This window comes from Larsenimonas suaedae, assembly GCF_023712105.1.
In the GTDB taxonomy this organism is placed as follows: domain Bacteria; phylum Pseudomonadota; class Gammaproteobacteria; order Pseudomonadales; family Halomonadaceae; genus Larsenimonas; species Larsenimonas suaedae.
The window spans coordinates 630,932-685,852 of the sequence record NZ_JAMLJI010000002.1 but is presented as its reverse complement, the minus strand read 5'-3'; the positions used below and the strand labels follow the sequence as shown (position 1 = coordinate 685,852).

Below are 54,921 nucleotides of genomic sequence, written 5' to 3'. Positions count from 1 at the left end.
GAAACGGGCCTGCGCCCGTTTTTTGCATGAATCGACAGGATATCGAGACCGCTCCATGGCTGAACGTGCATTGAATATCGGCATCGTGATGGATCCGATCGCTGACATCGCCTACAAGAAAGACACTTCCCTTGCCCTGCTCTGGGCGGCCCGCAAGCGTGGCTGGAACCTCTACTACATGGAGCAGAAACACCTGTTTCTAAACCAGGGCGTGGCCATGGCCACCATGGCGCCGCTCGACGTGTTCGAGGACGCTAACCGTTGGTTCGAACTTGGCGAGTTCGAAGCGCGCCCCCTGGCCGAGCTTGATGTGGTTCTGATGCGAAAGGACCCGCCGGTCGACCACGAGTTCATCAACGCAACGCACCTGCTTGGCTTTGCCGAGCGCGAGGGCGTATTGGTGGTCAACCCGACTCAGGCGCTTTTGACCTGCAACGAAAAGCTCTTCGCTCAGCAGTTCACGCAGTGCCTGGTGCCGACCGTGGTGGCCTGTGAGGATCACGTACTGCGCGCATTTCACGCAGAACAGGGTGACACCATCTTCAAGCCGCTGGATGGCATGGGTGGCTCGGGCATTTTCCACGTCGGCCCCGAAGGGCGCAATCTGGGCGCGGTGATCGAGCAGCTGACCCTTCGCGGCCAGCGCCAGATCATGGCTCAGCGCTACATTCCGGAAATTTCCCAGGGCGATACCCGCATCCTGCTGGTGGACGGCGAGCCGGTGCCCTATGGGCTTGCACGCATTCCAAGTGCCGGTGAAGTGCGCGGCAATCTGGCGGCCGGTGGCCGGGGGGTTGCCCGCGAACTGACCGACCGTGACTACTGGCTGGTCGAGCAGGTCAAACCCGTCATCAAGTCGCTTGGCCTGATGTTTGTCGGGCTCGATGTCATCGGTGATTACATCACTGAAATCAATGTCACCAGCCCGACCTGCGTGCGGGAAATCGATGCCCAGAAAGGCACCGACATTCCAGCGCTTCTGATGGACGCCATCGAGCGCCGCCTCCAGCAGGCCTGAGCACATCCCGAATCAAGTGTTACACTGCTACGCATTCATTTACAGACGGCCGCTTCCCGGCGGCCGTCGCTGCGAACGATGTACGGGAGGCTTATGAACGGCTTGCAAGATCACTTTTTGCTGGCAATGCCTCACCTCGATGATGGCCACTTTGCCGGTACGATCAGCTACCTCTGCGACCACGACGACAAGGGCACGCTGGGTCTGATCATCAACCAACCGCTCGCGCTGACCCTCGGCGGGCTGCTCGAGCAGCTTGAGATCGATGGGTCCCATTCCCGTCACAAGGATGAAACGGTGCTCTATGGCGGCCCGGTCCACAAGGACCGAGGCTTTATTCTCCATCGCGGTCAGGCCGCCGATTGGGATTCGAGCCTGCAGGTCACGCCAGACATCGCACTTACCACCTCGATGGACATTCTTCACGCCCTGGCCGACAACCACGGCCCGGACGAGATGCTGATCTGTCTTGGCTGTGCGGGCTGGGAGTCCGATCAACTGGCCAAGGAGCTCAAGGACAACACCTGGCTCACGGTCGAGGCGACGGCTGACATTCTCTTCAACACCCCGCCCGAGGCGCGACTGGACAGCGCGGCACGCCATCTGGGCGTTGACCTGCATCTTTTGTCACGTGAGGCCGGCCATGGCTAAGCCGATGCGAAACACGATCGGGCGTTGTCGGTCATGAGCGCCGGGCAGCGGCTGGTACTCGCGTTCGATTTCGGCTCACGGCGCATCGGTGTGGCGGTCGGGCAGGAAATGCTTGGCACCACCACGGCGCTCGAGCCCCTGACCGCGCGTGACGGCATTCCGGACTGGAACATGGTGACGCGCCTGATCGAGGAATGGCAGCCGGATCTGTTCGTGGTGGGCCTGCCGCTCAATATGGATGACAGTGAGTCGGAAATGAGCCTCAGAGCGCGGAAGTTCGCCAAGCGGCTCTATGGCCGCTACGGCAAGCCGTTTGAAATGGTCGATGAGCGCGGCACGACCCGCGAGGCCAAGGCTATCGCCCACGAGCGTGGGCACAAGGGCAATTACCGCGAGCACGGTGTGGATGGGCTGGCGGCCCAGCTGATTCTGGCCGGTTTTTTTCAGCGCGACGACGTGATCGGCGCACTGCTTTCGGAGATTGAACGATGACCCTACCTTCCGTACCGGCGCTCCTGGACCGTTTGGCGGCCGTCACCCGCGCTCACCTCGATGAGGCGTCAACGCCCCCGACCCTGGTCGGTCTTCACACCGGAGGCGTGTGGGTCGCTCAGGCGTTGGCCGAGCGGCTTGGACTCGATGGGCCGATCGGCACGCTGGACATCGGTTTCTGGCGCGATGATTTCGACCGTCAGGGCCTGCCGGCCACGCGTCGAAGTACGGAGCTGCCGTTTGAGATCGAGGGCGCTCACGTGCTCTTGATCGATGATGTCGTGATGTCTGGACGGACCATTCGAGCGGCCATGAACGAGCTCTTCGATTTCGGGCGTCCCGAGCGCATCACGCTTGCCGCACTGATTGACCTACCCGGACGCGAGCTTCCGATTCAGCCCGATCTGGTCGGCGAGCGGTTGACCCTGCCAATGGGGCAGCGGGTCAAGCTCAACGGCCCCGACCCTTTGTCCCTTTCGCTCAAGGAGTCTTGACATGCAGATTCTTCCGCCGGCCACCCCCGAGGACGTGCAGCTCACCCGCGATGGGCGCCTGCGCCATTTCCTCGACATCAAGGGGCTTTCAAAGTCGCTTCTGACCGAGATTCTCGATACGGCCGACAATTTTCGCGGCATCGGTGACGCTCAGGTCAAGAAGGTGCCGCTTTTGCGTGGGCGCACGGTGGTCAATCTGTTTTTCGAAAACTCCACCCGCACACGGGCCACGTTTGAGCTGGCGGCCAAGCGCCTCTCGGCGGATGTTCTGAACCTCGACATCAGCGCCTCCTCCGCGTCCAAGGGCGAAACCCTGCGCGACACCCTGTTCAATCTGGAGGCGATGCAGGCCGATGCCTTTGTTGTGCGCCACAGCGACTCGGGGGCAGCGCACTTCATTGCAAGTCAGGTCACGCCGAACGTTGCGATCATCAACGCAGGCGATGGCCGCCACGCTCACCCGACCCAGGCGATGCTCGACATGCTGACGATCCGGCGCCACAAGGGCGCGTTCGAAGCACTCAAGGTCGCCATCGTCGGAGACATTCTCCATTCGCGAGTCGCGCGCTCCCAGATTCACGCGCTCAAAACGCTTGGCGCCGGTGAAGTGCGAGTGGTCGCGCCGAATACGCTGCTTCCGACCGACATCGAGTCCATGGGCGCACGGGTCTTTACCGACCTCAAAAAGGGCCTTGAGGACGTCGATGTGGTGATCATGCTGCGCCTTCAAAAAGAGCGTATGGATGGGGCTCTGCTGCCCTCTGAGAGCGAGTATTACCGCTACTACGGCCTGACCCGCGAGACGCTTTCCTACGCGCACCCCGAGGCTGTCGTCATGCATCCGGGGCCAATCAACCGCGGCGTCGAAATCGAGTCGAGTGTGGCCGATGGCCCGCGTTCGCTGATTCTCGATCAGGTCACCAACGGCATCGCGGTGCGCATGGCGGTGATGTCGATGGCGGTCAGCGGGCAGACCCAGCAAAACGCTGCCTGAGCCGACCCCCCCCTTTTTTTCCATCCTCCCTTTCGAACACTCCCTTTAATCATGACCGGCGTCGCCTTTAGGCGGCGCCGATCAGTCTCCCTGCATGCGCGGCGTGAGTGTTTACGGCCAGATATGAACGGCGATGTCGTGATCCATACCTGACGGAACCCACTTTTAGAGCCATTAAATGCATGCCTTCGGACGCTTTTTTTCCGGTTGACTCCCCTTGCGGATGTGTCACCGTTGATTCTCTTTTCCCTGAATTTTTTAGATTTTAAGCCATTTTGTCGACTATATCTGTTTGTTGAGAGCGTTTCGGGCGCCAGACGTCATGGTGAATCGCTGCTTACCGGTGTGCCCTGGATGACCTGTGCGACGTGGGGGATCCGTGCGCCGTATTGGGGTTTGTACGGCTTAGCCTGCACGGGGGACTTTTAATCGTGGCTTTCTGCGTTTGAAGGGCGCGGCTGCAGATGTATGTGTGAAAGCGCTCAAAGCAGCGGGGCGATTTAATGGTTGCACTGACGCAAAATTCATTTAATTAGAAAGTTTACATGTTATTTCGGCTGCCAGTATTCTCCTGATTTAGCGTATTTAATTAATTAGCTTGATATCTAAATTCTCAGAATACGGTTTTATGTAATAATTTACGTAATTAGATCGAGCGTATTATGCCGCCCGTCTTCATACGCCTTTCCCATGCGGTAAAAGGCAGGCAGGATATGCGTTTTTTACCCCTGACAAAGGGCGCTATACTCTGGCGCGACGCTCATTTCCCGAACGAGGCCTTCATGTCGCGCATCCCGTTTACTGCTGCTGAAATTGCCGAACGCTATACCCTGCACGGGGCGCATGTACTGGATACGGCGCAAGGGCTCAATGGGGTCTACGACGTGCACGTGGAGCGCGGGCGCATCAAGGCGCTTGGCAAGGCACCGGTGGGGTTCACGCCGGAGCAGAGCTGGTCACTGGAAGGGTGTCTGATAACGCCGGGCCTGATCGATCTTGGGCCGCATCTGCGTGAGCCGGGGCCGAGCTACAAGGGCTCGCTTGCCTCGGAGGCTCGTGCAGGGCTTTCGGGGGGCTATACCACGCTGTGCCCGAGGCCGGATACCTCACCCATTCTCGATAACGCGCCGCAGATTCAAACGCTACTCACGAAGGCCCGGGCGCTCGAGGGGCCACACATTCTGCCGCTCGGGGCACTGACCAAGGGGCTTGAGGGTGAGCTTCTTTCCAACATGGCCGGTCTCAAGGCTGCCGGATGTGCGGCATTGACCAACGGACGCGCGCCAATTACGGACACCCGGGTCGCGCTCCGCTGTCTCGATTACGCCGCGACCTTTGATATCCCGGTGCACATTCAACCAGAAGACGCCGCGCTCGCAGCCGGTGGCTGCGCGCACGATGGCGCAGTGGCGGCTCGGCTCGGGCTCAGTGGCATTCCGGCGGCGGCCGAGACCATCGCGCTTGCCCAGTGGCTGGTGTTGGTCGAGCAGACCGGCGTTCGCGCGCACTTTTCAAGGCTCTCCACGGCCAAGGGCGTTGAGGCCGTCGCGGCGGCCAAGGCGCGGGGGCTTCCGGTTACGGCAGACGTCAGCATCATGCATCTGCACTGGACGGATCAGTTGCTGGAAGGGTTCGACAGCCGCTTTCATTTTCAGCCGCCCCTGCGAGGCGCGCACGACCGCGACGCGCTCCGAGCGGGAGTCGAGTCGGGCGTAATCGACGCCATCGTGAGCGATCACCTGCCCCATGAAGCGGCGGCCAAGCTGGCACCGTTTGCCGAATCACAGCCCGGTATTACCAGCCTCGAAACCTGCTGGAGCATGGGGATGGCGCTGGTCGAGGAGGGGGGCTTGTCGCTTGAGCGACTGATCGACAGCCTGACCGCAGGCCCCGCCCGGGTGCTGGGGTGTGCAGCCGGCACGCTTAAGGCGCAGTGCGCGGCGGATATTGCCATTTTTGATCGTATTCATCGCTGGACGCCAACCGAAGGCGCATGGCAATCGGTTGGCACCAACACGCCGCTTGCCGGCGTGTCGATGAACGGGCGTTGCGTGGCGACCATTGTGGACGGAAAGCTTCGTCACGCGCTGTAACTCAGCCGCGTTTCAGGGTGTCCAAGTAGGCGTAGATGCTTGCGATGTCATCCTTGGCGTGGCCCTGACCATCGGCCTCGCGCCAGAACGCCTCGATGCCTTGAAGGCCCGGCATCGGGGTGGTGTCCGCCGCTTCAAGTGCCAGCCGCGCATCCTTGAGTCCCCACTCAAGCGCCATCTGCGCCTCGAAATCTTCACTCTTGATCATGTCCAGCTTGGCCTTGACGTAGGGCGCGGCCAGCGGCCCGCCGTCGAGCACGGACCAGAAATCGTCGGTCGAAAATCCAAGCGTTTTTGCAAGCTGCGCGCTCTCGGCGATGCCTTGCATCATTTCGATCAGCCAGGCGTTGACCACCAGTTTCATCCGCGCCCCGGCGCCAGCCTCGCCAAGCCAGCGAGCCCCCTTCGAGATGGCCTCGAACACCGCATCGATGTGCGGGGCCCGTTCGCGTTTACCGCTTGCAAGCACCAGTACCTGGGCGTTTTCGGCCGGTGCCTTGGTGCCGGAAACAGGTGCGTCGATGACTACGACATCGGACCGCTGCGTGGCGATGGCCTGCACCAGATCGTCGGTCGGCTCGACGCCGAGCGTACCCATCTGTAGGAACGTGGCGTCCTTTTGCATGGCCTCAAGCGCGCCCTGGTCGAACATCACCTCTCGAGTGGTGTCGATGTCGGGCAGCATGGTGAGCACCACGTCAGCGCCGCGTACGGCGTCTGCGGGAGTATCACAAAGCGTAGCGCCCTGTTGTTCGAGGTCCTCGCCTCGAGCGCGTGTGCGGTTCCAGAGTCGGAGCGTGAACTCGTTTTTCAAGAGATTCGCGGCAAAGGCATGGCCCATGGCGCCAAGTCCGAGGACGGCAACGGTGATGTGGGAATGTGACATGTAAGCCTCTTGTCGATGGATCTAAACGGTGTGCCTATCGAGCCTAGCGTAAGCGCTCGCTACAGGCTTTGCCACGGCATTGCCCGGATGACGGCGCGCCGGCCTTTTCTTGGCGTTCTACTAATTTAGGGGGGTGTTTTCGAACCCCTTTTTCGACCGCCAACTATAGTGAACAGGGTCATGTGAACAGCGCCATGTGAACAGGGGCGTGTAAACAGCGTCATCGGCTGGCGCACTCGAGATGAGTCGGTACCAAGAGGCGCGATGCACATAACAACAACCGCGCGGTGATGGACAGGGGGCAGCATGAGTCATTTCACGATCTGGGACACGCTGGTGCTGGTGGCCTACATTGCTCTGACTGCGGCAGTCGGGGCCTGGATGGGCCGTAAGCAGGGCTCGACCGAAGATTACTTTCTGGGCGGTCGCAAGCTCCCCTGGTGGGCAGTAGGGCTCTCGGTGATGGCGACCCAGGCCAGTGCCATTACCTTCATCGGGGCGCCGGGCTGGGGGTATGAGGGCGGGCTCGAGCGGCTGATCACGTTTGTGAACGCCCCGCTTGCGATCGGGTTTCTGATCGCGTTTCTGGTGCCGATGTTTTATCGAAGCGGCGTCTACACCGTTTATGAATTTCTCGAGCGTCGGTTCGATGTACGGGCCCGTGTCTTGGCGGCGTGTCTGTTCCTGTTGGCCCGTGGGCTTGCCACCGGCATCGTCCTCTATGCCCCGGCGCTGGTGCTGTCGGTGGTAACCGGTTGGCCGGTCAACTGGACCATTCTCCTGATGGCGGTCATCGCGGTCAGCTACACGGTACTTGGCGGTATCAGCGCCGTCATCTGGACCGATGTGATGCAGATGCTGGTGCTGTGGCTCGGGGCCGGTCTCAGCATGGTCGTGATGCTCGATGCCTTGCCCGGCGGCTGGAGCGAGGTGATCAGTGTCGCCCGCGATAACGACATGCTGCACCCGATCAACCTCGACACGGCGCCATCGGCCACCTACAGCCTGTGGGCCGGTGTTGTGGGTGGGTTCTTTCTGCACGTGGCGTATTTCGGCGCCGATCAAAGCCAGATTCAGCGCGTGCTCACAAGCCGCTCCGAGCATGAGAGCAAGCGCTCACTCATTCTCGGCGGTTTTCTACTGGTGCCTCAGATGATGCTGTTTCTGTTCATCGGCATCATGCTCTACGCGTTCTACGCCCATACCGGCGCACCCAATGTCGATAACCCCAATGAGTTGTTTCCCCGGTTCGTGGTCACCGAGTTGCCGCCGGGCATTTCCGGGCTGGTGGTGGCCGGCGTGTTCGCCGCGGCTATGTCGAGTCTCGACTCGGCGCTCAACTCACTCTCGGCGGTCTCGGTCAGAGACATCTACCAGCGCTTCATCAAGAAAGACGCCTCCAGCGCGCACTACCTCGCGGCCTCGCGTTGGGCCACGGTGCTCTGGGGCGTGTTTGCCACCTGCTTTGCGTTCTTTGCAGGCAACCTGGGGCCGGTGATCGAGGCAGTGAACAAGGTGGGTTCGTACTTCAACGGCGTGCTGCTCGGGGCGTTCTGGCTGGCGATCCTGAGCCGCCGCGTCAATGCCACCGGGGCGTTTTTCGGACTGGTGATCGGGGTGGTGGTGGTCTGGAGTCTAACGAGCGTCGTCGAGATGTCCTGGCTTTACTACAACCTCGTCGGCGTGGTCGTGGTGGTTGTGGCCGGGCACCTTGTCAGCCGCTGCACCGGCGGGCGCCCGTCGGTGTCACAGCTTAAGGGGCTGACGTTTGCCCGCCGCCCCGAGAAGGACGCCGCCACGACACCCTCGGTACGCGGCTGGATCATCGCCCTGATTCTCTATTTCTTCGGCTGGATCGTGTTTCTATTCTGGCTGCAGTCGCTGTGAGCCGATGACGTCACACAGACGTGCGTGTCGGTAACGGATCAGCAGAGTATGTAGCGTGTCGGGCATGCGCAGCCGTTGAACGCGTCACGTTTTTTCGCCCTGAACGCTAACGTTCCGGAGGCGGTTTGCGACATACTTTGCGCACTTTGGGACGTTTTACGGTGTTCGACGCTATGTCATTTCGACAATCCACCCGCATCAACAAATACATCAGCGAGAGCGGCATGTGCTCCCGGCGAGAGGCGGACCGCTTCGTCGAACAGGGCAATGTCTGGATCAACGGGCGGCGTGCGACGACCGGCGATCAGGTTGCGCCGGGGGATCGGGTCAAGGTCAATGGCCAGGAGATCGAGCCGCTGGAAGACGATGATTTCGTGCTGATCGCATTGAACAAGCCGCCCGGCATCGTCAGTACCACCGACTCAAGCGAAAAGGCCAATATCGTCGACTTCGTCGGCCACGGCGCGCGAATCTTCCCGATCGGGCGGCTGGACAAGGACTCCGAGGGGCTGATCTTTCTTACCAGCAACGGCGATTTGGTCAACAAGATTCTTCGAGCGGGCAACAACCACGAAAAAGAGTATCGCGTGACGGTGGATAAACCGATCACCGAGCGCTTCATCGACGGTATGCAGCAGGGCGTACCGATTCTCGGTCAGGTGACCAAGCGCTGCCGGGTGGAGAAAGTGTCGGCCAACGTATTCGACATCACTCTAGTGCAGGGGTTGAATCGCCAGATTCGTCGCATGTGTGAGTACTTCGGGTACGAGGTCACTCGGCTCGTGCGTAACCGCATCATGAACGTGTCGCTCAAGGGACTGGCGCTGGGGGATTGGCGAGATCTCACGCCGAAGGAAATCGACGGCATTGTCGCGCAGACCCAGCAGTCCGAGAAGGTCGCGGACAAGGGCCGCTCAGCCCATGGCAAACCCGCGTCCAAAACGGGCGCAAAGAGCCATGACCATGCCTCCGGCAAGCGCTCGGCCGCGAGCCGATCCGCGGGCGGTGCGAAGAACACGTCGTCCAAAACGAGCGGCAAGGGCGGGGCCGCTGGCCGTCATACCGCAAAATCGGGCGCGCAGGGCTCGGCCAAACCGCCGGGGAAAGGCGGTTCAGCCACCAAGAACAAACCCGCCACGAAAAGTAAGCCGGCGGCGAGCGGAAAGGCGGGCCCTAAGAGCGCTTCGAACGCGACGAAGGGAACTTCCGCCACCAAGCGCAAACCGGCAGGGCGACACGCCGCGAAACAGGGCGGTGCCGGACCCGGCAAGGCAGGCGCACCGGCCAGGAAATCGGGCCGGTCCGAGGCGCGTGGCAGCGGCAAGTCGCGTCCTGCCAGTGGCGGCGGCCGCTCAGGGCAGGGGCGAACGAAACGCTGAGATTCATGAGGTGGATGACCGGGCGGGCATCACCCACGGTTCAGCGCAGATGAGCCATGGCCTGGTCGCATGTGTGCCTCGAGGGCGCCGATCACTTCGAGGGAAAGTGCACGTTACCGGCCGTCCAGCGGGTCAGCAGGGTGTGCAGCGCCTTGTGCTGAGTCTCGCTTAGACGGTGATTGGTGGCATCCAGATCGCCGAGGACGTCGAGCAGCTGGTGGCCGCCGAGTACGCGCACATCTGGGCCTGCCTGTCCGCCCTGAACGTGCCAGGCCGGCAGTGCTACAACGCCGGTCACGCCAATGGGTTCGCCGAGACTGACCTCGAGCTGCTGTGAAAGCCAGCGGCACATCGAGCGTGCCTCACGGATCGGTTGGTGCTCACGCATGTGGGGGAAATGAAGCTGTTCCTTTTCAACCACGACCGGCTGACCAAGGTCGATATGAGGTGGGCGTGTCCGCGCCTTGGTCACGACGCTGTACACGCCGGCAGGCGTCAGAACGACCGCGCTGATGCTGCCTTGAGGTGTGGGCAGGTTATTGAAGACGGCAAATCCGCCATCGCCCTTGCCATCGAGCGGGCGCAGAATATCGGCCACTGACAGCTCACAGGCAAGCCCCAGTTTGAGGCGATGTATGCGCTGATAGGTCGCGAGAATCATCCCGCCGAGCACGAACACGATCAAGGTGCTCACGAATCCGTAGATCGCCCATTCGAGCCAGTTCTGGCGGTCGGTAATCACCATGCGGCCCATGCCGAACACGATCGGCGTCAGTGCGACCAGCGGGCCGAGTGAGGCCTCCAGATACAGCCGAATCAAGGCGTCATCGAGCCGTTTTCGAAGACTCTGGCCCGGTTCGTTCAGCGCCCGGCCGTTGATCGGTGAAAAAAAGCGGTGATAGAACAGGTGCCGCAGGCTGAACACAACCACTATCGTGGCCAGCATCGGGGCGATGAACATCAGCGGTAGAAGGAAATCCAACCCGTACATGGCGGGCTCCTGAGCGTAGCGAAATCAACGAAATGGGCGCGTGAATCGCCAGACACTACACTACCCGTACTGACCGTGAAAATGCTGCATTGGCGGCAGGCTGCCAGCTCGGGCCTCGAGTTCGGGCGATTATAACTACCGTGATACAGCGACATGAGTGAGACTGCAATGGATGACTCGATCAACGCGTTACGGGCCCACCTCGAGCGTCATGGCCCGATGTGTGTACTCACTGGCGCGGGCATCAGCACCGAAAGCGGCATTCCCGATTATCGCGACGGCGAAGGGCAGTGGAAACGACCACCGCCGATGTCCCATCAGGCCTTCATGAAAAGCGAAAGTGCACGAAAACGCTACTGGGCACGAAGCCTGGTGGGGTTTTCAGTGCTGGGCACGGCCCAGCCGGGAATAGCGCACGAGGCGCTTGCGCGCCTTGAACGTGAGGGACTTGTCCAGGGCATCATTACCCAGAATGTGGATCGCCTTCATCAAAAGGCCGGGAGCCGCAACGTCATCGATCTTCATGGACGGGCGGATGTGGTGCGCTGCATGGCGTGTCGGTGGCTTCTCAAGCGCACGGTCTATCACGAATGGCTTGCCGCCAGAAATCCGAACTGGACCACACTTGAAGCCGAGGTAGCCCCCGATGGCGACGCCGACCTCGATGCGGACGATTTTTCCGACGTCGACATTCCGCCGTGCCCGCGCTGTGGCCACGCCATCATGAAACCCGATGTGGTCTATTTCGGCGATAACGTGCCACGGGACCGGCTGGCCCGCGCGATGTCGTGGCTGGATGCCTCTGGCGGGCTGTGGGTGATTGGCTCATCACTTATGGTGTTTTCGGGCTTTCGCTTCGCCCGGCAGGCGCATCGTGCCGGAAAGCCGGTGCTGTGTCTGAATCGAGGCCATACCCGCGCCGATGAGCTATTTACCCTGAAGGTCGAAGCCCCCATCGGCAAGGCCATGGCCGCCCTGACGGGCGGCGCATGAGGAGCCGATCAGGCACCGTCTGACGAGCGGCTTTGCTCCAGGCGTTGAAGCAGGCGCTCGAGCTGTGCTTCGTCAAATGCCCCTTGGGTAAAGGACACCAGCCCTCGAAGCGGTAGGTAGCGCATCATGGCCTCGATCATGTCGTCGCTGTGGTCGTCGATCGGGTCTTCAGCAAAGCCTTTGAGCAGCGGATTCTGCGCGGCCAGCGGTGCCAGTGCGTCGTGAAGGATACGTTGGGCGACTTCGATGCCTGAAAGGTCACCGACCAGGGTATTACGATCAAGCGCAGGCCAGCGTGGCGCATCACCGGTCACATGCACGTCCTGCGTCAGACGCAGATCGGCCGAGGACGCCCCGAAACTGATAGAGAAGCTGCCGGTCGGCACCCGCCAGTCATTTGTGTCGACGTCGAAGTAGGCAAAGTCACGTCGGCCGAGAGTAAACGTCAGCGTGGCTGACTCGCCCGGCTCGAGATGCACCTTCTCAAAGCCGCGAAGCGCCTTGGGCGCCACAGGCACCGCGTGCGTGTGATCGCTCACATACAGCTGAACGATTTCCTTGCCGGCGCGCTGGCCGCTGTTGGTGACGCGCACCGTGACGTCGAGGGTGTCATCGGCGCTTATGCGTGCCTCGGAAAGCGTCAGATCCTGATAGGTGAATGTGGTGTAGCTCAGGCCGTGGCCAAAGGGAAAGAGCGGCGCTACGTTCTTGGCATCGAAGTAGCGATAGCCGACAAAAATCCCTTCGGCGTACTCGACGACGTCACCGGTGCCGGGAAAGTGCAGGTAGCACGGGGTGTCTTCCAGCCGGTGCGGGAAGGTTTCGGCGAGCTTGCCGCAGGGAGAGACCTCGCCGAACAGCAGGTCGGCCACCGCTGCGCCCACGGCTTGTCCGCCCAGATAGGCCTCGAGCACAGCAGAGGCTTTTGAAAGCCAGGGCATCGCCACCGGTGAGCCATTGGCGAGCACCACAACGGTATTGGGTTGAACCGCGTGCACGGCATCGATCAGCGCGCGCTGATTGGCCGGAATGTCCAGGTGCGTTCGATCATAGCCTTCCGATTCATACCGCTCGGGCAGCCCGAGAAACAGCACCGCGACATCTGCGCGTTTGGCGCGGGCTACCGCGTCATCCAAAAGCGCCTGGTCGGTGTCGTCGCGATCGATTTCAAAGCCCTTGGCGTACCGCACTTCATGACCCGTCGCGCTCAATGCTTCGAGCGGTGTTTCAACGCGGTACGGGTTGACGTGCGAACTGCCGCCGCCCTGGAAGCGCGGGCGTTCGGCAAATTCGCCGATCACGGCCACATGCTGATTCGTGCTCAGCGGAAGCACTCCGTCATTCTTGAGCAGCACCATGGACTCCCGCGCGACGTGTCGTGCCAGCTGATGGTGCTCGTCCAGATCGACGTCTGCGTTGGTGCGGTCTTGCGTGTGCGCCCGCTCGATGAAGGCAAGCAGTCGCTCGACCGCCTGGTCCAGCACGCCCTCACTCAGCGTCCCGGACTCGACAGCCTTAACGATCTGGCGGGTGCGGGTGTCGCCGCTGGTCGGCATTTCGAGCTCGAGCCCGGCATCAAGGCCCGCGACACGGTCATTCACGGCGGCCCAGTCCGAAACCACAATACCGTCGAAGCCCCATTCCTTTCTAAGAATCTGGGTCAAAAGGCGCGAATGCTCGCTGCAGTAGGGGCCATTCACTCGGTTGTAGGCGCACATCACGGTCCAGGGCTTGGCCACCTTGACCGCCTCTTCGAAGCTTGCGAGATAAATCTCGCGCAGCGTGCGTTCGTCGATGCGGGCATCGACCGACATCCGGCGGTGCTCCTGGTTATTGGCGGCGAAATGCTTGAGCGAGGCGCCCACGCCCTTCGACTGCACGCCCTGGATGTGGGCGCTGGCAAGCCGGGAAGAGAGCACCGGGTCTTCAGAGAAATACTCGAAGTTGCGACCGCACAGCGGCGAACGCTTGATATTGGTGCCCGGCCCGAGCACGACGCTTACGTTTTCGCTTTGGGCTTCGTCCCCGAGGGCTTCACCGAGGCGGGTCAGAAGGGTCGTATCCCAGGAGCTTGCAAGCCCGGCTGCGGTCGGAAAGCAGGTCGCGGGCAGGCTTGCGAGCAGGCCTGCGTGGTCGGCGCCCGGGCCATCGGGCTGCTTTCGAAGACCATGTGGGCCATCGGAGAGCATGAGGGCGGGCACGTCGAGACGATCGATGGGCCGGGTGTTCCAGAAGTCCTGCCCCGAACACAGGGCGGCCTTCTCCTCGAGGGTCATCTCGGCAAGTGTGTCGGCAATCGAACGCATGAAAGCTCCTTGGACATATAGAGGTGAGCCGACGACCCCGTCGGCCTTGGGTCAATTGGATGTTGGCTTTTGCTGGCGAATGGTGGTCATGGCGGCGTCGCTTAGCGGGTAGATCACCATTAAAAGCGCCACGCCCAGTGCGCCGAACGCCGGTAACAGGCTCATCATGGATTTGATCAGGGTCAGCACCGTCTCGCTTTGGGCGGCGTTCGGCACATAGCCGAAGGCGCTGAACAGCGTGCCGGTCAAAAGCCCGCCCACGCTCATGCCGAACTTGTGGCTGAAGGTGACGGCGCTGGTCGAGGCGCCGGTGGCACGGCGCCCCGAGCGGTATTCAACAAAATCGGCGATGTCACCGACCATCGCCCACATGGTGGCCGCGACGATGCCCGCCAGCAGCTTGATAAGCATGAACACCACGAAATACACCGGTGCGGCCATGTCGGCGGCAACGAAAAAGGCGGACAGTACGGCCGCGTAGGCCAGGTTGGCCCAGATCATGACCGTTCGCTTGCAGAACCGGCTCAACACATATTGGTTGAGCAGCACCCCGACGATCAGTGCCATATAGCCGCAGGCGAGAAACAGCGACACGCCGTCTTCATCGCCGAGGTAGTACTTGAAGAAGTAGATCGCCACTGAGTCCGGCATCAGCATCAGGGTGAAAATCAGCGTGCAGATTGCGAACATTAGCCAAAAGGGTTTGGTCTTGGCGACATCCTTGAAACTGGTTATCGGGCTGCCGGCACTTTCGCCTTCGGTGTGACGTTCACGCACGCCCTTGAACGTCATCAGGAGCACGAGGAAGGTGATGGCGCCATACAGCATGAACACCAGTGAAAACCCGAGCGCGTCGTCGCCATCACCGAATGTCTTGACCATCGGGAGCGTCGTGTAGCTTATGACGACAAACGCCACGTAGGAGCAGATGACGCGAACGTTGCTCAGATCCCGACGCTCCTGATTGTCGGTCGTCATCGACACCGGCAGCGCCGAATAGGGAATGTTGGCCAGCGTATAGAACCCCATGAGGGCGATGTAGGTCGCGAAGGCGTAGACCACCTTGGCAGTGCCGGTCAGCTCCGGGGTAGTGAACGTCAGCGCCAATAAAATGCCAAGCGGCAGCGAAAACCATAAAAGATAGGGCCTGAGCCGGCCGAAACGGGTGCGGGTTCGATCGCTCAGAACCCCGACGACCGGATCCGTCACCGCGTCCCAAAGCCTTGCCACCAGAAACAGCGTGCCCACCAGCGCCGGGTCGATGCCGAATACGTCGGTGTAGAAATACATCAGATAAAGCGCCACCGATGCCCAGGTGAAGGCAAACGCGAAATCCCCGATGCCAAAGCTTAGTTTTTCTTTTCTGCCGAGCATGGATCACTCCGATTGGGAATGTAACTAGTTACATATGTAACTGGTTTCATGCTAGTGACGCCGTTGTGGGTTCGGTATTGATCTTTTGTCGATAGCGCCTAAAGTCGATCCTCTTCATACTTCGCTCGAGGCAGGAATATAAGGAAAACCATGGCCAACATTCGTGACGTGGCAAAAAAGGCGGGTGTGTCGGTGGCGACCGTGTCGCGTGTGATGGCGGGCAACGTGCCGGTAAGCGAGCAGACGCGAAAGCGCGTCCAGAAGGCGATGAAGGCGCTCGATTACGCGCCGAACGCCTTTGCGCGCTCGCTGGCCTTCAATCGCTCGTTCAACGTGGGGCTTGTGATTTCCCATCTGGCCGCGCCGTTTCTGGGGCGGTTGATGACCACGGTGGAATCGACGCTCAGGGCGTCGAACATGTCGCTGATCGTGGCCTCGGGCCAGAGCGACGCCGAGCAGGAGCAGTCCGCGATCCGATTTCTATTGGACAAGCGCTGCGATGGCTTGATCGTTCATGCCGATGGCATGAGCGACGCCGCGCTCACTGAACTGGCTGGTCGCGTGCCGCTGGTGGTGCTCAATCGCCACGTCGAGGCGATCGCCGCGCAGTGCGTGGTGGCCGACAATCACCTTGGGGAGTATCTCGCCACCCGGCATTTGATCGAGTTGGGGCATCGGCGCATCGCCTGCCTGACCGGGGCGCTGTTCAAGCAGGATGCGCGGCATCGTCTGGCAGGCTTTCGATGCGCCATGGCCGAGGCCGGACTCGAGGTGCCGGCCGGCCGGGTCATCGAGGGCGATTTCACCGAGCCCAGTGGTGCCGCCGGCGTTCGGACGCTTCATGAGCAGGGCGCTGGCTTCACGGGGCTTGTGGTCGGCAATGACGAAATGGCCATCAGCGCCATGGGTCAGCTTCGGGCACTTGGCTACGCGCTGCCGACCGACGTCTCCGTGGTCGGCTACGACGATGAGCTCTACGCGCGCCACATGGTGCCAAGCCTTACGACCGTGCACGCACCGGTCGAGGCGATGGCCGAGTGTGCGGTCAGGCTCATGACCTCATTGATCGACGGGGAGAGCGTCCTGAGCCCGCCCGAACGATTCACCCCGCAACTGATCGAGCGTGATTCCGCCTGTCCGCCGCGCATGGTCTAGGGCGCTGGAGCGCTCAGGGACACATCGGCCTGGCGGGTCGGTGCACCTTGAGTGAGGACCGGCACCGGTTTGGGCGTCTCAAGAAGTGTTTTACCGTTCGCGCTCAACCGCGCCTCGAGCGTATAGCGATGGGCGTCATCCAGCGCCGAACGGTCTACCTGCAGCGCAAAGGGCGTGGGTGATTGCTCGACCTCGTTGGCCGTTGTCTCAGCGATCAGGCCGTGGTCACGGTCTGCGTCGCTCACACGAACCGTCAGGGTCGCGCCCTTTGGCATCTCGTAATTTTCCGGGTAGCTCGCCTTGCCGGTGAGCGGTTCAAACGCAGGGCCCCCAAGGCCCAATAGGCTGCAGCCAGACAGGCTCACCAGCGTCAGGGCCGCCAGGGCGGCGGCCTTCAGAGTAGGCATTCGGTGCATCAAAAATCTCCTAGCCGCCGGCCAGCTTGACCGTGAACCCGCGCTTTTCAAGTTCGGTCTTGAGTGCATCACGGTGATCGCCCTGAATCTCGATCATCCCGTCATCCTTGAGCGTACCGCCGCTGCCGCAGCGCTTCTTGAGGGCCTGAGTCAGCGGCTTGAGCTCGGCCATCGTCAACGGCACCCCTGAAACAGTGGTCACGCCCTTGCCCTTGCGCCCGGACGTTTCACGTCTGAGCCGAACGATGCCGTCGAGGCCCGCCAGTCGCGCGTCATCGGCAGCGGCAGGGTCGTCGTCGGCCTTTCGCTGATCCCCGCCATCGGTTGAATACACCAGCGAGCTGAGTTGGTCCTTGAGTGATCCCATGCTGTTCTCCTTGCAAGGCAATCCGGCGAGCATACCAAACCGGGTCAAATAAACGAAAAGCACGCATTTTGGGGTGTTTCAGCGCGCTTTACACGCGGCGAACCCACGTAAAGTAAGCGTATTAAAAAGCTAAGCCTTTCGAGGGCTAAAAAGAATTAGTCTTGATTGGTGTATATGGGTAGCTGGAAGTACCAAAAAAACCGAAACCTCATCGTTCAAGGGACTTAACTCATGCGTTTTGTGACTCCTCTCGCGCTGGCGGGCGCACTTGCGGTTGCCTCCTCCTCGGCCATGGCTGCTCAGGACCACTGGTCGCTCGGCGCCCAGGCGGGCACCACTGGCCTCGGTGGCAGCGTCAGCTGGCGATTCAGTGATTATTTCGCCCTGACGGCCGGCTACAGCGGCTACACCTATGATGATCTGGACCGCACCGTGGATGACGTCGACTACGAGGGCGACATCGACAGCGACATCTACAGCCTCAAACTGGACTACTTCCCCTGGGCTGGTGGCTTCTTCCTTTCGGGCGGTCTGGTTCGTCCTGACGTGAAGCTCAATGCAACCGGTACGCCGAGCAATTTTGAGCTGTCGAACTACGGCCTGCCGGATGACGCTGCGTATCTGGATGGCAAGGCGGAACTGTCCGATGGCGTACAGCCGTATCTGGGCCTTGGCTGGCGCACCAGCAATCGTGAAGGGCTTGGATTCTACGCTGAAGCCGGCGCGTTCTGGATCGACCCGACAGTAGATCTCGAGGCCAAGGGCAGTGCGGTCAACAATCAGGTAGCGCAGGCGGCACTTCAGCCCTACGTCGATCAGGAAGAAGAGGAAGTGAAGGACGAGCTTAACAAGTACAACGTTTATCCGGTGGCCGTCATCGGCATCGAGTACACCTTCTAAGACGCGGTAGCTCGACCGGATTCACACCGAAAAAAGCGCCCTGCTGATGCAGGGCGCTTTTTTTATGAACGGTAATGTTATGGGCGGCAGCGGCGTCAGGCGATCACTCGTTGACGTCCATGTACTTGCGCGCCCACTCCCGGTTTTCCTCAAGGGTGGAATAGCGCGTCGAGAGCTCCGAGGCGTTCAGGGTGCCCTCGGCGATGCCGCGCTGCTCGCGCAGGCAGTCGTAGGTGGCCTTGATCGCGGCAAAGTAGGCGGCGTGGCCGTTGACGATGACGCGAACGCCATTGGCGGCCAGACGCGCAGGGTCGCGAAGTTCGGGGTTGTCATAGGCCACCAGCATCAAGGGCACCTGAACGTGGGCACTGATCGCTTCCAGGTGCTCGAAATCCCGAATGCCCACGATGCAGATGCCATCGGCGCCGGCCGCCTGATAGGCCGTGGCTCGGGCAATGGTGTCTTCGGTGGAGAGCTGGCCTGCGTTGGTGCGGGCAAAAATCGCCATGGCCGGATCGATTCGGGCGTCGAGCGCCGCCTCGATCTTGCCGACCGCCTCTTCCACCGGAATGAGGTCGGTGGACTTGCGGCCGTACTTGGCCGGCAACAGCGTGTCTTCGATGGTCAGTGCCGCCACGCCTGCGCGTTCGAGCTCGGTGACGGTGCGCATCACGTTCAGCGCATTGCCATAGCCGTGATCGGCGTCGGCAATGATCGGCAGGCGCGCCACCCGCCCGATGCGTGTGGCCTGCTCGGTGAACTCACTTAAGGTGATCAGCGCGAAATCCGGCGCCGCCAGTACCTGAAGTGAAGCCACAGAGCCGCCCAGAATACCGACTTCGAATCCCAGATCCGCCGCGATGCGTGCCGACATCGGGTCGAACGTTGACGCGGTGTAGTAGCAGCGCTCGCTTTCGAGCAGTGCGCGAAAGTCGTTACGCAGATCGTGTTGGGAGGGGGTAGCCATGCAGAGCTCCTGAATGAGTCGTTAGACGAAAGTCGAGTATACCTGATGTGCGGCCCTTCGAGCAGTGCTCATGCCAGCCCGGCATATACGATGCCTGAACGTGGGCCCGTGACTGACTGGCCATGTACTCAAGTGTGTCTGTACTCAAGTGTGTCTGTACTTGAGGGGGCCTGTACTTGAGTGTGTCTGACAAGATCGGCGGGAATGAACTAGGGTGTAGCTACACCTTGAACGCCTGTCATCACGGAGGATGCATGAGCTCAAACGCCAAGACCCCGACCGAGACGGTCCGCTACGCGGTCGTCGGCGGCGGTGAAATTTCCCAGACCGCTTTCATGCCCGGCATCAGTGCGACGTCCAATTCCAGGTTGGTCGCGCTGGTCACGGGAGACCCCAAGAAAGCCGAGGCGCTCGGTGAGCGCTACGGCATCAAGAGCTACACCTACGACGACTACGACCAGCTTTTGGACTCGGGCGAGGTCGATGCGGTCTATGTGGCCACCCCCAACTTTCGCCACCGTGAGCACACGGTTCCGGCGCTCGAGGCCGGTATCCACGTGCTGCTCGAAAAGCCGATGGCCACAAGCGTCGAGGATTGTGAGGCGATGATCAAGGCCGCCGAAAAAAGCGGCGCCAAACTGATGGTTGCCTATCGGCTCCATCACGAGCCGGGCACGGTCGAAATGATTACCCGGCTCCAGCAGGGTGAGCTTGGCCGGCTCCATTCGTTCACCTCGCATTTCTCGCAGGATCTGAACGAGCAGAATCACCGGGCCACCAACGGCTATTGGGCCGGCGTCGTGCCGGATCAGGGCACCTACCAGATCAACGCCGTGCGTCACCTATTCGGTGCCGAGCCGGTCGCGGTCCGTGCCGCGGGCCGGAAGCACCCTGAGCGCGAATATAATTTCGACGACACCGTCTCGATCACGCTCGAGTTCGAAGGCGGCCAGCTGGCCACTTTCCTTGTGTCCTGTTCCGCCGCGGGCATCGACCGTTTCACCCTGGTGGCCGAGAAAGGCACCATCGACTGCGATCCGAGTTTCGTGTTCGGCCCCGACGTCTCGATCAAGAGCGTCTGGACCGATACAGATGGCAACACCCAGACACTGGACCCCGGTGCGGTCGAGCAGTTTGGTGGCCAGACCGAGTACTTCTCGAACTGTATTTTGACGGGTAAGGATCCGGAGGCCGATGGCGAAGAAGGCCGCCGCGACCTTCGCATTCTGGAAGCGATCGAGCGTGCGCTCGAGACCGGCGAGCGCGTCACGCTTGAGCCACTCGAGTATCGACCGCGCATCACGACCGATCAGATCTATCGGCTGACGCCGGTCGAGCCGCCGGAGCCGGTCAGCGTGCAGAGCATCAGCGGCTAAGCCCTGCATCAAGACACGCGCGTGTGGCCCGACCTGAAAAGACCTGAAAATAAAAAGAGCGCCCGAGGGCGCTCTTTTTTGTGGAGCGTGCTTGATCGATGGGAGGTTATCTTCGCCTTCGAAAGCGCACCGTGATCAGCGCGATGCCGGCAATGATCATGCTGCCACCTGCGATCTTGTAGATGCCCAGATGATCGCCCAGCAGCAAAATGCCGAACAGCACGGCAAAGACCGGCGTCAGCAGTGACAGCGGAATGACCTTTCGCACTTCGTACTGACGCAGCAGCCAGTACCAGGCGCTGTAGGCCAGAATCGAGGACATGATCGCGCTGTAGAACGCCGCGAGCCAGCCGCGCCAGCTCGCGTTGGCGATGGCTTCGAACTGATGCGACTCGGTCAGAAACGAGGCGAGGGACACCAGGGGCACCGCGAACAGCGCCATCCAGCCCGCCATGGCAATGGGCGGGATGGTTGGGCCGACCTTGACGATCATGTTCGAGACCGCCCAGCCCATGGCGCTGGTCACCAAAAGCCCGAGCGCCAGTGGGCCAGGCATCGACGGCCCGCCTGCGAGCACCACCACACCTGCAAACGACAGGGCAAGGCCTGCAATTCGCCGGGCGTTGAGGCGTTCTTTCAAGAAGATTGCGGCCAGAATGGTCGCAAACGGGGTGCCAAGCTGCACCAGGATGGCGCCGGTGCCGACCTCGGCGTAAGTCAGGCCGATGAACAGTAACCCGAAGTGCATCAGCCCGAAGGTGAAGGCCAGAAGCGCCACCCACTTTAACTGCTGGCGATTGAGTCGGGTAAAAGGCACCACCAGCACGGCCACGATCAAAAAGCGCAGCGCGGTCAGCGCCAGTGGCGGCACTTCGGTCACCCCCAGTTTGATCACGATGTTGTTGAACGCCCAGACGATGACCACGCCTATGGCGAGCAGGGTGTGTCGAAATGGCACAAAGAGTCCTTATGACAAATAGGCGTTTAGGACCTTAGTATAAAGCCTGTACCAACGTATTGTGCAGTGCAAAATCGCTGTCGTGCGGTATCGATTACCTACCTGGCCTTCGGGGGCTAGGCGTTCTGCGCATCGATCAGTTGAAGCTCCAGCACCGGCTTGACGTTGGTGCGCTCATGGACATCGGCCACCAGGTGCGCGTAGAGGTCTCGCCGGAGCCGTTTGAGCGATGTGGCCGGAAGGGCCTCGAGCACCGAATCGATGGTGTCGATGAAGGCCTCTTCGTCCAGCAGCAGATGGCCGTCGATGTCGATGATGGCCGGCCCCTGACGCCACCAGTGGCCACGGTCGTCCGGCGTGACCACCAGCGCAAGCGACAGCGTCGGCGCCTGCCCCCGGCTCGAGCGGCGCCGGCCTGCATTTTGAAAATGAAGCTGTGGCGTAAGCTCGATGTGCTCGGTGCGCTCGGCCTTTGCGCCGCGAAGTTCGATCACGTCACCGTTCAGCGGCGCGAAGGGGGTCGCGATGTTCAGACGTGTGGCCAGGGCCTGGTGCGCCTGCTGATGCGCGGGCTCGCCGTGTACCGGCAACAGCGTGCGCGGTCGCAGCCAGCCATAGAACGTGGCCAGTTCTTCCTGTGCCGGATGGCCGGACGCATGAATGCTCGGGGCATTGGTTTCATCGACGATGTCGGCGCCCTGGCGCTTGAGCCCCTCTTTCAGGCGCTGAATGAAGACCTCGTTGCCGGGGATGGCGCGGGCAGAAAAGATCACGGTGTCACCGGGCGTCAGATCCAGTTCGCGGTGGCTGCCCTGGGCCATCTTCGACAGCGCCGACCGGGGCTCGCCCTGACTGCCGGTAGCAATGATCAGCACTTCCTCGGGCGGAAGATAGCCGATGTCCGAGGTGGGAATGCGACTTGGAAAATCATCCAGATAACCAAGCTGAATGCCGATGCGCACCATGCGCTCCAGTGACCGCCCAAGAAGGCCGATACGGCGACCGGTGTGCTGGGCGATATCGCCCAGTGCCTTGATGCGGGCCAGGTTGCTTGAAAAACAACTCACCACCACACGGCCGGAACACTTTGCCACGCAGGCCTCGAGCGAATCCGAGGCGGCCTGTTCGCTGCGCGAAAACCCTTCGACATCCGCACAGGTCGAATCGCCGATCACCACATCGACCGGCGCCAGCGCCTTGAACGTGACCGGGTCGACCGTCGGGCCGACCACCGGCGCCGGGTCGAGTTTCCAGTCGCCGGTATGCATCACGCGGCCTGCCGGCGTATGGATCAACAGCGAACAGCTTTCAGGGATCGAATGCGTGACCGGCAGGAACCGCACCGTGAACGGCCCGTGTTCGATGGCGTCCCCCGGTGTGATGAGATTGAGCGCATCGGTTGCCAGGCCGTGTTCGTCGAACTTGGCCTTGATCAGCGCGCAGGCAAGCGGCGTTGCGTAGATCGGGCAGCCCCATTTCGGCCACAGACACGCCACTGCCCCGATGTGGTCCTCGTGAGCGTGGGTGATCAACAGCGCGCTCGGCACCCAGCCCCGTGCCACGAGGTGATCCACATCCGGCACTTGAAGGGGCTGGGAGGGTAGATCCTGCCGGATCATCATGCCGCAATCCACCGCCAGCCAATGGCCTTCGAACCCGTACAGCGACAGGTTCATGCCGATTTCTCCGCAACCACCGAGCGGATGAAACGTCAGCGGTGGCTTTGGGCGTGTACGAACCTGAATGCGAGAGGGCGGCATAGTTGACCTTGGCCTTTAAAAGAGTGGTTTCACTATACGATAGCGTTCAAGCCGCCGCCAAACACATGACCCAGAAGACGTTTACGCACTTCGCGCCCGACGGCGCCTTGAATTTTCAAAAAGCCCGGCACAAAGCACCAGCCCGAACAGGCTACCAAGGGCCGCCGCCAGGAAGATGGCCGAATAGCCGAAATACCCGGCGATCACTCCGGCCGCTGGCCCGGTCACGCCAACGGCGGCGTCCAGAAAGACCGAGTACGCCCCCAGTGCTGCGCTTCGATTGCTGGCGGAAATCTTGGCGACCGCCACCACCCCGAGCGCCGGGTAGATCAACGACACACCAAGGCCTGTGAGCGTGGCCCCGATAAGCGCCGCACTCGATGATTCGGCCAGCCACAGCATGGAAAGCCCCGCCAGCTCGACCATGAAACAGACCAGCGTGACCCGGTAGCCGCCGAACCGAGTGATGGTGTTGGCAAACAGAAGCCGCGCCACGATAAAGGCCGTCCCGAAGGCGCTCAGCCCGAGCGCGGCGTTCGACCAGCCCTTGTCGGCGTAATAAAGCGTGATGAAGGTCGCGATGACCCCGTAGCCAATGGCGCTGAGCGCAAGCGTCAGCCCATACGGGGCGACCACTCGAAATACGCGCCGAAAGGGCGCACGCTCACCGCTGACGATGGGGGAGGCCGGGCGCTTGAGCGAGGTCACAAGGGCCATCAGCGCCACAAGCGCGATCACAAGACCCATTGCGGCAACGCCCTGAGCACCTGCAATCACCGCCCCGAGCGGGGCGCCGAGCGCGAGCGCGCCATAGCCTGCAATGCCGTTCCAGGAGATGACCTTGCCCATCAGCGGGGCGGGCATCAGCCCGATTCCCCAGCTCAGGGTGCCGGTGCCGATCATGCCCTGTGATACGCCAAGAAGGACCCGGCTGATGATCAGACACGCCAGCGCGGGCCCCGGCTGCGACTCGAAAAGTGCCGCAAGCGCGATGAAGACGCCGCTTGCCGCGCACCCGACCAAGCCGCTCAAAACGATGCGTTTGGCGCCCAGCAGATCGGCCAGTCGGCCGGAGAACGGCCGGGTCATGAGTGTCACCAGAAACTGAAGGCTGATGACGGCCCCTACCGTGATCGATGCGTATCCGAGCCGGTCGTGAATCCAGGGCGGCAGGACAGTCAACGTCATGCCGATACAGAGCATGCTAACAAACGTCGAACTGACGATGGCGATGATGCGCAGGTTTTGCGTAAGCGAGGTGTTTGAGTCAGAAGGCATGGTTGAGCGATGTCGCGGCGTTGAAGCGATTGGAAATGGCCATCCACGATACGCCGCTTGCTGCCTGGGAGATAGCCTTGGCATCTGTGTGCTCAGGGGCCGGGTGTGCGGGCCGTGCGCTTGCCAGCGTTTCCTCGAGGCGGGCCAAGGGGGGATCGAGCGCGTTTGCGTGTGCTGGAACAATCACCTCGTGGCTGATGTGATTTGCTAATGTGGTTGACAATGTCATCTTTTTTGACACTATTGATTGTCATTATCAACGAGTGCGGGTAGGTCAATGTCATCGTTCAGCGACACGCTTCATCTGTTTTTCCATGCCTACAAGCGTGCGCTTCGTCGGGCGTACCGCGATGAAGGCCTGACGCTTTCGGTCTCGCATCTGAAAACCCTAAAAGGGATTCACTATCGGCCACAGAGCACGGTGCAGAGCCTTGCCGAGGCGTCCCGGCGTGACAAGGCGCAGATTACACGGCTGATCGGTCAGCTGCTGGAGGCGGGCCTGGTCGAAAAATGGTCCCACCCAAGCGATGGGCGCAGCCACCAGCTTGGGTTGACTGCGGCCGGTGAGGCGATGATCGAGCGCATCCGTCGCGCCGAGGCCTGCGCCGCCACGCGAATGATGGATGGCCTGAGTGACGATGAGGCCCGCACGTTCCTGCGTCTGGCCGAGGCCATGACCACCAATCTGGATCACACTCTTGGAGCCTCTTCATGACCGAGCGTAAAAAACCGGCCCCCCGAACGCTTGAGCTGCTCGACCGGGTTCGGCTCACGCCCAATATGCTGCGTCTGACGCTTGGCGGCGAGGGCATGGCCGAGTTTCCCGAAACGGATCAGTCCGGGGGCTATGTGAAGCTTATGATCGAGCAGGGCGATGAGCGGCCGCCGGCGGTGCGTACCTACACCGTCAGGGCTCAGCGGCCAGAGGCGATCGACGTCGATGTGGTATTGCACGAGGACCACGGCCCGGCGTCGCACTGGGCGGTGACAGCTGAGCTTGGCGCGCGGTTGAGCGTGGGTGGGCCGGGGCCGAAAAAGACGGTCGATACCGAGGCGGACTGGTGTCTGCTGGCAGCCGACATGACCGCGCTTCCGGCGCTTGCGGTGAATCTTGAAACCATGCCCGAGACCATGACCGGGGCGGCCTTCATCGAAGTCACCAGTCGCGACGACATTCAGACGCTTGAAGCGCCTGCGGGCATCGAGCTTCACTGGGTCGTGAACCCGACTCCCGGCGTGGAGGCCGAGGCGAGCCCGCTGGTCGAGGCCGTCACCGCCTGGGCCTGGCCCGAGACGGGGCGCGGTTTTGTGTGGGGGGCGTGCGAGTTTTCCTCGATGCGAGCACTTCGCCACTACGTCAAACAGGTGCGCGGGCTCGATCGTCGTCAGCTCTACATCTCGAGCTACTGGAAAAACGGCCTGGCCGAAGATGGCCACAAGGTCGTCAAGCAGGACGACGCGGAGCAGGACGCGCGGTCGGTCTAAGGTCTGACCGGGTGACAGCGGTGCCTTGGGGCCACGAATTCCACTTTGGGCGAATGCACGCCAAAATGCGCGAAACGGCCTAATGCGTCGATGATCAAGTGGCGTAGCGTCAGCCGCCTTGTGATCATCGGCCTGTGGAGCCTTGCATGCGTACCTCAATAGATGTGCTTTGGACCGGCGGCTGGGACTCGACCTATCGCGTTCTATCGGCGGCGCTTGTCGAAGGCAAGACCGTGGTGCCGCACTACATTGTCGATCTGGGGCGCGCGTCGAGTCTGCGCGAGCTTCAGGCCATCTCCGAGGTGCGCGTTGCGCTTTCAAAGATCGATCCGGACGCGGCCGAGCGCATCGAGCCGCTTCGCATCACGCCTGTCAGCGAGATTCCGGCCAACCCTGAACTGAGCGCGGCCTACCATCGGCTGACTCAGCAGGCGCATCTGGGTAGCCAGTACGATTGGCTGGCCCGGTACGCCGAGAGTGAGCGCATCGAGCACCTGGAGCTCAGTGTGCATGTCGATGACAAGGCCTACCGCTTTCTGGATGGCAAGGTCGTGACCACCGACGAGGGCATCTGGACGTTCGACCCTCGCATCGATACGGACGAGGCGATCTTCCGGTTCTTCGATTTCCCGCTGTTGAACATCTCCAAGACGCAGATGAAGGCCGAGGCCGAGCGCCATGGGTTCATCGATGCGCTCGAAAAGGCCTGGTTCTGCTTTACGCCGATGGATCGCGCCCCCTGCGGGCTGTGCAACCCGTGTCGGTACGCCATCGAAGAGGGCATGAGCTATCGCCTGCCGCCAAAAGCCCTGCGCCGTCACCGCACTCGACACCTGCGCCGTGCCGCTCGGGCACCGATTACCCTGTCTCGCCGCGCCTTTCGTGCGCTCTCCTCTCGAGGCGCGTGACGCGGATGGCGTGGTTACGACGTAAGCCTGAGATGAAGGGCAGCGCCTGAGATGACGGTCAATGCCTAAAAAACGGCCCGCTTTGCGGGCCGTTTTTGTTGGACATGCTCGAGAGGGGCATACGGTATGCGCTCATGCAAAGCGCAGTCTCGGCCCGTCGAAGACGAGCGTGCGGTGGGCGCGTGTGCGGGTAGCCTCAATGCGCTCGGCGTTGGGGCGGTCAGTAGTGGCGACCCAGTCCCGTGCCTCGGCCTCGGTGCGGCCAAAGCGCATATGGCGCTCGACCAGCCACGTTTCCCGAAGCGGGGTGGGCACGTCGACATACCAGACTTCATCGAGCTCCGCCGCGACCTGTGGCCACGGCGCGTCCTCCAGCAGCAGATAATTGCCCTCGGTAATCACCAGCGGGCACTCAGGCGTTACGACAAGACTTGCGGCAATGGGTTCTTCGATCTCGCGGTAGAACGCCGGGGCGTAGATGCTCTCGGCCGTGGTCTTGCGTATGCGCGTTAGAAGGTCGCGGTAGCCAGTGGCGTCGAAGGTGTCCGGTGCGCCCTTGCGATCACTGCGCCCCAGCCGGGCAAGTTCCCGGTTCGAGAGGTGGTAGCCGTCCATCGGTACGCACTGGGCCTGGGCGCTGCCCAGCGCGGTGATCAGCGCTTCGGTCAATGTTGATTTGCCGGCGCCGGGGGCGCCGACGATGCCCAAAAGCGTTCGTCCGGGCCTGTCGGCCAGCGCGCGGGCCGCGTCGAGCACGGCGGGGTCGACCGTGACGTTCTGGGTGTCGTTTTCGGAGTGTGTACCGATCATGCACTATCTCTATGGCAGGCGTTATGTGTGTTCGCTCAACGCGGGCTGAACCGGCGCTGCAGGCCGGTCTCGTTCATCATGCGCGTCGAGATTTCCTCGATCGAGAAGCGCGTGGTGTCGATGAACGGGATGCCGTGACGGCGATAGAGTGCCTCGGCCTGCTCGACTTCGCGCATGCACTGATCCATCGAGCAGTAGCGGCTGTCGGGACGGCGTTCGGTGCGAATCGCGGTCAGCCGGCGAATGTCGATCGTCAGTCCGAACAGCTTGTGGCGATGCTTCATCAGCGAGGCCGGCAGCGACAGGCTGCCATTGTCGTCGAGGTCGTCGTCGGTCAACGGGTAATTGGCCGCGCGAATGCCGAACTGAAGGGCCAGATAAAGCGAGGTGGGTGTCTTGCCGCACCGTGAGACGCCGACCAGGATGATGTCGGCTTCCTCGTATTGATAGGTGCGTGCACCGTCGTCGTTATCGAGCGCGAAATTGACGGCCTCGATCCGGTGCATATAGACGTCGTCCTGACCGATGGCGTGGGTGCGGCCGACGGTATAGGTCGAGTGCGTTTCCAGTTCGTCCTCGAGCGGGGCCAGAAAGGTCGAGAAGATATCGATCTGAAAGGCGTTGGCCTTGGCGACGATATTGCGCACCGTTTGATCGACGATGGTGTCGATCACGATTGGTTGAACGCCGTCGCGCTCGGCGGTCGATTCGATCAGTTCCACCAGCGCATGCGCCTTTTCCAGCGTGTCGATGTAGGGCTTGGTGATCTGGTTGAACTCGATATTTTCGAACTGGGACAACAGACTACGGCCAAGTGTCTCGGCGGTGATGCCGGTGCCGTCTGAAATGAAAAAGGCGGTGCGCGTCATGAGGTACGTCCGTGTGGGTCGATCCGTCATTGTTGACCGAGAGCGTACGCTCGGCAACCGCTACAGACGCGTCCGAGTCAGGCCGGCACATGTTGTAAAAAAACTCCAGCGTGTACGCCTTAAAATATCTGGCGAAGCCGGAGTCCGCCTGTTAGCTTCTGGCCCCACTGTTTGGCGCAAATTGCGTGTCGAAACGACTATCAGGAGAGAACCTTGGAAGCGTTCATCATCACTTTCGATCAACTTGGCATGGATGATGTCGATCGCGTTGGCGGCAAGAACGCCTCGCTCGGCGAGATGATCTCGAACCTGGCAGATGCCGGCGTGACCGTGCCGGGCGGCTTTGCCACCACCTCGCATGCCTATCGTGAATTCTTGAAGCACGAAGGCCTGAACGATCGCATCAATGCCGAGCTCGACGAACTCGATGTCGACGATACCGAGATGCTCGCTCGTGTCGGTGAAAAGGTTCGCCAGTGGGTGATCGACACGCCGCTGCCGCCTGCGTTCGAGGCCGCACTCGCCGATGCCTACCAGACGCTCCAGGCGCGCTACCCCAATCTCAAGGTCGCCGTGCGTTCCTCCGCCACCGCCGAGGACCTGCCGGACGCCTCCTTTGCAGGCCAACAGGAAACCTTCCTGAACATCGACGGGTTCGACAACGTCAAACGCGCCGTGCATGAAGTGTTTGCGTCCCTGTTCAACGACCGTGCGATTTCCTACCGCGTGCACCGCGGCTACCCGCACGAAAACGTTGCGCTTTCCGCAGGCGTCCAGAAGATGGTGCGCTCTGAAACCGCGGCCAGCGGCGTCATGTTCACCCTCGACACCGAATCCGGCTACCGCGATGCGGTATTCGTGACCGGCGCCTGGGGTCTGGGTGAAACCGTGGTGCAGGGCGCGGTCAACCCCGATGAGTTCTACGTGCACAAGCAGACGCTTGCCGCGAACCGCCCGGCGGTTCTGCGTCGTACGCTCGGCTCCAAGCGCATCAAGATGGTCTACACCGACACCGCCTCTGCCGGCCGCTCGGTTGAAACGGTCGATGTCGCTGAAGAAGACCGTCAGCGCTTTTGCCTGAGCGATGATGAAGTGATGGAGCTTGCGCGTCAGGCCGTGACCATCGAGAACCACTACGGCCGCCCGATGGACATCGAGTGGGCCCGTGATGGCGATGACAATCACCTCTACATCGTGCAGGCGCGTCCGGAAACCGTGGTCTCGAACCAGGAAGCCGGCACGCTCGAGCGCTTCACACTGAAGGAAACCGGCCCACTGCTGGTCGACGGCCGCGCCATCGGTCAGCGCATCGGCCAGGGCCGTGCGCGTCTGGTCGAGTCACCGGAGGACATGCACAAGGTCGAATCCGGCGATGTGCTGGTCACTGACATGACCGACCCGGACTGGGAACCGATCATGAAGCGCGCCTCGGCGATCGTCACCAATCGGGGCGGGCGTACCTGTCACGCGGCAATCATCGCTCGTGAGCTGGGCATCCCGGCCGTGGTCGGTTGTGGCGATGCCACAGAGCTTCTCAAGGACGGCGACAAAGTCACCGTGTCCTGCGCCGAAGGCGATACCGGCCACGTCTACGCGGGGCTTTTGGAGTTTGAAAACCGCTCGACCAGCGTCGATCAGATGCCGGAAATTCCGTTCAAGATCATGATGAACGTGGGTAACCCCGACCGCGCGTTCGCCTTCTCTGGCCTGCCCAACGAAGGCGTCGGTCTGGCGCGACTCGAGTTCATCATCAACCGCATGATCGGTGTGCACCCGCGCGCACTGATGGACTACGACACGCTGTCCGACGATCTGCGTCAGGTTATCGACCTGCGCACCGCCGGCTACGACGACCCGGTCAGCTTCTACGTCGACAAGCTCGCCGAGGGCATCTCGACGCTTGCGGCCTCGTTCTACCCGAAACGGGTCATCGTGCGGCTGTCGGACTTCAAGTCCAACGAGTACGAAAACCTGATCGGCGGTAAGCTCTACGAGCCGAGCGAAGAAAACCCGATGCTTGGTTTCCGGGGCGCTTCACGCTATCTGTCCGATGACTTCCGGTCGTGCTTCGAGCTCGAGTGCAAGGCGCTCAAGCGCGTGCGCGACGAGATGGGCCTCGACAACATCCAGGTGATGGTGCCGTTCGTTCGCACCCCCGAAGAAGGCCGTGGTGTGGTCGAGCTGATGGAGGCCAATGGCCTCAAGCGCGGCGAGAACGGGCTCAAGGTCATCATGATGTGCGAGCTGCCGACCAACGCACTGCGTGCCGACGAGTTCCTGGAGCACTTTGATGGCTTCTCCATCGGCTCCAACGACATGACTCAGCTCACGCTCGGTCTCGACCGTGACTCCGGCATCATCGCCCAGCACTTCGATGAGCGTGATCCTGCGGTCAAGAAACTGCTGTCGATGGCGATTCAGGCCTGTAAGGCACAGGGCAAGTACGTCGGCATCTGCGGTCAGGGCCCGTCGGACCACCCGGAATTCGCCAAGTGGCTGATGGACGAGGGCATCGACTCCGTCTCGCTGAACCCGGATGCGGTACTGGAAACCTGGTTCATGCTGGCCGGCGAAACCATCGCCTGAGTGCAGTGCCATACACGTCGCGGCCAGGCCGCGACGTCCAAAAAAAGGCGCCCCTTTGGGCGCCTTTTTTCATGGTCGAGTGTTTTCATGATCGAATGTTTCATGGCGGGATGACAAGCGGACAGGTCAGTGAAAGATGACCGTCTTGTTGTCGGCCAGAAAGATCCGATGCTCGAGGAAATAACGCACGGCGCGCGACAGCGCCACGGTTTCCGTGGCCCGGCCGACCGAGGCCAGCTCCTGGGCGCGGTAGGTGTGATCGACCCGCTGCACTTCCTGCTCGATGATCGGGCCTTCGTCCAGATCGGCGGTCACGAAGTGGGCGGTGGCACCGATCAGCTTCACGCCACGCTCGAACGCCTGATGGTAGGGGCGTGCGCCCTTGAAGCCCGGCAAAAACGAGTGATGGATGTTGATCGCACGGCCTTCGAGCTTGCGGCACATGTCATCTGAGAGAATTTGCATGTAGCGAGCCAACACGACCAGCTCGGTGCCGGTATCCTCGATCAGCTCGAAAAGCTCCTGTTCGCGCTGGGCCTTGGTGTCCGGCGTGATCGGCTTGTACACGAAGCGAATGCCTTCACGTTCGGCCATCGGACGCAGGTCGAGGTGGTTGGAGACGATGGCGGTGATTTCCATCGGCAGTTCGCCCTTGCGATGGCGATAAAGCAGATCGGTCAGGCAGTGGTCGAACTTGCTGACCATGATCATGACCTTGGGCGGCTTGGCCGCGTCATGGATCTGCCATTCCATCGAGAAGTCGCTTGCGACCTGATTAAACTCCTGCTGCATTCGTTCGACGTTTTCGGCAGGATCGCCCTTGGCGTCGTTATTGAATCGAAAGCGCGCGCGAAGGAAGAAGCGGCCGATGGCTTCGTCGTCGAACTGGGCCAGCTCGCTGATGTAGCACTCATGGGTACTCAGAAACGAGGTGACGGCGGCAACAATGCCGGAGGCCGCCGGGCAGGCGACCGTCATGATGTAATGGGTCGGGGTATCCATAAGGGTATCCGTGACGACTGCGGCGCCAGGCGCCGTGATTCGAAAGCGAGGCGAGAAGACGCGCGCTGCGCGACGCCTCGGCGGTTGGCGAGGATTATAACGCGCTCGCCACGTTTAACAGCAGTTTTTGTAACAAGACCATGAGGACAAGATACATGACCCTATCACGCCGGCCTTTGCTGATCGTAGCGCTCTTGGCACTTACCGCGCTGATGTTTGGGCGCTCGCCCTCGGTGGCCGCCGCGGACATCGTCTTTCCAGAGGCTGTACCGCAAGGGGCGATGGTGATCGGCAAGGTGCCCCCCGACAGCCGTGTTCACATTGCCGGGCGTCAGGTACACGTGACCGATTACGGTACGGTAGTGTTCGGCGTGGGCCGCGACGCATCCGCGCCCGAGCAGATCGAGATTACACGGCCGGATGGCACGGTAACGCACGCAAGTGTCGGGGTGACGCCGCGAGACTGGCCGATTTCAAGGGTTGATGGTGTACCGGCAAAGACTGTCTCGCCGCCGAAGGAACTTTCCGAGCGCATTGCCCGTGAGCAGCAGCGCGTCAGCGCAGCGCGCACGCGAAACGATGACCGTATCGGCTTTACCGAACGGTTTATTCAGCCGGTCGAGGGGCGCATCAGTGGGCGATTTGGGCGTCAGCGCATCTACAACGGCACCCCCGGCGCACCGCATTCGGGCATGGACATTGCAGCGCCCGAGGGGACGCCGATCAAGGCCCCGGCCAGTGGTGTCATTACCTTCGCCGACCCCAACCTCTATCTGACCGGCGGCACCGTGCTGCTCGATCATGGCTTCGGCATCAGTTCCAACTTCCTGCATCTGTCCCGGTTGAACGTCGCTGTCGGCGATCACGTCGAGCAGGGCCAGATCATCGGCCGGGTCGGCTCGACCGGTCGCGCCACGGGCCCTCACCTGCACTGGGGCATGAGCTGGTTCTCGACCCGGATCGATCCCCAGTTGGTATTGGAGCGGCGAGGGCAGTGACGCATGACTGAGGCGCGCGTTCGAAATCGCCTGCACGCCATCGAGGGTCTGCCGGGCATCGAGCTGCTGGCGGCGGATTTCAGCGGCGAGCCCTTCGGCCGGCACAGCCACGATGCCTTCGCGCTCGGTGCCATCCATGCCGGCGTGGGCGGCTATCACTGCCGCGGGGCGCGCCACGCCCTGGCGCGGCAGACGCTGTCGCTGATGAATCCGGACGAGCCCCACAACGGCTACGCCCTGAGCGAGCGGCTGCGTTACACCATGCTTTACATCTCTGAAACCGCGCTCGGTGAGCAGCTCGGTCACCGTGGTGTGACCGGCTTTCGGGCGTTGAATGCCTGCGACCCAGGCGGTCAGATCGAGCGCGGTCTTACCCGGCTTCTCACCCGTGTCTGTCACGCAGGCCATTCGGGCTGGCAGTTGGCGTTTCAGGCCGAGCTGATCGATGTGTTGAGCCAGGCCTTTGTCGTGCATGGCGGTGCGCGGTTGCCCTCGTCGATGCGAGACGTCACGACTGCCCAGCGCGTGCGCGCCCATCTCCAGGATGAGGCCCGGCGACTCGTGGACGGCGAGCCGGTAACGGTGTCGCTCTCAGGCCTTGCCGAACGCTTTGATATGCACCCCAACGCGCTTCTTCGCACGTTTCGCCGCGAATACGGCCTTACGCCCTACGCCTATTGGCTTCAGCGTCGCATTGAACATGCCAGGTCGTTACTGGGCGGGCGCGCGTCCGCAGCGGATGTGGCGGTGCGGCTTGGCTTCCACGATCAACCGCACTTCATTCGAACCTTTCGCCACGTGCTCGGCGTCACCCCGGGCCACTACATCAGGCATTGAGCGCCCCGCGCTCGAACGCCAACGCCACGACCTGTTCATTTCCGGGTTCGGTTTATTTCCTACAATCCAGGCGCGGTGCGCTCAGGCGATCCTAGGCACGTCTTGATCGAACAGGGGAGCGCGATAATGGCGCAGGGATGGAGCGAGGTGCTGGGTATGGCGTTCGTGGCCTCAGGGGCCCCGGGGCCGGTGAATCTGGTGGCGGCCATGGCCGGCAGTCGTGTGGGCTGGCGTGCGGTTACCGGGTACGCCCTCGGCGCGGCGGGTGGCTTTGTCGCGCTTCTCTGGGCGGCATATCTGGGGCTGTCGGCCCTTGTGCTTCACTGGCCGTGGATTCAGGCGGTGATGATGGGCGCTGCCTGTGTCTACGTGCTCTGGCTTGCCCTCCAGCTTCTACGGGCCGACCCGCGCTCGGGGGCGGCTGACACTCATGCCCCGTCTCTGCGTGAGGGCGCCCTCACCCAATGGCTCAATCCCAAGGCGTGGGCGGTGGCGATGTCACTGGTTGCGCTGTTCTCGACCCCTGAGGGCACTGAGGGCCTTTCGATGCTCTCATTGAGCGGGATTTATATGGGGGTCTGCCTGAGCTGTGTGCTTCTCTGGGCGCGGCTTGGCAGCGCCCTGATGTCACATCCGAGATGGGCGGGCTGGTTCAATCGGCTCATGGCAATCTTGCTTCTGCTGATGCTTTTTTGGCTGCTGTGGGCGCCCTTGTCGTCGCTGGTGCACGGCTGAGCGGCGTCGACGGGCTCGAATGCTCGGCCCGTCGATGCTGATGCTTTAAAAGCGTGCCTTCACGCCCGCTCATCGGGCAGGTGGACGGTGATGACCGGGCACGGCGCCAGATGGCTGATCTTGTGAGAGACACTGCCGACCACCAGCCCCTTCAAATCGGAGAGCCCACGACTGCCCATGACGATGCCGTCGACGTTACGCTCGCGCGCTTCATTGAGGATGACCGCGACCGGCGGGCCGTCGCGGACGATCGCGTGGACCTTACGGTCGCCGAGCGCCGCCTTTTCAATACTTTCACGGATGATGGTATCGGCCAGTTCCTTGGCTGATTCATAGGTGTAGTCAAGCGGTGCGGCGCCGACGCTGATGCCGAGCTGGTCGGTGGCCTGGGGCACTTCGGGAATGGTGATGACGTAAAGATCGGCGTGTTCGTCGATCATGCGTGAGGCAAGCTTCAAGGCATGAACGGCGTGATTTGAACCGTCGAGGGGTACGAGCAGTGAGCGATACATGACGTCCTCCTTGCAGGGTAGGGGGTGGGAGACAGTCACCTGCTCTTTCAGTATAGAGAACGTTTTGGCACGCACGGCCTGCTTGCGACAGAGCACCGCAAGCAGGCCGTGCGCAGAGTTAACGCGTCAGTTCGATGGTTCGGGTCTGGCCGTCACCCAGCCGCACCTGCTTGAGGATGTACGGGCTCGCGCTGCCATCGGGCAGACGCACCACACCCCCAACATAGAACACACCGGAGGGCAGGCCGGTGAATGTGAAGTGGCCGTCATCGTCGGTAGTGGCGGTGTGGGTATAGGCCCGTGCTCGAGGGTCTGCCGGTTCGATGCGTTTGCCGGCAAGGGCTGCGTCGGCGGCCTCGGCGGAATACCGCGTGGCCGGGGCCAGCGAGACGCGCTGGTCGCGCCCGATGACCTTGAGCCCCTCGTTTTGGTAGAAAAGCTGCCCCTTGAGCGTGGCGGTACCGCTCTTTTCGAGCTGGGCGTATTCCTCGGGCGAGAAGGCGACGGTTCGCTTGACCTGATTGGCGCCGCTTCCGGCCGCCTGGTCATCGCCATCCGGCAGGATGCCGCTTTCGGAAAGCGTCTGACAGCCGGTCAGAATCAACGCGAGCAACGACGTCGCAATCAACGCACGCATGGGCAGGGCTCCTTGGTCAGAAATGAAAATCAGTGGGTCATGATGCCTTGGCCGGTGACGCGTTTCCACCGGCCAGGGCTCAGGATGTACTGGCCTCGCGTGTGACTCGGCTTTTGAGCATTTCGAGCACGGCGCGCTCATCGGGGCCGGTCAGGGCGTCCTGCTCGAGTTCGACTTCGACCAGCTGCCTGAAATGGCTGAGCGTACGTCCGTCGAGGTAGCTCTCGAGAATGCGTGGGTCGATGTAGCTTGCCCGTGCAATGCTCGGCGTGTTGCCAAGCCGCTCGGCCACCCGCTTGACCGCTTCCACCACGTTTTTCTGACTGGCATTTTCATCATCCCCGATGCCGAGCTCATCCAGCGCCAGCGCCGCAAGTGACGTTCCCGCCCAGGTTCGGAAGTCCTTGGCGCTGAATTCATCGCCCATCACATCGTGGATGTAGTCGTTGAGGTCCTGGCTGTCGACGCGAACCTTCTGACCGTCATCGCTGTAGTACTTGAAGATTTCGTAGCCTGGAATGTCATCGAGCTCACTGACCACCTGCGAGAGCCGCTCATCCTCGACCACGCGGTGCTGCTGCTGGCCGCTTTTGCCCTTGTAATCGAAGATCAGCTCGTCGCCTTCGATGGTCAGGTGCTTCGAGCGCATGGTGGTCAGGCCATAGCTCTCGTTTTCATCGCGATAGCGTTCGCTGCCAGGACGAAAGTAGGCGGCGTCGATCAGACGGACCATGCAGGCAAGCACCTTTTCCCGCGGCATGCCTTCAAGAATCAGGTGCTGCCCGGTCGTGCGGCGCATGGGCTCGAGCCGCTCGGCAAAGCGGATCATGCGGTCGAACTTGTGCGCCTCTTGCTGCTCACGCCACTCGGGGTTGTAGACGTACTGCTTGCGGCCTGCGCTGTCGCGTCCGGAGGCCAACACCTTGGCGTGCTCGTCGAGGGTAATTTCGACCTCTCGCCAGGCGGGAGGAATGGCGAGCCGCTTGATCCATCCGCGCCATTTCGTGTCGGTGAAGGTCTTGCCTTGTGCGGTTTTGTAGGTGAAGCCGCGTCCATGCGGCTGACGATAGACCGTATTCGGTGCCACGTGATGCTCCTTATCTCAGTGCTTTCTCAAGCGTAGACGCTCGTCGTGAAAGCGCTTATTGACCGCTTGATATCAAGAACGCGGCGCCCGGGCCGACATTTCAAACGTACAGGTGCGATTTCGGTCAGCGCCTGTCTTATTCCAAAAAACGGGCAATGCTATGCGATCGTATGTGATCCTCGTGGTGTCGGGTCTTTTATGGGCAGTGTCAGCAGGGGCGATGGCCCATGATCTGATCGCCGAGGACCACGTGCGCGTGCGCGGGTTTGCAACCATCGCCGCGCTTCACAGCGTCGGCGGCAAGGGCGATCCGGTGCGAACTGTCGATCAGCCCAAGGGCGGGGATAATCCCGTAAGCCTCCGCTCCGATAGCCTTCTGGGGCTTCAGCTCGACTACACACTGACAGATGACGTCAATGCCACGGTACAGGGGCTCAGCCGCTACCACGGCAGCGGTGATTTCAGCCCCGAGGTGATGCTTGCGTTCTTGAAGTACACGCCGCGCCATGATCTGGATATCCGTCTGGGCCGGATTGGCTGGGACGCCTACGCCTTTTCTGAAACCCGCTTTGTTGGCTACAGCTACCCCTGGATTCGACCGCCGGTCGAGGTCTTCGGTCTGCTGCAACTGCCCTTTATCGAAGGGGCGGATGTGACCTACCGACACCCGGTCGGTCGCGGTGTGCTGAGCGCGACCGCGTTCGCGGGCCGAGGCGGCAGCGAGAAGCTCTACTTCACCGACGATACCTCAGCGCGCATCGAGCGCGGGCGTGCAGGCGGTGGCCATCTGGATTACCGCACGCAGGACTGGTTCATGCGTCTGGGCTATACCCGGCTTCACATGGACCCTGACTACCACTACAGCAACCCCAATAAATTCTCGCTCCAGGAACTGCGTACGCTCTTACAACAAGGCGTTGATTTTTCTGACCTGTACGGCATTTCCGATATCGAATTTGTCTCACTGGCGCTCGACTGGACGCCGGCGCGCTGGCAGATCAATGCGATGGTCAACCGAACCAGTCTTGCCGGTAAGGGAGGGCACATCGACAGCGGTCTGGTCTCGGCCGGCTATCGCATCGAGCGGTTCATGCCCTATGTGGTGGTCTCCTACACCGACGCCAACCCGGAACAGGATCTTAGTGGCAATAATTTCTGGCAGCGTACGATCGGTGTCGGTACGCGCTTTGACGTCGCGACCAACGCCGCGCTCAAACTGCAGGTCGATCACGTGACGGTCGATGGGGCCGCGCCGTTCTGGCGAGGGCGCGGTGACGATTACAGCCGGCAGGAACGCGTCATGCTCGGCCTTGGACTGGACATTGTGTTCTAGGAGCGCTCATGAGGTGGTTACGCACGCTGTTGATGGCCCTGTTATTGACGCTCACGCCTGCAATTGCCAGCGCCAATCTGGTGGTGGTGGTCAGTAACGACAGCCAGGTTCAGTCACTGACCTACGATGACGTGGTCAACATCTTCATGGGCCGGCTATCCACCCTGCCGGGCGGAGAGCCGGTCGTGCCGGTGGATTACATGCCGCTTCGAGCGTCTTTCTACAAGGCGCTGGTCAACCGCGAGCTTGCCGACATCAACGCCTGGTGGGCGCGCCTGGTGTTTTCAGGGCGTGGCTCGCCGCCACGCAAGAGCGACGGCTTTGATGAAACGATCGAGCTGATCTCCCACAATCCGGGCGTGCTCGGGTATCTGGACAAGAGCCGAGTCGATCCGCGTGTTCGCGTGGTGTATGAGTTCGGGGGCCGTTCATGACGCCGTTTCGGACACTGCTTCGGGTGCTGCGTACACGCATTACCGCCCGGGCGACCATTACCGTGGTCGGCGTGGTTGGCGTGTTGGGCGTGCTCTTTCTTGGTGCAGCGCTTGGTATACAAAGCCGGGATGAGGCGAAGCGCCAGGGGCAGCGCCTCGAGGAGTTGATGTCGACCGTCGAGCGCGCCACCCAGATTGCCTGTTTCATCAATGACACCCAGCTGGCCCAGGAGGTCGTGGAAGGGCTTCTTGGAAACCGCATCGTCATGGACGTGCGTATTATTGCCTCGGACACCACGGTACTCGCAGCCGGGGGGGCCGGAGGGCAGGGGGCCGATACGGCGGTCAGCCGCGATATAAAATCGCCCTTCGACGCATCCAAGTCGATCTGTCGTATTTTCATGGTGCCCGACCAGGCCCAGATCGACCATCTGGTCGCCGATGCGTCCCGGTTTCTGAGTGCTGCGCTGGTGCTGCAGCTGTTGGGCATCGGCCTCTGCGTGATTCTGGTGACGGTCAAGTTCGTGACCCGCCCGATCGCGGGGTTGTCTCGAAAGCTGGGTGAGCTCGAGGCCGAAACCGGACAGAAGCTGGATGTGCCCCGAGGCAACCACCACGACGAGATCGGGCGACTCGTGCTCAGCGTCAACGCCATGATCGATCGGTTGATGCAAAGCCTCACCGAAGAGCGCCGCCTTCGACAGCTTCACGCCATGGAGGAGCGTCGCTACAGCCTGTTGTTCGATAACGTCGAGGCCGGCATTTTCGAGATCGATCATCAGGGGCGGCTGGTGTCGGCCAACGCCGCCTTTCAACGTCTTTTTGAACTTGAAAGCATCGACCGGGGCCAGCAGGTACCGGTGCTTTCCGAGCGCGTTCGGGGGCTTGCCGTTCCAGCGTCGGGAAGTTCGAATCCGCGAACCCAGCTTGAGCTGTGCCTGTCGGCCCGGGGCGCGCAAGAGCGCTGGATCGCGGTCAGTCTCAGCTGGCTCAAGGAGGATCACCTGCAAGGGGTGGTGCACGACATCACCGCGCGAAAACGCGCCGCCGAGCAGGCCGAGGAACTGGCCACCACCGACCCTCTCACCGGCTACGGGAACCGGCTCGGCTTTGAGCGTGAGTTAAGCGCGGCAAGTGGCAGTGGCTCGGACAGGGCGATCCTTCTGATCGACTTCGACCACTTTAAACAGATCAACGACACCTACGGCCATCACGTTGGCGATGAGGCGTTGATCGAGATGGCCGGGCGCCTTCATCGATTGCTGGACGCCGGGGATTATCTGGCCCGCCTTGGTGGCGATGAGTTCGTGATGCTGCTTTCAAGCCGCACCCACCGCGACGCGCTGGATGCCATGCTGATCTCGCTGCGCAAGGCGTGTGAAACGCCGGTGCTCACGATCGAAAACACCCACGTCTACATGGGAGTCAGTATCGGCATCGCCGTCCTTGGCCGCGATGCTCATGACGGCAGCCGCGCGCTCCAGCTGGCGGACAAGGCGATGTACGCCGCCAAACGCGCGGGCCGAAACACCTGGCGCTACTATGACGACACCTGACCCGGTGCCCGGCGGATCAGCTCATCATCACAACATGGGTGAGTGCGAACGCGGCCACGCCTGCCATGATGGGCCAGCCCAGCCCGCGCACCCAGGCCCAGCACACGATAGTGGCAGCAAGCCCCAGGGCGACAGGCACCAGGTGTGCGGCGTCGAGGGACGTGGGCACCAATGACGTGCCAAGAAGCCCCGCGATCAACAGTGGCCCCAGCCGAACCAGCCAAATCGGCGGCGTGGCGCCCGTTGGGTCGGCGCTTGAGTCGCGGCGTCGCTGCATCCACAGAAGTGGCAACGCGCGCATGGCCCAGGTGCCGAGCGCCGTGACCACGATGGCGCCCAGAAGCGTCGGTGTCGTCATGCCGCCCCCTTCCAATCACACAAAATGAACATCGCTGCCCCGACCAGCGCCGCCAGTACGATGCCGGCGTTGGGCCAGCCCATGAGTGCAAATACGGCGCCGGCCACGACACTTGCGACCACTGCCAGACGCCACGGGATGCTCTGCATGCGCGGCAGCAGAAGCGTTACGAACAGTGCCGGCAGTGCAAAGGGCAGAATCTCCCCGATCATGGGCAGCTTCTGAGTCAGCCAGTGGCCGCCGAGAGCACCGATCAGCGTGCCGCCGACCCAGCTTGCCCACGCCGTGATCAAGGCACCCGCAAGCCAGCCAAGGCGATCGGCCGGGGGGTGTTGCCCGAGTCGGGCGCTTGCCAGCGCAAAGGCCTCATCGGTCAAAAGGTGCCCAAGCCCGATCAGCCAGGGGCTTTTCGGCAGGTAATGGGCAATGGCCGGGCCATAGACCAAGTGGCGCAGATTGACCGACAGCGCCAGCAAGGCGGCGAACCAGGGCGATGCACCGCTGCCGATCAAGCCGATCATCAAAAACTGCGCGGCGCCCGAGTACACCAGTACCGAGATTGTGGCGGCAAGCCAGGGCGAGAGCCCCGCCTGGCCTGCAATCACGCCAAAGGCGATCGCGACCGGAACATAGCCTGCAATGATCGGTGTGGCCTGCGTCAGCCCACGCGTGAGTGGATGAGAGGTGGGCGCTGTCATGTCGAAGCCCTTGATACGTAGTGAATCTCGACCAGCGCCTCGCTTTCGGCCAGCGCTCGATAGTGATGGGCCTGACCGGCATCGAAGGCGTGGGTGCCACCGGCCGCAAGCGAGACCGGTGCGTCGAGCGGCCCGGTTACCAGTGCACCATTGATTACGGTAACCCGCTCTCGCGTGCCCACCGGGTGCGGTTCGGACGTTCGGATGGCGCCGGCCGGCAGGCGCATCAGGTAAAGATCCATCGGGGCATCGGTGGTGTTCTGAGCGATCAGTTGCACTTCGATACCCTGCTCGCTCAGTGTTCCGATTACAGGCGCCACCAGCGTGCCGAACGGCAGGTCCAGTGCGCGCGCAAGCCGCCAGAGCGTATCAAGCGTTGGGTTGGCCTGGCCGCGCTCGATGCGCGATAGATTGGACTTGGCAAGACCGGCAGCCTCTGCAAGCCCCGACAACGAATACCCCTTTTTGCCTCGAAGCTCACTCAACCAGGTGCCGAGGGCGACTGTGTCGGTTGTGTTCATTCAGTCTGTTCCATATATGGGACGAACGCGGTAGTGTTCGTTATATGGAACGTTCTGTCAATGGTGGACGCTGACCGCACGACTTCGGTACAGACAAAAAAAAGCCCCGGAAGATCCGGGGCGTTCTGCGGGCAGCTGTGGTGCTCATCAATCAAGCGCAGGCTTGCCAATCGTTGTAGAACTTATCGATCGATAAAGAGCTTATCGGTCGATCAAGAGCTTACCAATCGGCGCGATGACCGACGTTCGGCACGTCGCTGCCTTGACCGTCAAAGTGGGTCTTTTGGGCGTGGGCATTCATGTAGCTGCGGGCCTGCGCCATGCTGACACTGCCGCCGTGGGAATCCACTGGCTGATCGATATGCGTGACCGTACTGGTGGGTGCAGCCAGCGGTTCGCTGTAGATGTCCTTGGAAGTCTCGGTCAAAACACTTGCATTGGCGGCCAGCGGAGCAAGGGCAACAGCGGCGGTCAGGGCGGCGAGAGTGTGACGTAGTTTCATGGGTGTCTCCTTCAGAGGCGGTGATCGTGTTCGTCTGAGGAGTAATTTACTTAGGTTGCTAACGTATTTCTAATTGGTGTTTAGCATGCTAATGATTAACGCAAACTATAAGACCAAAGTATAATCCGGGGCGCTGCCTGCATAAAAAAGCCGGGAGGCTGCGCGGTGAGCGCAGCCTCCCGGTCGTCACGGGGCCGAGCAAGCAGCAATCAGGCTGCCGCGGGCTCCGAGGTCTTGCGCCTCCGGCCACGCTGAAGCAGCACGATCAAGGCGAGCACGATCATCGCCGGTGCCCACAGCCACTCCTTGGCGAAGCGGTCAGCCGGCAGTCGAACGGCGGTGATGGTCTGATCCAGATCGAAGCCCAGTTCCTTGGCCTCGCTCCCCCAGGTGACCATGTCGACCATGGTCTTGCCGTCGGCCTCGCGCAGCATCAGGCCGAGGTTATCGAGCTTGTCCTGCGCGGTCTCCCCGTCCACCGGCGGTACCTCGACCACGAAGTGCGTGGCGTTGCCGTAGTCATCGAGCCCATCAATGGCGACACGCACACTTTCTCCGGCATCGGCGCGCTCAAGCGCCTGGCCAAGCTGAGCCGGTGGCAGGTCGTTCCAGGGCGAGACGATCATGTCCTGCCAGTAGCCCGGGCGGAACAGCGTGAACGCGACCAAAAGCAGCAGCACCGTTTCGTACCAGCGGCTCTTGGTCACGAACCAGCCTTGGGTGGCGGCGGCAAAGATCAGCATGGCAAGCGTTGCCACCACGAAGATCAAAATGCCGTGCCACAGATCGACATTGATCAGCAGCAGGTCGGTGTTGAAGATGAACAGAAACGGCAGCGCCGCTGTGCGAAGGCTGTACCAGAAGGCCTGGAACCCGGTCTTGATCGGGTCCGCCCCTGAAATGGCGGCGGCGGCAAATGAGGCCAGCCCCACTGGCGGTGTCACATCGGCCATGATGCCGAAATAGAACACGAACAGGTGAACCGCGATCAGCGGGACCAAAAGCCCCTGTTGCTGACCGAGCTGCACGATAACCGGGGCCAGCAGCGCCGACACCACGATGTAGTTGGCGGTGGTCGGAAGGCCCATGCCGAGAATCAGGCTCAGCACGGCGGTCAGCAGAAGCATCAGCATCAGGCTGCCCATCGAGAGCTGTTCGACCAGGTCGGCCAGTACCAGCCCGACGCCGGTTTGCGAGACCGCCCCGACGATAATGCCGGCGGTGGCGGTCGCGATGCCGATACCGACCATGTTGCGTGCGCCGTCGATCATGCCCATCCAGACATCATGTACGCCGGCCCTGGCGGCCTGGCCGAGCTGGCCACGCCCACGGAACACGGCATCGATGGGGCGCTGGGTCACCATGATCAGAATCATCATGACGGTTGCCCAGAACGCGGACAGCCCCGGCGACAGGCGCTCGACCATCAGACACCACACCAGCACCACCACCGGCAGCAGAAAGTGCAGGCCGACCATCACGGTGGGTTTGGTCTGTGGCAGTTCGCTGATGTCGCTGTCGGGGTGGTCGTGCTCAAGCTCTGGATAGTTCGAGCCAAGTTTTAAAAGCCCCACATAGACGAGCGCCAGGAGAATCGCGACGACCCAGGGCGTTGCGGAACCCAGCAGCGGCTTGAGCCAGCCAAGGCCGTAATAGACCGCGACCGAAAGCCCCATGATGCCGATGAGACCTGTCAGAAAACCGAGGATCTTCTGAACCCAGGGCTTGGGCGGATTGGCGCTTTTTAGCCCGCTCATGCCGGCTTTCATGGCTTCCAGATGGACGATATAGAGCAGGGCAATGTAGGAAATGACCGCCGGTAGAAACGCATGCTTGATAACGTCGACGTAGGGAATACCGACGTACTCGACCATCAAAAAGGCAGCCGCGCCCATGACCGGCGGCATGATCTGGCCGTTGACGGACGAGCCGACCTCGACCGCACCGGCCTTGACCGAACTGAAGCCGACCTTTTTCATCATCGGAATCGTGAAGGTGCCGGTGGTGACGGTGTTGGCGATCGAGGAGCCGGAAATCAGGCCGGTCAGCCCCGAGGCAACGACCGCCGCCTTCGCGGGGCCGCCGCGATAGTGGCCGAGCATCGAGAACGCGACCTTGATGAAGTAGTTGCCCGCGCCGGCCTTTTCGAGCAACGCGCCGAACAGCACGAACAGGAACACGAAGCTTGTTGAGACGCCGAGCGCGATGCCGAACACGCCCTGACTTGTAAGCCACTGGTGATTGATCAGTGCCTCGAAGCTGACGCCTCGGTGGGCCAGCATGCCCGGCATGTAGGGGCCTGCCAGTGAGTAGCCCAGAAACACCAGGGCAACGATCATCAGCGGTGGCCCGAGCGCGCGGCGCGTCCCCTCAAGCAGGAGCACAAGCCCCGCGATGCCCACCACGACGTCCTGAGTGATCGGGTTTCCGGGGCGCGTTGCCAGTTGATCGTAGAAAATATAGAGATACATCGCCGCGAACGCGGCCACCAGCGCCATGGCCCAGTCCGGCAGCGGAACGCGCTCCTTCGGCGAGCGCTTGAGCGCCGGATAGGACAGAAACGCGAGCACAAGCGCAAACGCGAGGTGGATCGAGCGGGCTTCGGTCGCGCCGAACACGCCGAAACCAAGCATGTACGGCAAGGGCGAGGCAATCCAGAGCTGAAAGGCCGACCAGCAGAAGGCGAGCAGCAAAATCAGTTTCATGGGCCAGCCGGTAAGCTGGCGACCGCCAGTGTCTGCGCTGGCGGCCATCTGACGTGCGCGTTCGGCGGCGTCGTCTGAATGGGTGTCTGGGTGTGTCATGGGCGCTTTCCTTACTAGAACCGCACGGCGTGTGCCGGGCAGCAACGCAACGCCCCCGGCGGGCCGGGGGCGTCATGAGCGTACTCGAGTGGCGTTACCTGATCAGTCTTCGGTTGACCAACCCTTTTCCTGATAGTAGCGCTTGGCGCCCTCATGCAGCGGTGCGGAAAGCCCTTCGCTGATCATGGTTTTTTCGTCGAGGTTGGCAAAGGCCGGGTGCAGTTTCTTGAAGCGATCGAAGTTTTCGAACACGGCCTTGGTCGCGGCGTAAACGGTATCGGCATCGACCTTGGACGAGCTTACAAGCGTTGCGCCCACACCGAAGACAGTCACGTCCTCCGGGTTACCCTTGTACATGCCGCCGGGCACGGTATAGAAGCTGTAGTAGGGATGCTCTTCAACCAGTTTCTTGATGGCTGAATCGTCCATCGGCACCAGCTTGACGTCGGTGGTGGTCGCTGCTTCCTGAATGGAGCCGTTCGGATGACCGGCAACGAACAGGAAGGCATCGATGTTGTTGTCGGCAAGAGCGGAGGCCTGTTCGGCGCTGTCGAGCTCGGAGGCGAGGGCGAAATCGCTTCGTTTCCAGCCCTTGGCTTCCATGATCATGTCCATGGTGGCGCGGTTACCCGACCCCGGGTTGCCGATGTTGACGCGTTTGCCTTTCAGGTCATCGAGGCTATCGATGCCGGAATCGGCGCGGGCGACCAGTGTCGCCGGCTCGCCATGCAGGGCGAATACGCTTCGTAGATCCTGATGGGCCTCACCCTTGAACTGGGCTTCGCCATTGTAGGCGTTGTATTGAACGTCGGACTGGGCCACGCCCATGTCCAGGTCGCCGTTTTCGATGCCGTTGACGTTGGCGACGGAAGCGCCGGTAGACGGCGCGTTACATTTGTAACCGCTGTCGCCCTGGTTGACGAAACGACAGATCGACTGTCCGACCACGTAGTACACGCCGGTCTGGCCACCGGTACCGATGGTCATGAACTTGTCGGCGGCCTGGGCCGGTGCGGAAGTGAGCGCGAGCGTACCGAGCGCGAAGGTGGCCGCGGAGAACAGCGCCTTCATGGAGTGACGTTTCAACATGAGGATCCCTCAGGTAAGTAGCCCCGAACTGCATGTGCATCCGAACAGGTGGGTCGAACGCGGGGGCCGATTTGTGTTGGTGTTGTGTGAACCAACCTAATCTTATGCGCGCGTCATTGCAAAACGACCAATGCGTAACTTTAAGTCTTGATTAAGTAATTGGCTAAGTGATTCGCATGGCTAAAAAAAAGCCCGCGCCAGGCGAGCTTTTGAGGCGTACGCCAGGGGTCAGCACATGTTGCTGTCGCTTTTGATATCGTCACCGCCGAACAGCTCGCTGAACCAGGAACCGCCGCCGCTGCCCCCGCTGAACCAGCCTTCCCACCATTGATCGCCGCCGGCGTAGGCCGCGCTGCTTGTGGTCATGATGACTGCAAAACCCAGTGCGGTGATGATTTTCATGCGTTTCCGAGACAGCAAGCCTCGTCGTGGCATGTGACTGCAAGCGCATCGGTGCGTGTCGAAACAAGGAGCGCGGGGTTGTATACACGGAGCGCGGAAGCGACGTAGAAAATAGAGAGACGGGGAAAACGGAAGAGAGGCAGGCCAGACAGGCATAAAAAACGCCCGCGCAGGGCGGGCGTCAAAGGCAATTTACATCAAGGCGTTCAGCAGGAGTCACCACCATGACCCCACCCACCATGAACACCACGATCATGAGGGTGCTTATCGAATCCGAATCCCCAGCCTTGGCCGTGATCGTTGCCCCAGCCGCCGCCTGCATAGGCAGCGCCGCCAGCCACGACCGCTACAGTAACCACCAGGGTAGAAATAAGTTTGATAAACATTGCTGTACGCTCTCTGTAATTAAATGCCGCGTTAGGTAATCGACCGTTACATCATGCCGTGCCACGCGGCATGCCGCTGTGCCGAGCAGCGCATTTTTACATTTGCCCGCGATCCAAGGAGCCCATCATGACGACTGACCCCTGCCCGCGCTGCCGTTGGCCCGGCACCGACCCGAAGATGATCGACTACCACGACACCGAGTGGGGCGTGCCGGTGTTCGACAGTCGGGCGCTGTGGGAAAAGCTGATGCTTGACGGCTTTCAGGCGGGCCTTTCCTGGCGGACCATTCTCCACAAGCGCGCCGCGTTTCAGGCGGCGTTCGAGGGGTTCGAGCCAAGGCGCGTGGCGGCGTTTACGGATGAAGATGTCGAGCGCCTGCTCAAGGATTCAGGCATCGTCCGTTCACGGGTCAAGATCGAGGCGGTCATCCATAACGCCCGGGCGTATCTTGCGATGGAAGACAACGGCGAGCCGTTCGGCCCGTTTGTATGGCAGTTCGTTCAGGGTCAGCCGGTGCAGGCCGGGCAGACCCCGATCCCTGCCGAGACCGAAACCTCACGCCGGCTCTCAAAAGCGCTCAAGGCGCGCGGTTTCAAGTTCGCAGGCCCTGTTATCGTCTACGCCTGGATGCAGGCGGTGGGCATGATCAACGATCACGTTCACGACTGCTTTCGCCACTCTGAGGTCGCGGCGCTTTCCAAGTGACCTGCGAACCGTGCCTGGGCCATGGGCTGAGCAGGCTTAGCCCGAGGTATCTGGCTTAGTCCGACGCATCTGCCGTGATGGTTGCAAGCAGTGCGTCGGCGCGATGGGCCAAGCCATTGCGGGCGTACAGCGCCCGGTCACGTTTGGTATCGCTTCCGAGCTGTCCGGCATTGGCGCTCACGTTGAGCAGCACGCTGTGCAGCGCAGCGTGAATCAGCCGGGCACCGGCCACGGCGTCACTTAGAAACTGCGCCTCGATGTGATCGCTGGCCTGATGCGCCAGCGCCAGTGCCGCGTCACACAGTCGCGCGGTTTTCAATGGCACCTCGACGGCGTTTTCGGCCGCCTCGTGGAGGGCGTCCCGGCGCCCGTCATCGTTTTCGTCACGTCCCACGGCGGCCATGAAGGCTTCAAAGGCGGCAATGTCCTCATCGGCCAATGGCGCGAGACGCGTCTTGAGCGACTCTCCCTCCTCGATCAGCGCCTGGCGCGGCGCACTGGTGCCGTGCTGCTGGCTTAGATTAAGCCCCTTGAGCACCAGCGCCAGGCCCAGATCGGCGCTGACCACTGCCGTGGCGCCGCAGCCCGGCATCGGCTCCCGGGCCACGGTATCGCGAAAATCGCTCAGTCGATGCTGCCAGAGATCGCCGCCCTGTTCTGTCATGGTCATGCCACTCCCGAGGATGGTGTGTTCTGCCCGGCCGGGCAGGCGCTTCAAGCATAGTGGTCATTGCGACGACTCGTGTGTTATTCACCGGCGCGCTGGCGGTGCATCACCAGTGCCTTCATTCGCCGGGGGAGGTCATGGCTGATCAGAGTGCCATGACCTCCTGCCTCGATGCTCTTCTCATCACATCGAGGGAGCGACGCTTTTCTGAATCGTGTTGATTGATCGTCGGGGGAGAGCGCGTAGGGCGCTTCTACGGCTATCCTGAATGCTTACGAGACTTATCACATTCATGATGTGAGAGCGCAGGCTGATGGGATGCGTCTACTGGCTGTATGTTTTCTGATCAGCGCTATCGTTGCTCGAGTACCTTGGCCGATGACTCTAATGGCGGATGACACCGGATTGAACTTCGAGGCGCTGTCGCGCGATCGGGTCAGTGCGTCCGAACTGCCTGACCTTGAGCATTACAAGGCGCGCGACGGTCGTTCCCTGGGGTATCGGTACTACCCGAGTGCCTCGCGGACCGTGCTGGTTCTTGTTCATGGGTCTGGCACCGAAAGCCGGTATCTGGCGCCGTTTGCCCGGTCTATCGCCTCCTCTGGCAGGGCGGCCGTTTACACGCCGGACCTTCGAGGGCATGGCCCGGCGCCTTATCGTCGCGGCGATGTCGACTACATCGAACAGCCGGGCGATGATCTCCTGGATCTGATTGCCCATATTCGAGCACGCGAAGAGCGCATCGAGCGTGTGGTACTGGGTGGCCATTCATCCGGCGCCGGGCTGGTGGTGCGCCTTGCTGAACGGCAGGACACGACGCCAGTCGACGGGTATCTCTTGCTTGCCCCCTATCTGGGCCACGACGCCCCGACCACACGTAAACACTCGGGAGGCTGGGCCAGGCCGAACCTTTTCAAGATACTGCCTCTGGTAGTGCTCAACCGGTTCGGTATCACGGCCTTTAACAGTGCCCGAGTGCTCGAGTTCACCATGCCGGCGGCCTACCGTGACGGCTCGGAGACACTGTCCTATTCCTTTCGCATGATGGCCGGACTCAACCCCACCGATTTCAAGGCGGGCCTCAAGGCGATGACGGTGCCCCTGTTGCTTCTTGTGGGCTCAAACGATGAGGCACTGTTTGCCGACCGGTTCGAGGGCGTCATCAGGCCGCTGTCGCCGAACATGACCCTGGGCATCGTTGAAGGTGCCTCTCATCTGGGGATCGTTTCGGACGTGGACGCCGCGCGCGCCACACGCCAATGGCTTTTGAGACTTGCGCCTTGAGCCGGTGCGCACGACACGTTCTTTCCGACCGACCGACCGACCGACCGACCGACCGACCGACCGACCGACCGACCGACCGACCGACCGACCGCACGCCAGGTCCCGCGCCGCTGTAAGCTCGGCTTCAGCCCCGCCGTGGCTCGGGGGATGCCGCTGAACCACACTGAACGCTTCGTTCAACGCCTTGGAGGTTCGTCGTGTTCGCTTCCCGCTCTCCCCTTAAATGGGCTGGCCCTCTGGCCCTGACCGCGCTGTTCTCGCCGATGACGCTTGCCGCCGATGAGTCGATTCCCGCTCGAAGCGGTGATCTATCCGAGTACGCCTACCCCTATCCGGCCAAGACGTTCGACTTTGAAAGCCAGCGCACGCCGGTCGAGATGGCCTATATGGACGTAAGCCCCGAATCGCCCTCCGGCAAGGTGGCGCTGCTGCTGCACGGCAAGAACTTCTGCGCAAGCTACTGGGCGCCCGTGATCGAGCACCTGACCGATCAAGGCTACCGTGTGATCGCCCCGGACCAGATCGGGTTTTGCAAGTCGAGCAAGCCCGAGGGCTATCAGTACAGCCTGGCGCAACTCGCCCACAACACCCATGCGCTGCTTGAAACGCTCGACGTCGATGATGTGACGCTGGTTGGCCACTCCATGGGCGGCATGCTCTCGATGCGCTACGCCCTGATGTACCCGGATACCCTCGAGCGCATGATCCTGATCAACCCGATCGGGCTGGAAGACTGGACGGCCAAGGGCGTGCCCTATCAGCCGCTCGATACGTGGTACGACTTCACCCAAAAGACCGACTTCGAGCGCATCAAGGCCTACCAGAAGAAAAACTACTTTGGCGGGCAGTGGAACGACGCGTTCGCGACCCAGGCGCGGTTGCAGGCCGGCATGTACAAGGGGCCGGATCGCGATTCGGTGGCCTGGGCCTCGGCAAAAACCTACGACATGCTGATGACCCAGCCGGTGGTGGATGAGCTGCCACGCATCGAGGTGCCGACCACGCTGATCATCGGTCAGGCCGATACCACCGCCGTCGGCAAGAACTTCGCCCCGGAGGCGGTTAAAAAGACGCTCGGTGACTATCCCACCCTCGGCCGGCAGGCCGCCGAGGCCATCCCTGATGCGACGCTGATTCCGCTCGAGGGGCTTGGCCATCTCCCGCAGACTCAGGCCCCCGAGACCTTCTACCCGGCCTTTGATCGGGCGTTGACCGAGTAACGCGTCGCGCGCCCCAGGTGACGCGCGCTTTATCAGCCACGCCCCTTGAGTCGGCGTGGCTGATGCACGATGGCACCCCGGCAACGGGCCTTGAAAAATCGATCGATCATGACTCGCAATGAAACTATAGTTTCTTGTAGGATGTTAATGAAACAATCGTAACGAGGTCGTTCGTCATGTCCCATGAGTCCTTCAATCCCCCTACACGTCTTCTGATGGGCCCTGGCCCGATCAACGCCGACCCACGCGTGCTGCGCGCGATGTCCGCGCAGCTGATCGGACAGTACGACCCCGCGATGACCGCCTGCATGAACGAGACCCAGGCGCTCTACCGTGAGGTCTTTCGCACGCAAAACGACGCCACGCTCCTGATCGACGGCACCTCGCGCGCCGGCATCGAGGCCGTGCTGGTCTCACTGATCGAGCCGGGCGACCGGGTGCTGGTGCCGGTGTTCGGCCGCTTCGGTCATCTTCTTCGCGAAATTGCCGAGCGCGCCGGGGCCGAGGTGCACATCATCGAGGTCGAATGGGGCGAAGTCTTCACGCCGGAGCAGGTCGAGACCGCGCTTCGTGACGTGCGCCCGAAAGTGCTGGCGATGGTGCAGGGCGATACCTCCACCACCATGTGTCAGCCGCTCGAGGCCATCGGCCAGATCTGCCGCGACCATGACGTGCTGTTCTACACCGACGCCACCGCATCATTGGCCGGCAATACCCTGGACACCGACGCCTGGCAGCTCGACGCCGTCACTGCCGGCCTTCAAAAGTGCCTGGCAGGCCCCTCCGGCAGCGCCCCGACCACGCTTTCGCCGCGGGCGGTAGAGTGCATTCGGGCGCGTGCACACGTTGAAGCCGGTCTGGTCGGCAATGGCTATGACGGCGGCCGGGGCGAGCGTATTCGCTCCAACTATTTCGATCTCGGCATGATCCTCGATTACTGGGGCGAGGCGCGGCTCAACCACCACACCGAAGCCACCAGCATGCTCTACGGTGCTCGCGAATGCGCCCGGCTTCTGGTCAATGAAGGCATGGAGCAGGCCGTGGCCCGGCACGCACTCCACGGCGGCGCACTGACCGAAGGCCTCAAGGCCATGGGGCTTGCGCTCTTTGGCGATCAGGCGCACCGAATGAACAATGTGGTCGGCATCTACATCCCTGACGGCGTGGAAGGGGAAGTGCTCCGGCGCACCCTGCTTGAGGACTACGCCATCGAGATCGGCACCTCCTTTGGCCCGCTGCACGGGAAAATCTGGCGCATCGGCACCATGGGCTACAACGCCCGCCGCGATACCGTCATGACCACGCTCGCCGCCCTCGAACAGGTGCTGCGTCAGGCCGGGGTCAACATGACCGCCGGCAGCGGTGCCGGCGCGGCGCGTGAGTTCTACCAGCAGAACCCGGAGCGTACCCATGCATAACGGTGAGGCCATTGTTGCGGCCTGCCATGAGCTTGCCGCCATTTCATCAGACACCGGGCAGCTCACGCGCTGTTATCTGACGCCTGAGCACGCCCGCGCCAATGCGCTTTTGGCCGAGTGGATGGTTGAGGCCGGGATGACGACCTGGCAGGACGCCGCCGGCAACCAGTGGGGGCGATTTGAAGGGCGCGATCCGGCGCTGCCGGCGCTGGTGCTCGGCTCGCACTCCGACAGCGTCATCAACGCAGGGCACTTCGACGGCCCGCTTGGCGTGCTGCTCGCCATCGCCGTGGTCGCACGTTTGAACGCCTCCTGCGAGCGGCCGGCGCGGTCGGTCGAGGTCGTGGCGTTCGCCGATGAAGAAGGCACCCGCTTTGGCACGGCGCTTCTTGGCAGCCGCGCGGTTGCCGGCACCTGGGACCCGGCCTGGTGGGACATCATCGGCCGCGACGGGCTCACGCTTCGCCAGGCGTTTTTCGACTTCGGGCTTGACCCCGCGCGCATCGGTGAGGCCGCCCGGACGCCCGAGAGCATTGCCGGCTATCTGGAAGCCCACATCGAGCAGGGGCCGGTGCTTGAAGCCGAGCGTCGCTCGCTTGGGGTGGTCACCGCGATTGCCGGCGCCCGACGGTTTCAGATCTCCATCGGCGGTGAGGCCGGCCACGCCGGCACCACGCCGCTGGAGCTTCGCCGTGACGCACTTGCCGGTGCGGCCGAGGCGATCGTTGCCATCGAAACACTTGCCCGCGCTGCTGGCATCGTGGCCACGGTCGGCTCGCTCGAGACCTACCCCGGCGCGGTCAACGTCATCCCGGGTGAGGTACGCATGAGCCTCGATATTCGCGCCGAGCGCGATGAGGACCGTGACCGCACGCTCGAGGCGATTCAGGAAAGCTGTGGCCGCATCGGTGAATCCCGCGGTCTCGCCTGGCGCTGGCATGAAACCCACGCGGCGCCGGCGGTGGCCTGTGCTCCGCGCCTGATCGAGTCGCTGTCGGAGGCCATCGGCACCGACGACGGCCCCGTGCGTCATCTGACCAGCGGTGCCGGCCATGATGGTATGGCGATGGCCCACGTGTGCGACATCGGCATGCTGTTCGTGCGCTGTTACAAGGGCATCAGCCACCACCCGGACGAATCCGTTCAGGCCCGCGATGTGAGCGATGCACTCGAGGCGATGACGTCCGCGGTCACGAGGCTTGCCGGATGACCCAGCACCTCGGCGAGCGGCTTCGGCTTCAGTTCGAGCAGTTGACGCCCAACGAGCAGAAGGTGGCGGGGTTTATCCTCGATCACTTCGAGGACATCGCGGTCTACAGCGCGTCCGAACTTGCGAGCCTTTCCGGCGTGTCCAAGGCAACCGTCAGCCGGCTGTTTCGAAGGCTCGGGTTCGAAAGCTTCAGCGAAGTACGCGAGCACATGCGCACGCTTCGCTACAACGGCGTGCCGCTGGTGACCGATTCCGGAGCGCTTGGCAGTGGGCTGGAGCGGTTTCAGCGCCACTTCGAGCGCGAGCGTGACAACCTCCATCAGATGCTGGCCGCCATTGACGCCGAGACCTTCGATGCGGTGATTGCCGCGCTCGACCGCGCCCCCGAGGTGCTGGTGATCGGCTACCGCAACGGCTACCCGGCGGCGCTTCATCTGCGTCAGCAGTTGATGCAGGTGCGCCCCGGCGTGCGGCTGGCCCCGCAGCCCGGGCAGTCGCTCGGTGAGGAGCTGATCGATGTGCGTCCGGGCACGGTCGCCATCGTGATGGGCTTTCGCCGGCGCGCGCACGGCTTTCAGGCGCTGCTCAAGGAACTCGGTGCGGCGGAGGTCGAAACGCTTCTGATCGGTGACCCGAGCCTTGCGGTGTCCCACGTATCCTCCACCTGGCGGCTCGAGTGCCCGCTGGACAGCGTCTCCGCGTTCGACAGCTACACCCCGGTGATGAGTCTGATCAATCTGTTGGCCAACGCACTTTTGCACGCGCGTCTGAAGGACGGCCGCGCCCGGATCGAGACGATCAGTGGTGCCTATGATCGGCTGAACGAACTGGACTGACCAGGCGGAAACAACGCGCATTAAAAAGGCGGCCAGGAGGCCGCCTTTTTTGGGTCTGTCGGTTGTACGCCTGACGCCGTCAGCGTTTGGCGGGCGCGTGATGCTCGTGCCAGTGGCGGGCGATGTCCACGCGGCGGGTGACCCAGACCCGGTCATGGGCCTCGATGTGATCGAGAAAGCGCTGGAGCGCCCGGAAGCGCCCGGGCCGGCCGATCAGACGGCAGTGCAGGCCAATTGAAAGCATCTTCGGTGCCTCGGCGCCTTCCTCATAGAGCACATCGAAGGCGTCCTTCAGG

At 61.9% G+C, this 54,921-nt stretch carries 54 protein-coding genes (1 of these 54 running past the window's edge); 28 read left to right on the top strand and 26 right to left on the bottom strand.

Going from position 1 to position 54,921, the window contains the following annotated elements; translation table 11 throughout:
* Positions 1 to 55: 55 nt before the first annotated feature.
* From gshB to NAT49_RS08995, 6 genes are all read left to right on the top strand, one after another.
* Positions 56 to 1,018 carry a glutathione synthase gene (gene gshB / locus NAT49_RS09020; protein WP_251593368.1) on the top strand — a complete coding sequence of 321 codons (963 nt, stop codon included), beginning with the start codon at positions 56 to 58 and terminating at the stop codon, positions 1,016 to 1,018.
* Between the two features lie 93 nt (positions 1,019 to 1,111).
* Complete coding sequence (locus NAT49_RS09015) at positions 1,112 to 1,669, top strand: YqgE/AlgH family protein (RefSeq protein WP_251593366.1); 558 nt, start codon at positions 1,112 to 1,114, stop codon at positions 1,667 to 1,669.
* 33 nt (positions 1,670 to 1,702) lie between these two features.
* Entirely contained in the window at positions 1,703 to 2,161 is a 459-nt protein-coding gene (ruvX, locus tag NAT49_RS09010; protein WP_251593365.1) for a Holliday junction resolvase RuvX, read from the top strand.
* Positions 2,158 to 2,655 (top strand): bifunctional pyr operon transcriptional regulator/uracil phosphoribosyltransferase PyrR, encoded by a 498-nt coding sequence (gene pyrR / locus NAT49_RS09005; protein ID WP_251593363.1) that lies wholly within the window; start codon positions 2,158 to 2,160, stop codon positions 2,653 to 2,655. Before ruvX ends, pyrR begins: the two co-directional genes overlap by 4 nt.
* 1 nt (position 2,656) lies before the next feature.
* A complete protein-coding gene (locus NAT49_RS09000) occupies positions 2,657 to 3,649 on the top strand; it encodes an aspartate carbamoyltransferase catalytic subunit (protein WP_251593362.1) in 993 nt (330 codons plus the stop codon).
* A 782-nt stretch (positions 3,650 to 4,431) separates the two neighbouring features.
* Positions 4,432 to 5,742: a dihydroorotase gene (locus tag NAT49_RS08995; RefSeq protein ID WP_251593361.1), complete on the top strand. Its 1,311-nt coding sequence runs from the start codon at positions 4,432 to 4,434 to the stop codon at positions 5,740 to 5,742.
* A gap of 1 nt (position 5,743) precedes the next feature.
* Here NAT49_RS08995 and NAT49_RS08990 read toward each other — a convergent pair whose 3' ends face one another.
* The gene (locus NAT49_RS08990; RefSeq protein ID WP_251593360.1) at positions 5,744 to 6,628 is read right to left on the bottom strand and encodes an NAD(P)-dependent oxidoreductase; all 885 of its coding nucleotides are present in this window, start codon (positions 6,626 to 6,628) and stop codon (positions 5,744 to 5,746) included.
* Positions 6,629 to 6,934: 306 nt separating this feature from the next.
* On the opposite strand from NAT49_RS08990, the gene NAT49_RS08985 reads away from it, so the two are divergent.
* Complete coding sequence (locus NAT49_RS08985; RefSeq protein ID WP_251593359.1) at positions 6,935 to 8,515, top strand: sodium:solute symporter family protein; 1,581 nt, start codon at positions 6,935 to 6,937, stop codon at positions 8,513 to 8,515.
* A gap of 173 nt (positions 8,516 to 8,688) precedes the next feature.
* Positions 8,689 to 9,894 carry a 23S rRNA pseudouridine(2604) synthase RluF gene (gene rluF, locus NAT49_RS08980; protein ID WP_251593358.1) on the top strand — a complete coding sequence of 402 codons (1,206 nt, stop codon included), beginning with the start codon at positions 8,689 to 8,691 and terminating at the stop codon, positions 9,892 to 9,894.
* Between the two features lie 91 nt (positions 9,895 to 9,985).
* Here the strand turns inward: rluF and NAT49_RS08975 are convergent, their stop codons facing one another.
* Positions 9,986 to 10,885, bottom strand: a complete 900-nt coding sequence (locus tag NAT49_RS08975) for a nuclease-related domain-containing protein (protein WP_251593357.1) — start codon at positions 10,883 to 10,885, stop codon at positions 9,986 to 9,988.
* A gap of 153 nt (positions 10,886 to 11,038) precedes the next feature.
* Between NAT49_RS08975 and NAT49_RS08970 the strand changes: the two genes are divergently transcribed.
* Positions 11,039 to 11,878 carry an NAD-dependent protein deacetylase gene (locus NAT49_RS08970; RefSeq protein ID WP_251593355.1) on the top strand — a complete coding sequence of 280 codons (840 nt, stop codon included), beginning with the start codon at positions 11,039 to 11,041 and terminating at the stop codon, positions 11,876 to 11,878.
* Between the two features lie 8 nt (positions 11,879 to 11,886).
* Here the strand turns inward: NAT49_RS08970 and NAT49_RS08965 are convergent, their stop codons facing one another.
* A complete protein-coding gene (locus NAT49_RS08965) occupies positions 11,887 to 14,184 on the bottom strand; it encodes a glycoside hydrolase family 3 C-terminal domain-containing protein (protein WP_251593353.1) in 2,298 nt (765 codons plus the stop codon).
* Between the two features lie 51 nt (positions 14,185 to 14,235).
* On the bottom strand, positions 14,236 to 15,558 hold the full coding sequence (locus NAT49_RS08960; protein WP_251593352.1) for an MFS transporter: 1,323 nt from the start codon (positions 15,556 to 15,558) through the stop codon (positions 14,236 to 14,238).
* Between the two features lie 150 nt (positions 15,559 to 15,708).
* Here NAT49_RS08960 and NAT49_RS08955 point away from each other — a divergent pair, with 150 nt between their 5' ends.
* On the top strand, positions 15,709 to 16,713 hold the full coding sequence (locus NAT49_RS08955; RefSeq protein ID WP_251593350.1) for a LacI family DNA-binding transcriptional regulator: 1,005 nt from the start codon (positions 15,709 to 15,711) through the stop codon (positions 16,711 to 16,713).
* On the opposite strand, the gene NAT49_RS08950 is transcribed toward NAT49_RS08955, so the two are convergent.
* Both NAT49_RS08950 and NAT49_RS08945 read right to left on the bottom strand, forming a co-directional pair.
* The gene (locus tag NAT49_RS08950) at positions 16,710 to 17,129 is read right to left on the bottom strand and encodes a YbaY family lipoprotein (protein ID WP_251593349.1); all 420 of its coding nucleotides are present in this window, start codon (positions 17,127 to 17,129) and stop codon (positions 16,710 to 16,712) included. The two genes, NAT49_RS08955 and NAT49_RS08950, sit on opposite strands and share 4 nt — an antisense overlap.
* A gap of 10 nt (positions 17,130 to 17,139) precedes the next feature.
* A complete protein-coding gene (locus tag NAT49_RS08945; protein WP_251593348.1) occupies positions 17,140 to 17,496 on the bottom strand; it encodes a translation initiation factor in 357 nt (118 codons plus the stop codon).
* A gap of 231 nt (positions 17,497 to 17,727) precedes the next feature.
* Here NAT49_RS08945 and NAT49_RS08940 point away from each other — a divergent pair, with 231 nt between their 5' ends.
* Positions 17,728 to 18,396, top strand: a complete 669-nt coding sequence (locus tag NAT49_RS08940) for a hypothetical protein (protein ID WP_251593347.1) — start codon at positions 17,728 to 17,730, stop codon at positions 18,394 to 18,396.
* Between the two features lie 103 nt (positions 18,397 to 18,499).
* On the opposite strand, the gene NAT49_RS08935 is transcribed toward NAT49_RS08940, so the two are convergent.
* Positions 18,500 to 19,363 carry an isocitrate lyase/PEP mutase family protein gene (locus NAT49_RS08935; protein ID WP_251593346.1) on the bottom strand — a complete coding sequence of 288 codons (864 nt, stop codon included), beginning with the start codon at positions 19,361 to 19,363 and terminating at the stop codon, positions 18,500 to 18,502.
* A gap of 254 nt (positions 19,364 to 19,617) precedes the next feature.
* Here NAT49_RS08935 and NAT49_RS08930 point away from each other — a divergent pair, with 254 nt between their 5' ends.
* Positions 19,618 to 20,739 carry a Gfo/Idh/MocA family protein gene (locus NAT49_RS08930; protein ID WP_251593345.1) on the top strand — a complete coding sequence of 374 codons (1,122 nt, stop codon included), beginning with the start codon at positions 19,618 to 19,620 and terminating at the stop codon, positions 20,737 to 20,739.
* Positions 20,740 to 20,845: 106 nt separating this feature from the next.
* Here the strand turns inward: NAT49_RS08930 and NAT49_RS08925 are convergent, their stop codons facing one another.
* The 3 genes from NAT49_RS08925 to NAT49_RS08915 all read right to left on the bottom strand — a co-directional run bounded on the left by NAT49_RS08925 (position 20,846) and on the right by NAT49_RS08915 (position 24,735).
* A complete protein-coding gene (locus NAT49_RS08925; protein WP_251593344.1) occupies positions 20,846 to 21,697 on the bottom strand; it encodes a DMT family transporter in 852 nt (283 codons plus the stop codon).
* Between the two features lie 116 nt (positions 21,698 to 21,813).
* Entirely contained in the window at positions 21,814 to 23,373 is a 1,560-nt protein-coding gene (locus NAT49_RS08920) for a ribonuclease J (RefSeq protein ID WP_251593343.1), read from the bottom strand.
* 165 nt (positions 23,374 to 23,538) lie between these two features.
* On the bottom strand, positions 23,539 to 24,735 hold the full coding sequence (locus NAT49_RS08915) for an MFS transporter (RefSeq protein ID WP_251593342.1): 1,197 nt from the start codon (positions 24,733 to 24,735) through the stop codon (positions 23,539 to 23,541).
* A gap of 277 nt (positions 24,736 to 25,012) precedes the next feature.
* Here NAT49_RS08915 and NAT49_RS08910 point away from each other — a divergent pair, with 277 nt between their 5' ends.
* The 3 genes from NAT49_RS08910 to NAT49_RS08900 all read left to right on the top strand — a co-directional run bounded on the left by NAT49_RS08910 (position 25,013) and on the right by NAT49_RS08900 (position 27,128).
* The gene (locus NAT49_RS08910; RefSeq protein ID WP_251593340.1) at positions 25,013 to 25,450 is read left to right on the top strand and encodes a MarR family winged helix-turn-helix transcriptional regulator; all 438 of its coding nucleotides are present in this window, start codon (positions 25,013 to 25,015) and stop codon (positions 25,448 to 25,450) included.
* Entirely contained in the window at positions 25,447 to 26,220 is a 774-nt protein-coding gene (locus NAT49_RS08905) for a siderophore-interacting protein (RefSeq protein WP_251593338.1), read from the top strand. The genes NAT49_RS08910 and NAT49_RS08905 overlap by 4 nt, the downstream gene beginning before the upstream one ends.
* A gap of 146 nt (positions 26,221 to 26,366) precedes the next feature.
* On the top strand, positions 26,367 to 27,128 hold the full coding sequence (locus NAT49_RS08900; protein ID WP_251593336.1) for an adenine nucleotide alpha hydrolase family protein: 762 nt from the start codon (positions 26,367 to 26,369) through the stop codon (positions 27,126 to 27,128).
* Between the two features lie 132 nt (positions 27,129 to 27,260).
* Here the strand turns inward: NAT49_RS08900 and NAT49_RS08895 are convergent, their stop codons facing one another.
* Together NAT49_RS08895 and ppsR are read right to left on the bottom strand one after the other, a co-directional pair.
* Positions 27,261 to 27,938: a nucleoside/nucleotide kinase family protein gene (locus NAT49_RS08895; protein ID WP_251593334.1), complete on the bottom strand. Its 678-nt coding sequence runs from the start codon at positions 27,936 to 27,938 to the stop codon at positions 27,261 to 27,263.
* A gap of 35 nt (positions 27,939 to 27,973) precedes the next feature.
* Positions 27,974 to 28,807: a posphoenolpyruvate synthetase regulatory kinase/phosphorylase PpsR gene (gene ppsR, locus NAT49_RS08890; RefSeq protein ID WP_251593333.1), complete on the bottom strand. Its 834-nt coding sequence runs from the start codon at positions 28,805 to 28,807 to the stop codon at positions 27,974 to 27,976.
* 213 nt (positions 28,808 to 29,020) lie between these two features.
* Here ppsR and ppsA point away from each other — a divergent pair, with 213 nt between their 5' ends.
* The gene (gene ppsA, locus NAT49_RS08885) at positions 29,021 to 31,393 is read left to right on the top strand and encodes a phosphoenolpyruvate synthase (RefSeq protein WP_251593332.1); all 2,373 of its coding nucleotides are present in this window, start codon (positions 29,021 to 29,023) and stop codon (positions 31,391 to 31,393) included.
* 126 nt (positions 31,394 to 31,519) lie between these two features.
* On the opposite strand, the gene purU is transcribed toward ppsA, so the two are convergent.
* Complete coding sequence (gene purU, locus NAT49_RS08880) at positions 31,520 to 32,395, bottom strand: formyltetrahydrofolate deformylase (RefSeq protein WP_251593331.1); 876 nt, start codon at positions 32,393 to 32,395, stop codon at positions 31,520 to 31,522.
* A gap of 155 nt (positions 32,396 to 32,550) precedes the next feature.
* On the opposite strand from purU, the gene NAT49_RS15010 reads away from it, so the two are divergent.
* The 3 genes from NAT49_RS15010 to NAT49_RS08865 all read left to right on the top strand — a co-directional run bounded on the left by NAT49_RS15010 (position 32,551) and on the right by NAT49_RS08865 (position 34,965).
* On the top strand, positions 32,551 to 33,393 hold the full coding sequence (locus NAT49_RS15010) for a M23 family metallopeptidase (protein ID WP_285836066.1): 843 nt from the start codon (positions 32,551 to 32,553) through the stop codon (positions 33,391 to 33,393).
* A gap of 3 nt (positions 33,394 to 33,396) precedes the next feature.
* Positions 33,397 to 34,230: a helix-turn-helix transcriptional regulator gene (locus NAT49_RS08870; protein ID WP_251593330.1), complete on the top strand. Its 834-nt coding sequence runs from the start codon at positions 33,397 to 33,399 to the stop codon at positions 34,228 to 34,230.
* A gap of 126 nt (positions 34,231 to 34,356) precedes the next feature.
* On the top strand, positions 34,357 to 34,965 hold the full coding sequence (locus NAT49_RS08865) for a LysE family translocator (RefSeq protein WP_251593329.1): 609 nt from the start codon (positions 34,357 to 34,359) through the stop codon (positions 34,963 to 34,965).
* 59 nt (positions 34,966 to 35,024) lie between these two features.
* Here the strand turns inward: NAT49_RS08865 and NAT49_RS08860 are convergent, their stop codons facing one another.
* The 3 genes from NAT49_RS08860 to NAT49_RS08850 form a co-directional block, all read right to left on the bottom strand.
* Positions 35,025 to 35,477: a universal stress protein gene (locus tag NAT49_RS08860; RefSeq protein ID WP_251593328.1), complete on the bottom strand. Its 453-nt coding sequence runs from the start codon at positions 35,475 to 35,477 to the stop codon at positions 35,025 to 35,027.
* 118 nt (positions 35,478 to 35,595) lie between these two features.
* Positions 35,596 to 36,114, bottom strand: a complete 519-nt coding sequence (locus NAT49_RS08855) for a carboxypeptidase-like regulatory domain-containing protein (RefSeq protein WP_251593327.1) — start codon at positions 36,112 to 36,114, stop codon at positions 35,596 to 35,598.
* A 79-nt stretch (positions 36,115 to 36,193) separates the two neighbouring features.
* Positions 36,194 to 37,201 (bottom strand): DNA topoisomerase IB, encoded by a 1,008-nt coding sequence (locus NAT49_RS08850; RefSeq protein WP_251593325.1) that lies wholly within the window; start codon positions 37,199 to 37,201, stop codon positions 36,194 to 36,196.
* Between the two features lie 220 nt (positions 37,202 to 37,421).
* Between NAT49_RS08850 and NAT49_RS08845 the strand changes: the two genes are divergently transcribed.
* Genes NAT49_RS08845 through NAT49_RS08835 form a run of 3 tightly spaced genes read left to right on the top strand, consistent with a single transcriptional unit; the run spans position 37,422 to position 40,524 of the window.
* Entirely contained in the window at positions 37,422 to 38,534 is a 1,113-nt protein-coding gene (locus NAT49_RS08845) for a hypothetical protein (protein WP_251593324.1), read from the top strand.
* An 8-nt stretch (positions 38,535 to 38,542) separates the two neighbouring features.
* Complete coding sequence (locus tag NAT49_RS08840) at positions 38,543 to 38,968, top strand: hypothetical protein (protein WP_251593323.1); 426 nt, start codon at positions 38,543 to 38,545, stop codon at positions 38,966 to 38,968.
* A complete protein-coding gene (locus tag NAT49_RS08835; protein ID WP_251593322.1) occupies positions 38,965 to 40,524 on the top strand; it encodes a diguanylate cyclase in 1,560 nt (519 codons plus the stop codon). Before NAT49_RS08840 ends, NAT49_RS08835 begins: the two co-directional genes overlap by 4 nt.
* A gap of 16 nt (positions 40,525 to 40,540) precedes the next feature.
* Here NAT49_RS08835 and NAT49_RS08830 read toward each other — a convergent pair whose 3' ends face one another.
* The 8 genes from NAT49_RS08830 to NAT49_RS08795 form a co-directional block, all read right to left on the bottom strand.
* A complete protein-coding gene (locus NAT49_RS08830) occupies positions 40,541 to 40,882 on the bottom strand; it encodes an AzlD domain-containing protein (protein ID WP_251593320.1) in 342 nt (113 codons plus the stop codon).
* Positions 40,879 to 41,580 carry an AzlC family ABC transporter permease gene (locus NAT49_RS08825; RefSeq protein WP_251593319.1) on the bottom strand — a complete coding sequence of 234 codons (702 nt, stop codon included), beginning with the start codon at positions 41,578 to 41,580 and terminating at the stop codon, positions 40,879 to 40,881. Before NAT49_RS08825 ends, NAT49_RS08830 begins: the two co-directional genes overlap by 4 nt.
* Positions 41,577 to 42,101 carry a helix-turn-helix domain-containing protein gene (locus NAT49_RS08820; protein WP_251593318.1) on the bottom strand — a complete coding sequence of 175 codons (525 nt, stop codon included), beginning with the start codon at positions 42,099 to 42,101 and terminating at the stop codon, positions 41,577 to 41,579. The genes NAT49_RS08825 and NAT49_RS08820 overlap by 4 nt, the downstream gene beginning before the upstream one ends.
* Before the next feature lie 220 nt (positions 42,102 to 42,321).
* Positions 42,322 to 42,603, bottom strand: coding sequence for a hypothetical protein (locus NAT49_RS08815; protein ID WP_251593317.1), 282 nt, complete (start codon positions 42,601 to 42,603; stop codon positions 42,322 to 42,324).
* A gap of 209 nt (positions 42,604 to 42,812) precedes the next feature.
* Entirely contained in the window at positions 42,813 to 45,407 is a 2,595-nt protein-coding gene (locus tag NAT49_RS08810; protein ID WP_251593315.1) for a TRAP transporter permease, read from the bottom strand.
* A 102-nt stretch (positions 45,408 to 45,509) separates the two neighbouring features.
* On the bottom strand, positions 45,510 to 46,493 hold the full coding sequence (locus NAT49_RS08805) for a TAXI family TRAP transporter solute-binding subunit (protein ID WP_374708778.1): 984 nt from the start codon (positions 46,491 to 46,493) through the stop codon (positions 45,510 to 45,512).
* A 231-nt stretch (positions 46,494 to 46,724) separates the two neighbouring features.
* Complete coding sequence (locus NAT49_RS08800; protein ID WP_251593313.1) at positions 46,725 to 46,898, bottom strand: hypothetical protein; 174 nt, start codon at positions 46,896 to 46,898, stop codon at positions 46,725 to 46,727.
* 206 nt (positions 46,899 to 47,104) lie between these two features.
* On the bottom strand, positions 47,105 to 47,284 hold the full coding sequence (locus NAT49_RS08795; RefSeq protein WP_251593312.1) for a hypothetical protein: 180 nt from the start codon (positions 47,282 to 47,284) through the stop codon (positions 47,105 to 47,107).
* A 127-nt stretch (positions 47,285 to 47,411) separates the two neighbouring features.
* On the opposite strand from NAT49_RS08795, the gene NAT49_RS08790 reads away from it, so the two are divergent.
* A complete protein-coding gene (locus NAT49_RS08790) occupies positions 47,412 to 47,990 on the top strand; it encodes a DNA-3-methyladenine glycosylase I (protein ID WP_251593311.1) in 579 nt (192 codons plus the stop codon).
* 55 nt (positions 47,991 to 48,045) lie between these two features.
* On the opposite strand, the gene NAT49_RS08785 is transcribed toward NAT49_RS08790, so the two are convergent.
* Complete coding sequence (locus NAT49_RS08785) at positions 48,046 to 48,660, bottom strand: cyclodeaminase/cyclohydrolase family protein (protein ID WP_251593310.1); 615 nt, start codon at positions 48,658 to 48,660, stop codon at positions 48,046 to 48,048.
* Positions 48,661 to 49,035: 375 nt separating this feature from the next.
* Here NAT49_RS08785 and NAT49_RS08780 point away from each other — a divergent pair, with 375 nt between their 5' ends.
* From NAT49_RS08780 to NAT49_RS08760, 5 genes are all read left to right on the top strand, one after another.
* Positions 49,036 to 49,941: an alpha/beta hydrolase gene (locus NAT49_RS08780; RefSeq protein ID WP_251593306.1), complete on the top strand. Its 906-nt coding sequence runs from the start codon at positions 49,036 to 49,038 to the stop codon at positions 49,939 to 49,941.
* Between the two features lie 197 nt (positions 49,942 to 50,138).
* Positions 50,139 to 51,161: an alpha/beta fold hydrolase gene (locus tag NAT49_RS08775; RefSeq protein ID WP_251593305.1), complete on the top strand. Its 1,023-nt coding sequence runs from the start codon at positions 50,139 to 50,141 to the stop codon at positions 51,159 to 51,161.
* Between the two features lie 176 nt (positions 51,162 to 51,337).
* The gene (locus NAT49_RS08770; RefSeq protein ID WP_251593304.1) at positions 51,338 to 52,579 is read left to right on the top strand and encodes a pyridoxal-phosphate-dependent aminotransferase family protein; all 1,242 of its coding nucleotides are present in this window, start codon (positions 51,338 to 51,340) and stop codon (positions 52,577 to 52,579) included.
* Positions 52,572 to 53,789: an allantoate amidohydrolase gene (locus NAT49_RS08765; RefSeq protein ID WP_251593303.1), complete on the top strand. Its 1,218-nt coding sequence runs from the start codon at positions 52,572 to 52,574 to the stop codon at positions 53,787 to 53,789. Before NAT49_RS08770 ends, NAT49_RS08765 begins: the two co-directional genes overlap by 8 nt.
* Positions 53,786 to 54,625 carry a MurR/RpiR family transcriptional regulator gene (locus NAT49_RS08760; RefSeq protein ID WP_251593302.1) on the top strand — a complete coding sequence of 280 codons (840 nt, stop codon included), beginning with the start codon at positions 53,786 to 53,788 and terminating at the stop codon, positions 54,623 to 54,625. The genes NAT49_RS08765 and NAT49_RS08760 overlap by 4 nt, the downstream gene beginning before the upstream one ends.
* A gap of 79 nt (positions 54,626 to 54,704) precedes the next feature.
* Here the strand turns inward: NAT49_RS08760 and puuE are convergent, their stop codons facing one another.
* A protein-coding gene (gene puuE / locus NAT49_RS08755; RefSeq protein WP_251593300.1) for an allantoinase PuuE crosses the window boundary here: on the bottom strand, positions 54,705 to 54,921 show its 3' end. 725 nt of this gene lie beyond the right edge of the window; the window shows 217 of its 942 coding nt (coding positions 726-942); its start codon lies off the right edge, out of view; it ends in the stop codon at positions 54,705 to 54,707.

What these genes read in the sequence shown, in the direction of transcription:
- gshB (WP_251593368.1), top strand. Translation starts at nt 56, where the DNA reads ATGGCTGAACGTGCATTGAATATCGGCATCGTGATGGATCCGATCGCT.
- NAT49_RS09015 (WP_251593366.1), top strand. Translation starts at nt 1,112, where the DNA reads ATGAACGGCTTGCAAGATCACTTTTTGCTGGCAATGCCTCACCTCGAT.
- ruvX (WP_251593365.1), top strand. Translation starts at nt 1,703, where the DNA reads ATGAGCGCCGGGCAGCGGCTGGTACTCGCGTTCGATTTCGGCTCACGG.
- pyrR (WP_251593363.1), top strand. Translation starts at nt 2,158, where the DNA reads ATGACCCTACCTTCCGTACCGGCGCTCCTGGACCGTTTGGCGGCCGTC.
- NAT49_RS09000 (WP_251593362.1), top strand. Translation starts at nt 2,657, where the DNA reads ATGCAGATTCTTCCGCCGGCCACCCCCGAGGACGTGCAGCTCACCCGC.
- NAT49_RS08995 (WP_251593361.1), top strand. Translation starts at nt 4,432, where the DNA reads ATGTCGCGCATCCCGTTTACTGCTGCTGAAATTGCCGAACGCTATACC.
- NAT49_RS08990 (WP_251593360.1), bottom strand. Translation starts at nt 6,628, where the DNA reads ATGTCACATTCCCACATCACCGTTGCCGTCCTCGGACTTGGCGCCATG.
- NAT49_RS08985 (WP_251593359.1), top strand. Translation starts at nt 6,935, where the DNA reads ATGAGTCATTTCACGATCTGGGACACGCTGGTGCTGGTGGCCTACATT.
- rluF (WP_251593358.1), top strand. Translation starts at nt 8,689, where the DNA reads ATGTCATTTCGACAATCCACCCGCATCAACAAATACATCAGCGAGAGC.
- NAT49_RS08975 (WP_251593357.1), bottom strand. Translation starts at nt 10,885, where the DNA reads ATGTACGGGTTGGATTTCCTTCTACCGCTGATGTTCATCGCCCCGATG.
- NAT49_RS08970 (WP_251593355.1), top strand. Translation starts at nt 11,039, where the DNA reads ATGAGTGAGACTGCAATGGATGACTCGATCAACGCGTTACGGGCCCAC.
- NAT49_RS08965 (WP_251593353.1), bottom strand. Translation starts at nt 14,184, where the DNA reads ATGCGTTCGATTGCCGACACACTTGCCGAGATGACCCTCGAGGAGAAG.
- NAT49_RS08960 (WP_251593352.1), bottom strand. Translation starts at nt 15,558, where the DNA reads ATGCTCGGCAGAAAAGAAAAACTAAGCTTTGGCATCGGGGATTTCGCG.
- NAT49_RS08955 (WP_251593350.1), top strand. Translation starts at nt 15,709, where the DNA reads ATGGCCAACATTCGTGACGTGGCAAAAAAGGCGGGTGTGTCGGTGGCG.
- NAT49_RS08950 (WP_251593349.1), bottom strand. Translation starts at nt 17,129, where the DNA reads ATGCACCGAATGCCTACTCTGAAGGCCGCCGCCCTGGCGGCCCTGACG.
- NAT49_RS08945 (WP_251593348.1), bottom strand. Translation starts at nt 17,496, where the DNA reads ATGGGATCACTCAAGGACCAACTCAGCTCGCTGGTGTATTCAACCGAT.
- NAT49_RS08940 (WP_251593347.1), top strand. Translation starts at nt 17,728, where the DNA reads ATGCGTTTTGTGACTCCTCTCGCGCTGGCGGGCGCACTTGCGGTTGCC.
- NAT49_RS08935 (WP_251593346.1), bottom strand. Translation starts at nt 19,363, where the DNA reads ATGGCTACCCCCTCCCAACACGATCTGCGTAACGACTTTCGCGCACTG.
- NAT49_RS08930 (WP_251593345.1), top strand. Translation starts at nt 19,618, where the DNA reads ATGAGCTCAAACGCCAAGACCCCGACCGAGACGGTCCGCTACGCGGTC.
- NAT49_RS08920 (WP_251593343.1), bottom strand. Translation starts at nt 23,373, where the DNA reads ATGAACCTGTCGCTGTACGGGTTCGAAGGCCATTGGCTGGCGGTGGAT.
- NAT49_RS08915 (WP_251593342.1), bottom strand. Translation starts at nt 24,735, where the DNA reads ATGCCTTCTGACTCAAACACCTCGCTTACGCAAAACCTGCGCATCATC.
- NAT49_RS08910 (WP_251593340.1), top strand. Translation starts at nt 25,013, where the DNA reads ATGTCATCGTTCAGCGACACGCTTCATCTGTTTTTCCATGCCTACAAG.
- NAT49_RS08905 (WP_251593338.1), top strand. Translation starts at nt 25,447, where the DNA reads ATGACCGAGCGTAAAAAACCGGCCCCCCGAACGCTTGAGCTGCTCGAC.
- NAT49_RS08900 (WP_251593336.1), top strand. Translation starts at nt 26,367, where the DNA reads ATGCGTACCTCAATAGATGTGCTTTGGACCGGCGGCTGGGACTCGACC.
- NAT49_RS08895 (WP_251593334.1), bottom strand. Translation starts at nt 27,938, where the DNA reads ATGATCGGTACACACTCCGAAAACGACACCCAGAACGTCACGGTCGAC.
- ppsR (WP_251593333.1), bottom strand. Translation starts at nt 28,807, where the DNA reads ATGACGCGCACCGCCTTTTTCATTTCAGACGGCACCGGCATCACCGCC.
- purU (WP_251593331.1), bottom strand. Translation starts at nt 32,395, where the DNA reads ATGGATACCCCGACCCATTACATCATGACGGTCGCCTGCCCGGCGGCC.
- NAT49_RS15010 (WP_285836066.1), top strand. Translation starts at nt 32,551, where the DNA reads ATGACCCTATCACGCCGGCCTTTGCTGATCGTAGCGCTCTTGGCACTT.
- NAT49_RS08870 (WP_251593330.1), top strand. Translation starts at nt 33,397, where the DNA reads ATGACTGAGGCGCGCGTTCGAAATCGCCTGCACGCCATCGAGGGTCTG.
- NAT49_RS08865 (WP_251593329.1), top strand. Translation starts at nt 34,357, where the DNA reads ATGGCGCAGGGATGGAGCGAGGTGCTGGGTATGGCGTTCGTGGCCTCA.
- NAT49_RS08860 (WP_251593328.1), bottom strand. Translation starts at nt 35,477, where the DNA reads ATGTATCGCTCACTGCTCGTACCCCTCGACGGTTCAAATCACGCCGTT.
- NAT49_RS08855 (WP_251593327.1), bottom strand. Translation starts at nt 36,114, where the DNA reads ATGCGTGCGTTGATTGCGACGTCGTTGCTCGCGTTGATTCTGACCGGC.
- NAT49_RS08845 (WP_251593324.1), top strand. Translation starts at nt 37,422, where the DNA reads ATGGCCCATGATCTGATCGCCGAGGACCACGTGCGCGTGCGCGGGTTT.
- NAT49_RS08840 (WP_251593323.1), top strand. Translation starts at nt 38,543, where the DNA reads ATGAGGTGGTTACGCACGCTGTTGATGGCCCTGTTATTGACGCTCACG.
- NAT49_RS08835 (WP_251593322.1), top strand. Translation starts at nt 38,965, where the DNA reads ATGACGCCGTTTCGGACACTGCTTCGGGTGCTGCGTACACGCATTACC.
- NAT49_RS08830 (WP_251593320.1), bottom strand. Translation starts at nt 40,882, where the DNA reads ATGACGACACCGACGCTTCTGGGCGCCATCGTGGTCACGGCGCTCGGC.
- NAT49_RS08825 (WP_251593319.1), bottom strand. Translation starts at nt 41,580, where the DNA reads ATGACAGCGCCCACCTCTCATCCACTCACGCGTGGGCTGACGCAGGCC.
- NAT49_RS08820 (WP_251593318.1), bottom strand. Translation starts at nt 42,101, where the DNA reads ATGAACACAACCGACACAGTCGCCCTCGGCACCTGGTTGAGTGAGCTT.
- NAT49_RS08815 (WP_251593317.1), bottom strand. Translation starts at nt 42,603, where the DNA reads ATGAAACTACGTCACACTCTCGCCGCCCTGACCGCCGCTGTTGCCCTT.
- NAT49_RS08810 (WP_251593315.1), bottom strand. Translation starts at nt 45,407, where the DNA reads ATGACACACCCAGACACCCATTCAGACGACGCCGCCGAACGCGCACGT.
- NAT49_RS08800 (WP_251593313.1), bottom strand. Translation starts at nt 46,898, where the DNA reads ATGAAAATCATCACCGCACTGGGTTTTGCAGTCATCATGACCACAAGC.
- NAT49_RS08795 (WP_251593312.1), bottom strand. Translation starts at nt 47,284, where the DNA reads ATGTTTATCAAACTTATTTCTACCCTGGTGGTTACTGTAGCGGTCGTG.
- NAT49_RS08790 (WP_251593311.1), top strand. Translation starts at nt 47,412, where the DNA reads ATGACGACTGACCCCTGCCCGCGCTGCCGTTGGCCCGGCACCGACCCG.
- NAT49_RS08785 (WP_251593310.1), bottom strand. Translation starts at nt 48,660, where the DNA reads ATGACCATGACAGAACAGGGCGGCGATCTCTGGCAGCATCGACTGAGC.
- NAT49_RS08780 (WP_251593306.1), top strand. Translation starts at nt 49,036, where the DNA reads ATGACTCTAATGGCGGATGACACCGGATTGAACTTCGAGGCGCTGTCG.
- NAT49_RS08770 (WP_251593304.1), top strand. Translation starts at nt 51,338, where the DNA reads ATGTCCCATGAGTCCTTCAATCCCCCTACACGTCTTCTGATGGGCCCT.
- NAT49_RS08765 (WP_251593303.1), top strand. Translation starts at nt 52,572, where the DNA reads ATGCATAACGGTGAGGCCATTGTTGCGGCCTGCCATGAGCTTGCCGCC.
- NAT49_RS08760 (WP_251593302.1), top strand. Translation starts at nt 53,786, where the DNA reads ATGACCCAGCACCTCGGCGAGCGGCTTCGGCTTCAGTTCGAGCAGTTG.